The 57,671-nt window shown below is 44.7% G+C and carries 51 protein-coding genes and 1 other RNA gene (1 of these 52 running past the window's edge); 28 read left to right on the top strand and 24 right to left on the bottom strand.

Annotation, left to right across the window (positions count from 1 at the left end):
- The 7 genes from OA79_RS10495 to OA79_RS10465 form a co-directional block, all read right to left on the bottom strand.
- Positions 1-2,397, bottom strand: the 5' portion of a protein-coding gene (locus OA79_RS10495) for an MHYT domain-containing protein (RefSeq protein WP_231908853.1). The gene continues 1,059 nt to the left of window position 1, outside the view; only the first 2,397 of its 3,456 coding nucleotides appear in the window; its start codon is at positions 2,395-2,397; its stop codon lies off the left edge, out of view.
- An 89-nt stretch (positions 2,398-2,486) separates the two neighbouring features.
- Entirely contained in the window at positions 2,487-3,404 is a 918-nt protein-coding gene (locus tag OA79_RS10490) for a helix-turn-helix domain-containing protein (RefSeq protein ID WP_063333195.1), read from the bottom strand.
- Positions 3,405-3,497: 93 nt separating this feature from the next.
- The gene (locus OA79_RS10485) at positions 3,498-4,928 is read right to left on the bottom strand and encodes a mannitol dehydrogenase family protein (RefSeq protein WP_082825450.1); all 1,431 of its coding nucleotides are present in this window, start codon (positions 4,926-4,928) and stop codon (positions 3,498-3,500) included.
- A 1-nt stretch (position 4,929) separates the two neighbouring features.
- A complete protein-coding gene (locus OA79_RS10480) occupies positions 4,930-6,024 on the bottom strand; it encodes an ABC transporter ATP-binding protein (protein ID WP_063333194.1) in 1,095 nt (364 codons plus the stop codon).
- 18 nt (positions 6,025-6,042) lie between these two features.
- Positions 6,043-6,873 (bottom strand): carbohydrate ABC transporter permease, encoded by an 831-nt coding sequence (locus OA79_RS10475; RefSeq protein ID WP_063333193.1) that lies wholly within the window; start codon positions 6,871-6,873, stop codon positions 6,043-6,045.
- Positions 6,874-6,883: 10 nt separating this feature from the next.
- Positions 6,884-7,744 (bottom strand): carbohydrate ABC transporter permease, encoded by an 861-nt coding sequence (locus OA79_RS10470; RefSeq protein ID WP_063333192.1) that lies wholly within the window; start codon positions 7,742-7,744, stop codon positions 6,884-6,886.
- 96 nt (positions 7,745-7,840) lie between these two features.
- Positions 7,841-9,160, bottom strand: a complete 1,320-nt coding sequence (locus OA79_RS10465) for an ABC transporter substrate-binding protein (protein ID WP_063333191.1) — start codon at positions 9,158-9,160, stop codon at positions 7,841-7,843.
- A 366-nt stretch (positions 9,161-9,526) separates the two neighbouring features.
- Between OA79_RS10465 and OA79_RS10460 the strand changes: the two genes are divergently transcribed.
- Entirely contained in the window at positions 9,527-9,796 is a 270-nt protein-coding gene (locus tag OA79_RS10460) for an FAD assembly factor SdhE (RefSeq protein ID WP_063333190.1), read from the top strand.
- A 145-nt stretch (positions 9,797-9,941) separates the two neighbouring features.
- The gene (locus OA79_RS10455; protein ID WP_156486253.1) at positions 9,942-10,205 is read left to right on the top strand and encodes a hypothetical protein; all 264 of its coding nucleotides are present in this window, start codon (positions 9,942-9,944) and stop codon (positions 10,203-10,205) included.
- A gap of 1 nt (position 10,206) precedes the next feature.
- Here OA79_RS10455 and nadB read toward each other — a convergent pair whose 3' ends face one another.
- Positions 10,207-11,802, bottom strand: a complete 1,596-nt coding sequence (nadB, locus tag OA79_RS10450) for an L-aspartate oxidase (protein WP_063333188.1) — start codon at positions 11,800-11,802, stop codon at positions 10,207-10,209.
- Between the two features lie 31 nt (positions 11,803-11,833).
- Here nadB and OA79_RS18360 point away from each other — a divergent pair, with 31 nt between their 5' ends.
- The 6 genes from OA79_RS18360 to OA79_RS10425 are packed head-to-tail and all read left to right on the top strand — an operon-like array spanning position 11,834 to position 16,079.
- Entirely contained in the window at positions 11,834-11,977 is a 144-nt protein-coding gene (locus OA79_RS18360; protein ID WP_197465387.1) for a hypothetical protein, read from the top strand.
- The gene (gene rpoE, locus OA79_RS10445; RefSeq protein ID WP_063333187.1) at positions 11,961-12,578 is read left to right on the top strand and encodes an RNA polymerase sigma factor RpoE; all 618 of its coding nucleotides are present in this window, start codon (positions 11,961-11,963) and stop codon (positions 12,576-12,578) included. Before OA79_RS18360 ends, rpoE begins: the two co-directional genes overlap by 17 nt.
- The gene (locus OA79_RS10440) at positions 12,575-13,174 is read left to right on the top strand and encodes a sigma-E factor negative regulatory protein (protein ID WP_063333186.1); all 600 of its coding nucleotides are present in this window, start codon (positions 12,575-12,577) and stop codon (positions 13,172-13,174) included. Before rpoE ends, OA79_RS10440 begins: the two co-directional genes overlap by 4 nt.
- A gap of 3 nt (positions 13,175-13,177) precedes the next feature.
- The gene (locus OA79_RS10435; RefSeq protein ID WP_063333185.1) at positions 13,178-14,149 is read left to right on the top strand and encodes a MucB/RseB C-terminal domain-containing protein; all 972 of its coding nucleotides are present in this window, start codon (positions 13,178-13,180) and stop codon (positions 14,147-14,149) included.
- A complete protein-coding gene (locus OA79_RS10430) occupies positions 14,142-14,609 on the top strand; it encodes a SoxR reducing system RseC family protein (protein ID WP_063333184.1) in 468 nt (155 codons plus the stop codon). The genes OA79_RS10435 and OA79_RS10430 overlap by 8 nt, the downstream gene beginning before the upstream one ends.
- A gap of 60 nt (positions 14,610-14,669) precedes the next feature.
- Positions 14,670-16,079 carry a DegQ family serine endoprotease gene (locus tag OA79_RS10425; RefSeq protein ID WP_063333183.1) on the top strand — a complete coding sequence of 470 codons (1,410 nt, stop codon included), beginning with the start codon at positions 14,670-14,672 and terminating at the stop codon, positions 16,077-16,079.
- Between the two features lie 86 nt (positions 16,080-16,165).
- On the opposite strand, the gene argA is transcribed toward OA79_RS10425, so the two are convergent.
- Complete coding sequence (gene argA, locus OA79_RS10420) at positions 16,166-17,488, bottom strand: amino-acid N-acetyltransferase (protein ID WP_063333182.1); 1,323 nt, start codon at positions 17,486-17,488, stop codon at positions 16,166-16,168.
- Positions 17,489-18,655: an acetylornithine deacetylase gene (gene argE, locus OA79_RS10415; RefSeq protein WP_063333181.1), complete on the bottom strand. Its 1,167-nt coding sequence runs from the start codon at positions 18,653-18,655 to the stop codon at positions 17,489-17,491.
- Between the two features lie 118 nt (positions 18,656-18,773).
- On the opposite strand from argE, the gene OA79_RS10410 reads away from it, so the two are divergent.
- From OA79_RS10410 to OA79_RS10400, 3 genes are all read left to right on the top strand, one after another.
- Entirely contained in the window at positions 18,774-19,721 is a 948-nt protein-coding gene (locus tag OA79_RS10410) for a CYTH domain-containing protein (RefSeq protein WP_063333180.1), read from the top strand.
- 40 nt (positions 19,722-19,761) lie between these two features.
- Positions 19,762-22,692 (top strand): bifunctional [glutamate--ammonia ligase]-adenylyl-L-tyrosine phosphorylase/[glutamate--ammonia-ligase] adenylyltransferase, encoded by a 2,931-nt coding sequence (gene glnE / locus OA79_RS10405; protein WP_063333306.1) that lies wholly within the window; start codon positions 19,762-19,764, stop codon positions 22,690-22,692.
- Between the two features lie 148 nt (positions 22,693-22,840).
- Positions 22,841-23,053 carry a hypothetical protein gene (locus OA79_RS10400; protein WP_063333179.1) on the top strand — a complete coding sequence of 71 codons (213 nt, stop codon included), beginning with the start codon at positions 22,841-22,843 and terminating at the stop codon, positions 23,051-23,053.
- 86 nt (positions 23,054-23,139) lie between these two features.
- On the opposite strand, the gene sbmA is transcribed toward OA79_RS10400, so the two are convergent.
- The 3 genes from sbmA to OA79_RS10385 form a co-directional block, all read right to left on the bottom strand.
- Complete coding sequence (gene sbmA / locus OA79_RS10395; RefSeq protein WP_063333178.1) at positions 23,140-24,426, bottom strand: peptide antibiotic transporter SbmA; 1,287 nt, start codon at positions 24,424-24,426, stop codon at positions 23,140-23,142.
- 268 nt (positions 24,427-24,694) lie between these two features.
- Positions 24,695-25,918 carry an aspartate aminotransferase family protein gene (locus tag OA79_RS10390; protein WP_082825449.1) on the bottom strand — a complete coding sequence of 408 codons (1,224 nt, stop codon included), beginning with the start codon at positions 25,916-25,918 and terminating at the stop codon, positions 24,695-24,697.
- A gap of 52 nt (positions 25,919-25,970) precedes the next feature.
- Positions 25,971-30,788: an NAD-glutamate dehydrogenase gene (locus OA79_RS10385; RefSeq protein WP_063333177.1), complete on the bottom strand. Its 4,818-nt coding sequence runs from the start codon at positions 30,786-30,788 to the stop codon at positions 25,971-25,973.
- Between the two features lie 297 nt (positions 30,789-31,085).
- Between OA79_RS10385 and OA79_RS10380 the strand changes: the two genes are divergently transcribed.
- On the top strand, positions 31,086-32,105 hold the full coding sequence (locus tag OA79_RS10380) for a GlxA family transcriptional regulator (protein WP_063333176.1): 1,020 nt from the start codon (positions 31,086-31,088) through the stop codon (positions 32,103-32,105).
- A gap of 72 nt (positions 32,106-32,177) precedes the next feature.
- Here the strand turns inward: OA79_RS10380 and OA79_RS10375 are convergent, their stop codons facing one another.
- The 4 genes from OA79_RS10375 to OA79_RS10360 all read right to left on the bottom strand — a co-directional run bounded on the left by OA79_RS10375 (position 32,178) and on the right by OA79_RS10360 (position 35,198).
- Positions 32,178-32,516, bottom strand: a complete 339-nt coding sequence (locus tag OA79_RS10375) for a P-II family nitrogen regulator (RefSeq protein WP_063333175.1) — start codon at positions 32,514-32,516, stop codon at positions 32,178-32,180.
- A gap of 102 nt (positions 32,517-32,618) precedes the next feature.
- A complete protein-coding gene (gene hemE, locus OA79_RS10370; protein ID WP_063333174.1) occupies positions 32,619-33,719 on the bottom strand; it encodes a uroporphyrinogen decarboxylase in 1,101 nt (366 codons plus the stop codon).
- Positions 33,720-33,874: 155 nt separating this feature from the next.
- On the bottom strand, positions 33,875-34,720 hold the full coding sequence (locus OA79_RS10365; protein ID WP_231908852.1) for a DUF2927 domain-containing protein: 846 nt from the start codon (positions 34,718-34,720) through the stop codon (positions 33,875-33,877).
- Positions 34,662-35,198 carry an NUDIX hydrolase gene (locus OA79_RS10360; protein WP_063333172.1) on the bottom strand — a complete coding sequence of 179 codons (537 nt, stop codon included), beginning with the start codon at positions 35,196-35,198 and terminating at the stop codon, positions 34,662-34,664. Before OA79_RS10360 ends, OA79_RS10365 begins: the two co-directional genes overlap by 59 nt.
- 317 nt (positions 35,199-35,515) lie before the next feature.
- Between OA79_RS10360 and astE the strand changes: the two genes are divergently transcribed.
- From astE to traF (OA79_RS10320), 8 genes are all read left to right on the top strand, one after another.
- Positions 35,516-36,529, top strand: coding sequence for a succinylglutamate desuccinylase (gene astE, locus OA79_RS10355; protein ID WP_063333171.1), 1,014 nt, complete (start codon positions 35,516-35,518; stop codon positions 36,527-36,529).
- Between the two features lie 75 nt (positions 36,530-36,604).
- Positions 36,605-37,687 (top strand): zinc ABC transporter substrate-binding protein ZnuA, encoded by a 1,083-nt coding sequence (znuA, locus tag OA79_RS10350; RefSeq protein WP_063333170.1) that lies wholly within the window; start codon positions 36,605-36,607, stop codon positions 37,685-37,687.
- 137 nt (positions 37,688-37,824) lie between these two features.
- The gene (locus tag OA79_RS10345; RefSeq protein ID WP_063333169.1) at positions 37,825-38,799 is read left to right on the top strand and encodes a KpsF/GutQ family sugar-phosphate isomerase; all 975 of its coding nucleotides are present in this window, start codon (positions 37,825-37,827) and stop codon (positions 38,797-38,799) included.
- A gap of 36 nt (positions 38,800-38,835) precedes the next feature.
- Entirely contained in the window at positions 38,836-39,693 is an 858-nt protein-coding gene (kdsA, locus tag OA79_RS10340; RefSeq protein WP_063333168.1) for a 3-deoxy-8-phosphooctulonate synthase, read from the top strand.
- Between the two features lie 3 nt (positions 39,694-39,696).
- Positions 39,697-40,284 (top strand): KdsC family phosphatase, encoded by a 588-nt coding sequence (locus tag OA79_RS10335; RefSeq protein WP_063333167.1) that lies wholly within the window; start codon positions 39,697-39,699, stop codon positions 40,282-40,284.
- Complete coding sequence (kdsB, locus tag OA79_RS10330) at positions 40,277-41,083, top strand: 3-deoxy-manno-octulosonate cytidylyltransferase (protein WP_063333166.1); 807 nt, start codon at positions 40,277-40,279, stop codon at positions 41,081-41,083. The genes OA79_RS10335 and kdsB overlap by 8 nt, the downstream gene beginning before the upstream one ends.
- 353 nt (positions 41,084-41,436) lie before the next feature.
- Complete coding sequence (traF, locus tag OA79_RS10325; RefSeq protein ID WP_063333165.1) at positions 41,437-42,717, top strand: conjugal transfer protein TraF; 1,281 nt, start codon at positions 41,437-41,439, stop codon at positions 42,715-42,717.
- A gap of 108 nt (positions 42,718-42,825) precedes the next feature.
- Positions 42,826-44,271: a conjugal transfer protein TraF gene (gene traF / locus OA79_RS10320; RefSeq protein WP_063333164.1), complete on the top strand. Its 1,446-nt coding sequence runs from the start codon at positions 42,826-42,828 to the stop codon at positions 44,269-44,271.
- On the opposite strand, the gene OA79_RS10315 is transcribed toward traF (OA79_RS10320), so the two are convergent.
- The 3 genes from OA79_RS10315 to OA79_RS10305 all read right to left on the bottom strand — a co-directional run bounded on the left by OA79_RS10315 (position 44,268) and on the right by OA79_RS10305 (position 45,473).
- Positions 44,268-44,861 (bottom strand): 5-formyltetrahydrofolate cyclo-ligase, encoded by a 594-nt coding sequence (locus tag OA79_RS10315; protein ID WP_063333163.1) that lies wholly within the window; start codon positions 44,859-44,861, stop codon positions 44,268-44,270. The two genes, traF (OA79_RS10320) and OA79_RS10315, sit on opposite strands and share 4 nt — an antisense overlap.
- Before the next feature lie 5 nt (positions 44,862-44,866).
- Positions 44,867-45,044, bottom strand: a non-coding RNA gene (gene ssrS / locus OA79_RS10310) — 6S RNA.
- A 129-nt stretch (positions 45,045-45,173) separates the two neighbouring features.
- On the bottom strand, positions 45,174-45,473 hold the full coding sequence (locus tag OA79_RS10305; protein ID WP_063333162.1) for a cell division protein ZapA: 300 nt from the start codon (positions 45,471-45,473) through the stop codon (positions 45,174-45,176).
- Between the two features lie 144 nt (positions 45,474-45,617).
- On the opposite strand from OA79_RS10305, the gene prfB reads away from it, so the two are divergent.
- The 4 genes from prfB to OA79_RS10285 all read left to right on the top strand — a co-directional run bounded on the left by prfB (position 45,618) and on the right by OA79_RS10285 (position 50,094).
- A protein-coding gene (gene prfB / locus OA79_RS10300) for a peptide chain release factor 2 (protein ID WP_156486252.1) occupies positions 45,618-46,713 on the top strand; the annotation gives its coding sequence in 2 pieces (ribosomal slippage) (positions 45,618-45,689 and positions 45,691-46,713; 1,095 coding nt in all).
- 48 nt (positions 46,714-46,761) lie between these two features.
- The gene (gene lysS, locus OA79_RS10295) at positions 46,762-48,261 is read left to right on the top strand and encodes a lysine--tRNA ligase (protein WP_063333160.1); all 1,500 of its coding nucleotides are present in this window, start codon (positions 46,762-46,764) and stop codon (positions 48,259-48,261) included.
- A 110-nt stretch (positions 48,262-48,371) separates the two neighbouring features.
- Positions 48,372-49,430 carry a histidinol-phosphate transaminase gene (hisC, locus tag OA79_RS10290; protein ID WP_063333159.1) on the top strand — a complete coding sequence of 353 codons (1,059 nt, stop codon included), beginning with the start codon at positions 48,372-48,374 and terminating at the stop codon, positions 49,428-49,430.
- A 346-nt stretch (positions 49,431-49,776) separates the two neighbouring features.
- Positions 49,777-50,094: a hypothetical protein gene (locus tag OA79_RS10285; protein ID WP_063333158.1), complete on the top strand. Its 318-nt coding sequence runs from the start codon at positions 49,777-49,779 to the stop codon at positions 50,092-50,094.
- Between the two features lie 177 nt (positions 50,095-50,271).
- Here the strand turns inward: OA79_RS10285 and OA79_RS10280 are convergent, their stop codons facing one another.
- The 3 genes from OA79_RS10280 to OA79_RS10270 form a co-directional block, all read right to left on the bottom strand.
- Positions 50,272-51,459: a quaternary amine ABC transporter ATP-binding protein gene (locus OA79_RS10280; protein WP_063333157.1), complete on the bottom strand. Its 1,188-nt coding sequence runs from the start codon at positions 51,457-51,459 to the stop codon at positions 50,272-50,274.
- Positions 51,449-52,351 carry an ABC transporter permease gene (locus OA79_RS10275; RefSeq protein ID WP_063333156.1) on the bottom strand — a complete coding sequence of 301 codons (903 nt, stop codon included), beginning with the start codon at positions 52,349-52,351 and terminating at the stop codon, positions 51,449-51,451. Before OA79_RS10275 ends, OA79_RS10280 begins: the two co-directional genes overlap by 11 nt.
- An 85-nt stretch (positions 52,352-52,436) precedes the next feature.
- Positions 52,437-53,441 carry an ABC transporter substrate-binding protein gene (locus OA79_RS10270; protein WP_063333155.1) on the bottom strand — a complete coding sequence of 335 codons (1,005 nt, stop codon included), beginning with the start codon at positions 53,439-53,441 and terminating at the stop codon, positions 52,437-52,439.
- Between the two features lie 393 nt (positions 53,442-53,834).
- On the opposite strand from OA79_RS10270, the gene OA79_RS10265 reads away from it, so the two are divergent.
- From OA79_RS10265 to OA79_RS10250, 4 genes are all read left to right on the top strand, one after another.
- On the top strand, positions 53,835-54,389 hold the full coding sequence (locus tag OA79_RS10265; RefSeq protein WP_082825448.1) for a sigma-70 family RNA polymerase sigma factor: 555 nt from the start codon (positions 53,835-53,837) through the stop codon (positions 54,387-54,389).
- Positions 54,386-55,117: an anti-sigma factor gene (locus OA79_RS10260; protein ID WP_063333154.1), complete on the top strand. Its 732-nt coding sequence runs from the start codon at positions 54,386-54,388 to the stop codon at positions 55,115-55,117. Before OA79_RS10265 ends, OA79_RS10260 begins: the two co-directional genes overlap by 4 nt.
- A gap of 144 nt (positions 55,118-55,261) precedes the next feature.
- Positions 55,262-55,693, top strand: a complete 432-nt coding sequence (locus tag OA79_RS10255) for a DUF7282 domain-containing protein (protein ID WP_063333153.1) — start codon at positions 55,262-55,264, stop codon at positions 55,691-55,693.
- A gap of 168 nt (positions 55,694-55,861) precedes the next feature.
- Positions 55,862-56,113, top strand: coding sequence for a TIGR03643 family protein (locus OA79_RS10250; protein WP_063333152.1), 252 nt, complete (start codon positions 55,862-55,864; stop codon positions 56,111-56,113).
- A gap of 7 nt (positions 56,114-56,120) precedes the next feature.
- Here the strand turns inward: OA79_RS10250 and OA79_RS10245 are convergent, their stop codons facing one another.
- On the bottom strand, positions 56,121-57,302 hold the full coding sequence (locus OA79_RS10245) for a putative manganese transporter (protein WP_231908851.1): 1,182 nt from the start codon (positions 57,300-57,302) through the stop codon (positions 56,121-56,123).
- Positions 57,303-57,671: the final 369 nt, after the last annotated feature.

The raw sequence follows: 57,671 nt of genomic DNA, 5'->3' as shown, positions 1-57,671 counted from the left end.
TGCGGTTGACGCTTCGAGTGGCAGGTCAAAGTAGAAGCAACTCCCCACCCCCGCTTCACTATTGACATGAATGTCACCTCCCATTAATTGCACTAATTGTTTGGATATGCTCGTTCCTAGCCCTGTACCACCAAAGCGTCGGCTCATTGAAGCGTCGGCTTGGGTGAAGGGGTCAAAAATGTGTTCTAAGCGAGAAGGTTCAATACCAATTCCGGTATCTTCAATTTGGAAACGAATTTGGTTATTTTTTTGTTTAGTAACCGTTAACGTGACAGAGCCTTGCTCCGTGAATTTAATGGCATTGCCGAGAATATTCATCAGTACTTGACGAATTCTATCTTCTGCCCCGCGATATGCTTTAGCCAGATTGGGGGCAATTTGGAAGTTGAGGTCTAAGCCCTTACTTTTGGCTTGTAGCCAAAGGGTAGAAATAACGGTGTCGACCATGGCAGATAATTCAAACACTTGAATGTCGAGATCCAGCTTGTTTTTTTCGAGCTTCGCGCTGTCGAGAATGTCATTAAGCAAGTGCAGTAAAGAGCGAGCGGATTTGCTGATAGTGGCAAGGTGCTTTTTATTGTCTGGCGTGACATCAGACTCTAACAGTATGTCTGAGAAGCCAATGATGGCATTCATTGGTGTGCGAATTTCGTGACTCATATTGGCAAGAAATAGGGCCTTAGTCTCAGCAGAAGCTTCGGCTTTTTCTTTCGCAAGACGCAAATCGTCTTCCATATGAATACGATCAGAAATATCCAATAACACACCATCAATCCATTCAGGTTTATCGTCATCGCTGAAAATAATGGTGCCGTTCTCCATGACCCAAATGTAATGCCCTTTTTTATGACGTAGGCGATATTCGATGTTGTAGCTTTTGTGGTGTTCAATGGCATTCTGAAGATTTTGATCAATCATGTTTGTGTCTTCAGGGTGCAAAAGCGCGGCAAAGGTTACTTTTTTATCGTAAAAGTCCTGAGCATTCCAACCGGTTAGTTCGACAATGGCTTCACTGACAAAAATGACGCTCCAGTGATCATCAAACAAGCACCGAAAGGTCGCGCCTGGAATGTTTTTGATTAACGAACTGTATTGCTTTTCGCTCTTTTTAACCGCTTCTTCCATCTGCTTACGTGCCGAAATATCACTGATAAAGCCGACAAATAAGGTTTCCTGTCCGGGTATTTCGACCCGTCCAATCGCTAGACGAACAGGGAAGGTTTTACCGTTTTTATGGATGGCGGTAATTTCACGGTCCGTGCCGGTGAGTGACGTCGTACCATCTTTTCTGAAGCTATTTAAAGCCGCTTCGGCCTCTTCTACAAATGTGTTTGTATAAAGTAAGGAAAAGGGGCGATTAATAATGTCATCTTCTTGCCAGCCAAAGATGGTGGTTGCCGCTTTGTTAAATTCTCGAATGATGCCTTGGGTATCTATGGTGATAATGCCATCAACAGCAGTATCTAGAGTGGTTTTCAGTCTGACTTCGCTGGCGGTTTTTTCCATCAATAGCTGACGGTAACGCAATTGGGAGGCAATGTTCGCGGCTAGAATGGACAGCAATAAGGTAATGATGGCAACAACAAGCGACAAATAGCTGTTGGCATTATCAGACATGGCCGACATACTTATATCGCCATGGGGGATAAATTTAGCGCCTGCCATCCCTGTATAATGCATCCCTGAAATGGCCATTCCCATGATGAGAGCACTGAAAAAACTGACTTGCTTTTCAGACAGATTAGGGAAGAGTTTGCCTATTTTATAGTGAGTTGAAAGGGCAATAAAAGCCAATACAACAGCAACCACAATGGAGGTGGTAAACAGCCAAGGATCGTATTTCAAGTCGACGTGCATTTCCATGGCTTCCATTCCAATGTAATGCATAGTGCCAATGCCACCACCGACAATCACGCCACTTTGTAGAAGTTGCCACAGGGTGAGATCCGGCTCAATGAGTTTATTTAGCGTGACGTAGGCAGCGAAGATACAGGGAACAACAGACAGTAAGGTCAGCATAGGGTCATAGCTAATTGAATGCCCCATATCGAATGCCAGCATGCCGACAAAATGCATACTCCAGATGCCACCCGCCATAATAAAGGCGCCAGATATTAGGGCAATTTTGCGATATTTTTCAATGACAATGTATTTGGCAATGGAAGCAAAGTGTAGTGCAAAGAAAGAGGCCATACTGGCAAGTGCTAATGAAAGCAACACGAGTAAGTAATTATATTGACCAATAGCAAAAGAGCCCGTCTCTTGCTGCAAAATGAAAAAATGATTTAACCACTCAGACAAAGTAAAACCCACCGCGACCATAGGATATAAATTTAATTTATATAGGATGCCATAAACAGTGTTAATGCCAATGGCAAATTGACGAAAAATGCGCAAATAAATGTATTTACGTTTACTTTCATTCCAATATAAACAAATTTAGCCGCTAATGCAGTCACCAGTGTTAGCCGTCGAGTTCTATAACATTACCTGTTTGATTGGTCTGTAAAGATGGGCAATATATTGGTTTTCGTGTTTAAGCTGCTTTGACTACGGAAGTCTCTTGGGGTGACGCCTTTTAATTCGTGAAAACGTCGGTTGAAATTGGCCACATTGTTAAAGCCTACCTGGAAGCAAATGTTGGCGATTTGCTCATCGGTTTCTGTCAGTAAATTGCAGGCTCGACTAATACGAACACGATTAACGAATTCGATAAATCGGTTGCCCGTTGCCTTTTTAAAGAAACGCGAAAAGTGGCTGTCAGACATGCCGATTAGGCTTGAAACGTCGGCTAAGGAAATGTCTTGATCGTAGTTCTGGGTTACATAGTCGACCACAGTATTGATTTTTCGTTGCAGGGTTTCATTGGATTTCAAATCAATTTGAACCGTAGACAACAGGCGATAATCTGCACTTTGAGCAAGATGCTGAAGCAGTGGCAATGCGAGAGTGAGACGAGTTAAGCCACTTGATTCACGAACCGCTTCAAACGCGTTGCGAATGTACTGATGATCAATGTTTAAAAACTCTATGCCAGATTTTGCTTTGGCGAGTAAAGGCAATATTTCAGCTAATTCAGGGATGGTTTCCATACCAAGGGAAAAAGATTCGTGGTCAAAACGTATGATCATGTCGCGCAATTCAACGACGCTTTGATCGTTTTGGCATATCCAGTTGTGCGGTAATCTAGGCCCCGTTAAGATCAGTTGGCCAGCCGAATAATTACCAATGTAATCACCAATAAATACTTTACCCGACGTCGCCACAATATAATGTAATTCATAATCATCATGGGCATGCCAACGAATTAAATCACTTGGGTAACCATGCTCTTGGTAGCGTATGGTGCCGTGATCTTCGACAATTTCATATTCTGGGGTTAGACGCTTGGCAGTATTTGGCATGTTATTATCCTGCAGTATGTATTTTCGCCACGTTTTATTATAGCGACCGTCTGATCTTATGTACAAACAAGGAGAGCAGACGGCGGCCATTTATCAGGCGAGAGATGTATTAAAGTCCATAATGGCTTTTGTTAAATCCTCTTTAAACTGTGGGTGTTTCTCAATGATTTCTCCCCATAAAAATGGGTGGTTAACAAAGGCTTCTATACCTTGTTGATCATCACTAAAGCGATCCAGTTCAGCGATGCTTGGATCATGGTACTGGAAGGCAATTTGCTCTTTCTTCATAGCCTGTAAGAAGCAATACCAACTGGCGATGCCTTTTAGTGTTTGATTTGGCGTGTGACCATTTTGATAGCTTGCGAGCACGGTTGGGAACACGAACACAGGAAACTTGGCATAGCCGTCACTGCAAATTCTTTCGATGGTGTCGCCAATGTTGTCATTGCTAAAGCGCTCGGCAATGGTCTTTGCATAGGAGGGTAAATCCACCACAGACTCACCAATGGCAGGAATGACATCCTGTTCAATAAAGTCATTAAAATATTGACTGAGTTGGGCATCTTTCATCGCTTGATCAAAGTATGTGAGGCCTTTTAGGGCTGCTTGATAAGTGATGCAAGTATGACCCGCATTGAGGATTCTAATTTTAGCTTCTTCAAAGGGTTCAACGTTTTCCACCAATTGCACTCCCACCGTTTCTAGTGGTGGTTTTTGACCAGCAAAGTTGTCTTCTACAACCCATTGGATAAAATCTTCCCCCATTACTGTCATCGCATCGTTTAAGCCAAACCGTGTATTAACATCGTCCATGTGGAGCGAGCTGGGTTTAGGGGTAATGCGATCAACCATTGAGCATGGGAAAGAGACATTCTGTTCCAGCCAAGCAGCCAGTTGAGTATCCTGCATGGCTTGTACAAACTGCATAAGACCTGTTTTAAGCAGCAGACCATTATGTCGTAAGTTATCACAGCATAATAAGGTGATTTTACCTGCAGACGTTTGACTGCGGCGTTTTAATCCCGCGTATAAAAAGGCATACAGTGTGTGTCTTTCACCCGCTAGATCGGCTTTTATGGCTGGATGATCTAGCATCAATTGATGATTTTCATCCAAGTAGTAACCTCCTTCAGTTACCGTACTTGTCACCAACTGGATGCTAGGATCCATCATGGCTTCATCGACCTGATCTGGTGTTTTTGATCCGTCAATTTGACGTACCAGTGAGCGAATGTGGTCATATTCAGTGGCACCAGCAGCACTGACCGTTTTCAGAATGTACTCACCGTCTTGCGCCATCAATTGTTCAAACAGCTGACTGTCTTGTGGCCGAATGTTAACGCCAATAATGCCCCAATGAGCCTGAGACGCTTGTCCCAGTAAGCGATCAAAAAAGACCGCTTGGTGTGCTCGGTGAAAGGCCCCAACGCCAAGATGAATCACGCCAGCTTTGATGTCAGTTTTTTGGTAGGTCTGACAGTTCAGCTGCGCTTGGTTTTGGCTGGCTTGAAGAAAATTCGTCATATCATTCACCTTCGGTACTGGCAGAAATCACTCGGTCCTGATCGTTCAACAGAATCATTTCATCGACTTCGAGTTGGATATGAACTTGCTGTCCATCGGCTAAATCGATGCGAGCAGAAGCTTTCACTATGATAGTTTGACCAGAAGACAGCAGAATATGAGCATAAGCTTCAGAACCAAGGTGCTCGACTAATTCGACTTTCCCTGTTAGATCCGCCGCTTGGTCGACCAAATGCATGTGCTCTGGGCGAATGCCCATAATGGTATGATTAGACAGTTCCCCAGTTAAGCGACTTGTCGGAAACGAAATCGATTTACCCAATAGGGTTAGTTCGACTTCAGAATCTTGTTTGACGGCTTGATCAAGAGGAATGAGGTTCATTTTAGGAGTGCCAATGAACTCTGCCACAAAGCGACTATTTGGCTGGCGATATAACTCAAGAGGCGTGCCTACTTGTTCAATTTGACCCGCATTCAAAATCACCACACGGTCCGCCAGTGTCATGGCTTCGACTTGGTCGTGAGTAACGTAGATCATGGTGGTGCCCAGCTTCTTGTGAAGACGCGCTAATTCAAGGCGCATCTGTACTCGCAAAGCCGCGTCTAAGTTAGATAATGGCTCATCAAACAGGAAGACCTTTGGTTGGCGAACAATCGCACGACCAATCGCGACGCGTTGACGTTGACCACCCGATAACTCTTTTGGTTTACGTTCTAGTAAGGCGTCTAACTGAAGGGATTTAGACACGGATTGCACTTTTTCTTTAATTTCAGCATCTGGTGCTTTCGCAAGACGCAGGGCAAAGGATAAGTTATCCGCCACCGTCATATGTGGATAAAGCGCGTAAGATTGAAACACCATCGCAAGGTCACGTTTTGATGACGCTAACTCTGTAATGTCTTTTCCATCTAGATCAATTGAACCGCTCGAGCTGGTTTCAAGCCCAGCAATAGTTCTTAAAAGAGTGGATTTACCACAGCCTGATGGTCCAACGAAGACAATGAATTCACCTTCTTCAATGGTCAGGTTAATACCGCGAAGAGCGTGGTAATCGTCGTAATGTTTTTGTAGATCTGTAATCGCTAAGTAACTCATAAGAAATCTTCCTAATTATTATTTTACGGCGCCGAATGTAAGGCCTTGAACGAGTTGTTTTTGACAGAACCAACCGAAGATAACGATCGGAGCGCAAGCTAATGTCGATGCCGCGGACAATTTCGCCCAGAAAAGACCTTCAGGGCTGGAGTAAGAGGCAATCATGGCGGTCAATGGCGCGGCTTCAGAAGCCGTTAGGTTTAAAGACCAAAAGGCTTCGTTCCAACACAGAACGATGGAGAGCAAACCGGTCGATGAAATAGCGCCGATCGACAAAGGCATCACCACTTTGACCATCTCATCCCATGGTGTTGCACCATCCATACGAGCTGCTTCAAGGATTTCTTTCGGTAAATCTTTAAAGTAGGAGAACAGCATCCAAACAACGATAGGCAAATTCATCAAGGTAAAGATGATGATCAAACCTGTACGAGAATCGAGTAATCCATAATCACGGCTTAAGATGTAGATAGGAACTAATACACCCACCGCTGGCAGCATTTTAGTGGAGAGCATCCACAATAAGATGTCTTTGGTTTTTTTGGTTGGGAAAAAAGCCATTGAATATGCAGCAGGTATCGCAATAGCAAGGGCGATTAGAGTCGAACCGAAAGACGTGATCACCGAGTTCATTGCATGATGCAAATAGTTACTTCTTTCTTGAACAATCTCAAAGTTCTCGAGTGTTGGCTCAAAGAACAAAGACGGCGGCACTGAAATGGCTTGTAGTTCTGTTTTGAAGGACGTGATAAACATCCAAAAAATAGGAAAGAACAAAGCCAAAGCAATCGTCCAAGCGAACAAGCCTGTTAGGACGGTACGTAATTTACGTTGTTGAGTCAGTTTCATGATTATTCCCTCACACCGTTAAGTTTTTGCCAACGGCACGAATTAAGAAGAAGGCAACAATGTTTGCTAGTAACACCGCAAATAAACCACCGGCAGAGGCAACGCCTACGTCATATTGAAGTAGAGCTTGGTTGTAAATGAGGTAAGCCAAGTTGGTACTGTCGTAACCTGGACCACCGCCAGTTGAGACGAAGATTTCGGCAAAAATGGCCAACAAGAAAATCGTTTCGATCATGACCACGACCGTGATAGGTCGCGCCAAGTGAGGCAGAGTTAAGTAACGGAAAATATGCCATCCCGTTGCTCCGTCCATCTGAGCGGCTTCTTTTTGTTCTGTGTCTTGAGATTGTAATGCTGTGACAAATACCAAAATGGCGAAGGGTAGCCACTGCCAACTGACCATGATGATAATGGAAGCGAGTGGGAATGATGACAGCCAGTCTATTGGCTCAAAGCCTAAACTTTCTGAAATCCATGCGAAGATCCCGTATACCGGATTCATCATCATGTTTTTCCAAATCAAGGCATTCACCGTCGGCATGATGAAGAAGGGTGAAATAAGCAGCACCCGGACAATACCTTGTCCCCAAAATGGACGATCAATTAAAGCGGATAACAACACGCCTAAAACCACGGTAATGATTAATACCGAAGCCAATAGAATCAGAGTATTAGCAACCGCTGGAAAGAAACCAGGATCGGTTAAGAAAAATTCAAAGTTCATCCAGCCGACAAAATTATTCTGACCTGGATACAACAAGTTGTATCGAATGGTTGAGAAATAAATCGTCATAGACAATGGAACGATCATCCAGATCAATAGCAGGATGACAGAAGGCGCCATTAATAAGCGAGTGATTGAGCGCTTCATATTATGATCTCTTATTATAAGCGTTAAATAATGCCTTTAGTTGGCAAAACGAAAAGAAAAGATAGGGCGTCATGCCCTATCTTTTTGCCTTGAAGGCTAGTAGTAACCAGCTTGACGCATTTGGCGATCCGCCGAACGGTTAGCAGATTCCAATGCTTTCTCAACAGACATTGTGCCGGACAATGCACCTGACACCATTTGTCCTGCTGTTGTGCCAATTGCTTGGAACTCTGGGATAGCAGCGAACTGTACACCCACATAAGGAGATGGTTTCATCGTGCTGTCATTTGGATTAGCAGAGTTGATGGCTTTTAACTCAGCATCCGCAAACACAGCGGCTTGTTGGAACTTAGGATTTGCATAAGTGCTTGCGCGAGTACCTGTTGGAACCGCTGCCCAGCCGTTAGTTTGACCCACTAGATCAATGTACTGTTTAGAGGTTGCCCAGCGTACAAACGTTTGTGCGGCTTCGGCATTCTTAGTGGCAGCAGGAATACCAAGTGCCCATGCCCATAGCCAGTTAGCACCTTTTTCGGTTACCGCGTAAGGGGATTGTGCGAAGCCAACTTTGTCATGCACTTTACTTTGTTTTGGATCCGTTACGAAAGATGCCGCAATCGTGGCGTCAATCCACATGCCGCATTTACCTTCGTTAAACAAGGCTAGGTTTTCGTTAAAGCTGTTGCTGCTGGAACCTGGAGGGCCATATTTGCTCAATGTATCGACATAGAAGCTGACCGCATTTTTCCATTCCGCGCTTTCAAGTTGAGGCTTCCAGTTCTCATCAAACCAGCGAGCGCCAAAAGAGTTGGCAATGGTTGTCATGAGGGCCATGTTGTCACCCCAACCTGCTTTACCACGTAAACAAATGCCGTAAACACCATTGTCTGGATCATGAACCGCAGCGGCAACATCTCGGATGTGTGTCCAGCTGTCTCGGTCATTAATTTCCATACCGGCGGCTTTCACTAGGTCTTTACGGTACATCACCATGGAGCTTTCACCGTAGAAAGGCGCAGCGTACATAGTGTTATCGTAGGATAAACCACCGCGAATGGAGGGTAGAATGTCATTTGCATCATAATCGCCACTGGTATCAATTTCTCTTAACCAGCCACGCTCACCCCAGATTGGTGCTTCATACATACCGATGGTCATGACATCGTATAAACCACTTTTATTGGCAATATCTTGAGTGACGTTTTGGCGAAGGACACCTTCTTCCAAAGTAACCCATTTGACTTTGATGCCAGGGTTTGCTTTTTCGAATTCAGGGGTCAATTTTTGCATTTCAATCATGTGGCCATTGTTTACGGTGGCCACCGTGATTTGGGTTTCTGCGAAAGCACTGGCTGCGGTTAGGCAGGTGGCGACAGATACCGCACAAGAAAGGGTCGTTTTCGTAAGGCGTTGCATATAGGTTTCTCCCGTTGGAGTGACTTTTGTTTTTATATTCTTACCTAGTTACTTGTTTATTGATCAATGACTGATCAGCAAGTAGATAAAATATAGTTCAATTTATAATTGACCTGTTAATACATAAAAACCCAATTATTGTACTATTTTGTTTAGTTAAGTGGATTTGGTTAAAAAAACAGTCAATATAATACCGTTTGTTAACTCGTGTAACTCAAGCGTTTATCTAGGTAAGTTTTTTCGCGGAAATATTTCCCTGATTGAAGTCAGGAAGGGGGCGGGTCGGCTTTCTTTTTTGAGGGCAGTAATGGTAATTCGAGGGGGGCAATGGCTATAATGACGACATTGTTAATAAGGGGTTATTTGATGACTGAAACCGCAGATTCGTTAAGTTTTAAAAAGCTAAAATGGCACTGTCGTCGTGGCATGTTGGAATTGGATGTTTTATTGGAGCCATTTTTAGATGAAATTTATTTAACGCTGGATGACCAAGATAAGCAGCGCTTTCAAAAGTTGATTGAGTGTGAAGACCAAGAAATTTTCCCTTGGTTTATGCAAAAAGAAGTACCAGAAGATCCCGATTTGGCTCGAATCGTCGAGATCATTGTTACCCGTGTTCAGCCTGACCGTCACTAAATTAAATTTCTCTTGGCTTAGCGTTAGTTTGTGGACTAGCGCTAGCGCATCCTGTTTTATACTACTACCTTTCTATTGGTGGCCAGACGTCTGGCAAGTCACTTTTTTTATCCTATACAGTTTGGCTGTTGTCGCCTGGCTTGGGGTGGCTTGGTGTCAACCGAGAAGCCAAATCGGCATTGATGCTGATGGGGCGTATTTATGTCGGCGTGAAGAGCAAATCCGACTTCATTTTGTTCGGGTCAACGCGGTTCAATTAATTGCAAAGAGAGTGTCTGAGGAGACGATTTGGCATCGAATATGGCCGCAATTTTACCTAATATACCGTGACCAATTAAAGGGTGAAGAGTACGCATTACTACGGTCTTTTGCCGCGCAAGATAGGTTGTTGCGCGGCCGTAAAGCTTAAATTAGTCGGGTTGTTTTGGTGTTAAAATAGTGGGTTCGCTTGGCGACAATTTGGCAGGGTAATCCAACGTAAAGTGTAGGCCACGGCTTTCTTTTCGAGACATGGCGGATTGGATGATAAGGTCGGCGACAACCGCAAGGTTGCGTAGCTCTAATAGATCATTTGAGACCTTGTAGTTGGCATAGAATTCCTGAATTTCCGATCTTAATAAGTCCACTCTGTGCTTGGCTCTAAGCAAACGTTTATTGGTGCGAACAATGCCAACGTAATCCCACATGAAGCGTCGCAGTTCCTGCCAGTTGTGAGTAATGACGACATCTTCATCTGAATTAGTGACCTGGCTTTCATCCCAATCCGGAATATCCACGGCAGTTAACGGAGTGGTGTGGGCTGCAATATGACTGGCGGCTGAACGAGCAAAAACGATGCACTCCAGCAGTGAATTGCTGGCCAATCGATTCGCGCCGTGCAAACCTGTATAAGCGGTTTCGCCAATAGCATATAGATTGTCTATATCGGTCGCACTGTTTCGATCCACTACGACACCGCCACAGGTATAATGTGCAGCGGGTACCACAGGGATTGGCCCTTTGGTCATATCGTGACCGTACTCTAAGCAGCGTTTGTAAATGGTGGGGAAGTGTTCCTTGATAAAGTCTTGGTCTTTGTGGGAAATGTCTAGTAGCACATGAGGAATACCAAGGCGTTTCATTTCATGGTCAATAGCGCGAGCCACAATGTCACGAGGAGCCAGTTCCGCTCTTGGGTCAAATTTAGACATGAAACGTGTGCCATCCGGTAAAAGTAGCTTACCCCCTTCACCGCGCACCGCTTCCGAAATCAAGAAGGTTTTGGCTTTGGCGTCATACAGGCAAGTGGGATGAAATTGGTTGAATTCCATATTCGCTACTCGACAACCCGCTCGCCATGCCATTGCGATGCCATCACCTGAAGCCGTATCTGGGTTGCTGGTGTACAAATACACTTTACTGCTGCCGCCACAGGCTAAGGAAATAAACTGTCCTTGGAAGACCTCAATAGTGTCGTTATCTTGGTTTAAGGCATACACACCAACCGCTCGGTTTTGACCTGGTAGGTCAAGTTTTTGCGTCGTGATGATGTCAACCGCTACCCGATCTGGGAAAAAATCAATGTTTGGATGGTTGCTGGCATTCTTGATCAAGGTTTTTGAGATCGCCAGACCGGTTGCATCGGCGCTGTGAATGATGCGCCTATGGCTGTGTCCACCTTCTTTGGTTAGATGATATTCATCACTTTCTCCATAGCGGGTGAAGGGGACGCCTTGATCGATGAGCCAGTCAATGCTGGCTTTTGAGTGTTCAACGGTAAAACGAATGGCCGCTGGGTCGCCCAGCTCTACGCCAGCATCAATGGTGTCATTTATATGAGAATCTATGGTGTCTTTTTCTGACAATACCGCAGCAACGCCGCCCTGAGCATAAAGCGTAGAGCCTTCACGTATGTCGGATTTGGTTAAAATGGCCACGCGATATTGATCCGCCAGCTCTAGGGCCAGAGTTAAACCGGCAGCGCCAGCGCCAATGATGACGATGTCATGTTGGTATTGTCGACTCATAATGTAATTCTGATTATTGACGAAAAAATTAATGTTACTATTCTTGCTATTAAATGAATACTTCCGAGTCATGCAAATTCATGATTCTTTGTTGTTTTTATGGGAACTTGCGATGCTGTTTGTTGTCTCTAATCTATACCGGGCAAAGGCACAAGGTAATGACGTTGAAACATGAGGTGCCTATGCAGCACGAAACGTCTTCTGATCAGACGTTAGTTGAAAAAGTACAACAGGGTGACAAGCGGGCATTTGATGTCTTGGTGATGAAATACCAATACAAGGTAGTGGGTTTGATTGGACGCTATATTCAAGATCGGAGTGAAGTCTTAGATGTGGCTCAGGAAAGCTTTATTAAAGCGTATCGATCGATCAACAGTTTTCGTGGCGAGAGCGCATTTTATACTTGGCTATACCGAATTGCCGTGAACACGGCGAAGAATCATTTGGTAAGCCGTTCGCGTCGACCGCCTGAATCGGATGTTGAGTTGGATAACGAAGAGGTGTTTAACACCTATGAATCTTTGTCAGACATTGCCTCACCAGAAGCCAAGTTGAACAGTAATCGACTAGAGAAAGCCATTTATCATGCTATTGAAATGCTTCCTGAAGAGTTGCGCAGCGCATTAACCCTGAGGGAGTTTGATGGTCTGAGTTACGAAGACATTTCACTGATTATGGAGTGCCCTGTTGGAACGGTACGGTCTCGTATCTTTCGAGCACGAGAAGCCGTTGAAAAACACATACGTCCTTTTTTGGACGCAGGAGAGTCGTCATGACATCACAAAACACACATACACCGGAAGCAATGGCCAGTTTGTCTGCCATGTTTGATGGGGAAGCCACCGAGCAAGATATTGCCGCGCTGTTGGCTCAAGATTCAGGTGTGTTGGCTCGGCAATTGGAAGGATTTCATGCGATCCAACAATGCCTTCATAAAGATGAACAACTCGCTGTTGGGTTACAAGATAACTTATTGATGCGCATACATGACACCCTAGATACTGAAGGTGAAATCGAACCGTCCCCCAAGTTGACTACTCAGGTAGCGGTATTGCCTCAGTCTAATGTCAGTTGGAAAATGATGTTTTCTGGTGTCGCGATGGCGGCGAGTGTTGCCTTTATGGTGGTATTTGGTGGTAATTTTCTGCTTAATTCTGAGGTCTCGCACACACCAATAACCGCTGACGTGTCGCCAGTTAAAGCCACTCTACCTGTGGCGACGCCTTTAGCGGAATTGAATCAGCAAGCGCTACCGTTAGACAATATGAAGTTGCAACAGTACCTTCGTCAGCACGCGGAGCAAGCGACCATGACCGTAGGTCAGGGCATGATACCAATGGCGCGCGTGGTTAATTATCCAGTACAAGAGTAACTTATGAGACGCTTTTCGGTTGTGATTAGATGCTTAAGTGTGGGCTTACTTTGTTTTGCTCAATGGAGTCTTGCTGCCACAGCAACGCCTCATGCGGTTGAGTTGTTACGTCAGATGACCCAGGCTTTTCACCAGCTCAATTATGATGGTGTGTTTGTGCATTCTGAGGCATCCAATATGAATGGCATGCGCATACGCCATATTGTCACGGAAGGTATGGAATATGAAAGTTTAGTGGATTTAGACGGGGATAAGGTTGAAGTTGTTCGGATTGATGACAGAATCATTTGTGTCTATTCCGATGACTTGATGACCAATCGTCATTCACCTTTTAAAGCGCCCTTTAAAAGCTTGAAAAAAGTTGCTGAAGAGCGATTGTCACAAGGCTATCAATTGACGGTGAATCAAGAGCCACATCGTATTGCTGGTCGACAAGCCATTATTGTTAGTCTGTTGCCAAAAGATGAATATCGTTATGGACATGAGTTTTGGTTAGACAAAAAAAACCATTTTTTGTTAAAGCATGATGTGTTTAAAGCAAATGGTGAGTTGTTAGAGCGTGTTCAGTTTACCTCTGTTAACTTCAAACCGGACTTGAAACAGGAAGACTTTGTCCCCAACAAGGGGAAGCACACCAAAAAACAAACGCAAGTCCTACCGCAGCGGGTTAAGAATCTATGGCGGTTCGAATGGTTGCCTGAAGGGTTTCATTTGGTTTGGCCTGAAGCAAGAGCGCTAAACCATGGTACCAGTATGTTGTTGCTATCGGATGGTGTGGCGACAGTATCGGTATTTGTGGAACCCAGTATGTCTGCTAAGCCCATTTCCATTGTCGGTATGGGGGCAACCATGGCCGGTGTAAGCAGTTTTAAAGTGAAGGATCAGTTGTATTTATTGACCATGGTTGGCGAAGTCCCAGGCGCAACGATCGAAAAACTGATGACGGTATTTATGCCAAGGCTAGAAAATGATTGAAGAAACAGGAACCGTGATGTCAGTTGAAACTGGCTTTGCGGAAGTAGAAACCATTCGTACCAGTAGTTGTACTAGCTGTCGCGCTCGTCATGGGTGCGGCCATCATGCGATTGCACAAGTTTCCCCAGCCAATCGTATGCGCATGAAAGCCGTTGACCCGTTATCTGTAGAGGTCGGTCAGCGTGTGGTCATTGGGATCCCTGAAGACACTCTGTTGCAAGCCTCTGTTTGGATGTATTTGATTCCGTTGCTTGGTATGGTGTTTGGTGCCATATTGCCTTCTTTTTGGGCGGACTCAAACGAGATGTCTGTGTTACTCAGTTTATTAGGTTTTGTTGGTGGATTGTGGTTTGCTCGACACAAAGCGAATCGTTCTGCTCATAATGAAGATTTTTACCCAAAAGTTTTAAGAATTGAATCGGTTCAGGATGAAGTCAGCCCATTGCTGTTTTCGTCTTAACTGATGTCCTTCTTCACCTGGCACTGTAATGAATTTGGTACGTTTTAAGGAGACCAATTAATGAACAGATTGCTTAAACACGTTAGTGTGTTAGTTGTTAGCACGGTTATGATGACTTCCATGCTAACTCACGCGGCGTCATTGCCTGACTTTACCGAGTTAGTGGATGATGCTTCCCCCGCAGTCGTGAACATCAGTACGGAACAAACGGTGACCACGAAAACGGCCAACGAAGGTGGCCGTCAATATAGTCCAAACAATGAAGAGTTGAATGAATTCTTCAAGCACTTCTTTGGACAGCAACCATTTGGTCAACAAAGTCCGCCAAAGCAAGGGCAACGAAGTTCTCTTGGTTCCGGCTTCATTATTTCTCATGATGGTTATGTATTAACCAATAATCATGTCATTGATGGGGCGGATGTGATTCACGTTCGTTTAAGTGACCGCCGAGAATATCAAGCGACCTTAGTGGGAACGGATCCAAGAACGGATTTGGCCTTGCTGAAAATTGAAGCGGAGGATTTGCCGATCGTTAAAATGGCTGACTCAGATAAGCTAAAGCCGGGTCAATGGGTGTTAGCAATCGGTTCGCCATTTGGGTTTGATTACACGGTAACCGCTGGGATTGTCAGTGCCACGGGGCGTAATTTACCGTCCGATAGTTATGTTCCTTTCATTCAAACGGATGTTGCGATTAATCCTGGGAACTCAGGTGGCCCTTTGTTTAACTTGGATGGTGAGGTAGTGGGTATTAACTCACAAATATACACGCGTTCCGGTGGTTTCATGGGCGTGTCGTTTGCTATCCCGTCAAACGTTGCGATGTCCGTGGTTGATCAACTGAAAACAGACGGCAAAGTGTCTCGTGCTTGGTTAGGTGTGTTGATTCAAGATGTGAGCAATGACCTGGCGGAGTCTTTTGGTCTTGATCGTCCAAATGGTGCCTTAATTAGTCGCGTGTTACCGGATTCACCTGCTGAGAAAGCAGGCTTGCAATCGGGTGATATCATCATGCGTTTTAATGGCGAAGAGATTGAGCATTCTGGCGAGTTACCTTATGTTGTTGGCCGCATGAAAGCGGGTAAAAAGGTGTCGGCGCTAGTGTATCGAGATGGTAAAGAGCAAACCATTGAGATCACGTTAGAAGGTCGACCTGCGGATCCAAAAATGATTGCCCAATCACAACAAGATCAGAACCGTTTAGGGATGATCGTCGGTGAAGTGCCTGCTGAAATGGCGAAAAACTACAGTATCGATCATGGTGTGGTGATTGAGCAAGTACTGGGTGGTACGGCTGCACGTAATGGTCTGCAACAGGGGGATGTGATCACCATGTTGAATGGTCAACGTATTGAGGGTGTGACGGACTTTATTCAAATCGCCAAAGACATACCCACTGGGCGTTCGGTGCCTATGCGAGTTATTCGTCAGGGGTATCCGATGTTTATTCCGTTCAAAATCGTTGAATAACAGATTAGGTTAAGATACGGAAAAGGCGACCAAATGGTCGCCTTTTTTATTTGAACCCGTCTTGAAAAGGTTTAAAACATCGCGTTTTATAATTTTTTTGAGAAGATTTTTGAGTTTCTCTGATAGTTATAAAGTGTCTGTTTTTGCATCGGCAAGCTGGCCAATGTAGTTTCACTAAAACCGCGCTCAATAAACCAGTGAGCGGTGCGGGTCGTGAGCAAAAACAATGTGCTTAAACGTTGCTTTTTGGCGACTTGTTCAATACCTTTTAGTAAGCGTTCACCTCGGTTGGAGCCACGGTAATTTGGTGAAACTGCTAAACAAGCGAGCTCTCCAGCTTGCTCTTGTTCAAAGGGATATAAGGCAGCACAAGCGACAATGGCACCATCTCGTTCAATGACAATGAAACGATCGATTTCGTTTTCCAGCAGCTCCCGAGAGCGTCTCACTAAAGCGCCTTTTTCTTCTAGCGGAGCCAATAGAGCCATCATACCGCCAACGTCATCAATGTGAGCAGGGCGTAATTGCTCGTAGCTGTCTTCGTCTATCATGGTGCCGGCGCCTTCCCGAGTGAAGAGCTCTCTGAGTAGTCCGCCGTTTTCATGATAGGAAATGAGGTGAGCACGAGGAACGCCGTGACGAACGGATTGTACACAGGCTGCTAAGGCGTTTTGTGTTAGCTGTTGTAACGAGTGATCTTTTAAGATAGCTTCGGCGTCTTTCGCCAACAGTTCTGAGTAAAGCTCTCCCGTTTGATTGAAGACACCTTCTTCGTCCGTATAAATAATCAATTTATCGGCTTTTAGTTGGATAGCGGCTTGTGTTGCTACGTCTTCGCTTTTGAGGTTGAACACTTCACCTGTAGGTGAAAAGCCTAAATGGGGCAAGAGCACCATGTTGTCATCTTCCAATAAACGGAAAATTGCGTCGGAATCAATACGGCGAACTTCACCTGTGTGGCCATAATCCACGCCATCGACGACACCCAGTGGGCGTCCGATGACGTAATTACCGCTACAAACTTTGAGACGAGCGCCATCCATGGGGGTATTTGAAAGTCCCATGGAGAGCTGTGCTTCCAGTTGGACTCGAACCGCAGAGGAAGCTTGGATGACATCCAGAAGCTGGCTTTGAGGCGTCACTCGGTAATCGCTGTCCAACGGGGTTGAAGTTTGATGATTTGATAACACGCGGTTGATTTGTGGGCGTGCACCCTGCACGAGTACTAAGCGAATACCCAGTGAATCAAGCAGCGCTAAGTCATGGATAATGCTTGAAAAGTGCGTGCATTCTACCGCTTCCCCTGGAATGAGGATGACAAAGGTTTTGCCACGGTGGGCATTAATATAAGGAGAGGAGTGGCGAAACCAGTCCACGTAATTGAGTTCTTCAGGCGCGCTGCTTCTCATTTAATTCGACTCATTGGATTGAAGGCAAAAGCGTTCTATTAAACCACGTATGACCTTTTGCATTGGTTGTATTTGATCCAGCGCCATAAATTCATTGGGCTGGTGTGCTTGATCGATGGAACCTGGGCCAAGCACGAGAGTTTCCATGCCCATCTTATTTAGGAAGGGACCTTCGGTGGCAAAGGCGACCGTTTCGGCTGGTCGCTCAGTGAGTGACTCACAAGCCTTAATGATAGCGGATTCAACGGGGGTATAAAAAGAGGGTACGTCTGGAAACAAACTGTTTAGTTGAATTTGAGTGCCTGTTTTTTCTTCTATGCGTGGTAGGCGTTGGGCAATTTCTGCCATCAAGGACTGGTTGCTCATACCTGGTAATGCTCTAAGGTCGAATTCCAATTCACACCGTCCACAAATACGGTTTGGGTTGTCTCCTCCATGAATACAGCCAAAATTCATGGTTGGGTAATCGATGATGAAGTTCGCATCTTGGTAATCACGTTTTAATTCTTGGCGAAAAGTCATAAGTTCAGACATCACATCATGCATGGCATCGAGCGCATTGTTGCCAAGGGCTGGATTGGAAGAGTGTCCTGCTTGCCCGGTGACTTGAATGCGTTCCATCATGATGCCTTTATGGGCATAAATCGGCGTTAATGAGGTGGGTTCGCCAATTAAAGCGTAGCGGGCATTGAGCTTATTTTGTTGGACTAAGGCTCGTGCTCCAGACATCGAACTTTCTTCGTCGGCCGTGGCGAGTATGATCAGAGGTTCATTCAATTCATCAAGAGGCATGTCTCGAATGGTGTCTAATACAATGGCAAAGAACCCTTTCATGTCGCAGGAGCCTAGGCCATAAAGCTTTTGATTGCGCTCTTGTAACGTAAAAGGGTCGGACTGCCAGCGACCTTCATCATAGGGTACTGTGTCAGTGTGTCCTGAGAGGACTAAACCACCGCTGCCTTGCCCTTTCGTGGCAATCAAGTTGAACTTGTTTGGTTGGTCGGGTAAGGGCATGACTTCACACTGAAAACCTTGTGAACTCAGCCAAGATTCCAGTAGCTCAATAACGCCTTTATTGGATTGATCCCAATGAGCTTGACTGCAACTGATGGAAGGAGATGCGATCAGTTGAGTCATCATATCAATCAGTGACGGTAGAGCGGTCATAGGCCTTCCTTAAATCCGAATAATTAGCCAATATTACTACGCTGGGGCTTCTGTTACACTTGCTTGGTTATGTTTTTCTTTGCTGCTGTCTGGCAAAGGCACTAGAGGTTTGTAAATTATGGCTACCGAGCTAGAACTTAAGTTAATGCTTCAGTCTGAGTATCTCACGTCTGCGAGCGATTTTCTTGATGAAATATGTGCTCAGTCTGACGATGATACTGTATCCCGCCAGCCCACTCTTAACTTAATGAATGCCTACTATGATACCGAAGATGGTCAATTGATGTCGGGGGGCATGGCGCTGCGCATTCGTGCCGTCAACGATCAATTTATCCAAACGGTAAAAACACGAGGCACCAGTCGAGTTGGTATGCATGCCAGAGGCGAGTGGGAATGGCAACTGGAAAACGACTGTCTGGATTTATCTTTGTTAAAAGCGGTGCCACTTCCAGACGCTTTGGCCGCCATGACGTGGAGCTGTCATTTACAACAAGCCTATCGCACTGACTTCGAACGCCAAGTTTGGCTTATCCAACAAGGTGACACCATGATGGAAGTGGTCTGTGATCAAGGCAAAGTGACGTCACCCTATGGGGAAGACAGCATTTGCGAATTAGAACTTGAGTTGAAAAGTGGCCCTGAAGCGGCCTTGTACGAATTTGCTTTACGCATTGCCGAGTGTGTTCCCGTTCAAGTCAGTGTGGTGTCCAAAGCCCAGAAAGGCGTTCGATTGAAACAGGGACAGATTGAATTTCCTCAGAAACCGATTGGCTCGGTTAGCCGTTTGGCGTTAGCGGCTTACTGGTATGAAGTGTGGCTGATCTATTGGGAAGCCATGTTTTTTATGCAGGACGAGGTGTTGCTGCAACCTTTCAGACACACAATAAGTCAATTGCGGCCTTGTTTACCTGCGCATTTAGACCATGCTTTAGTGGATTTGGACAATGCGTTAGGGGAATTGTATAAAGCGGATGAAGACAAGGTGCTTGAGTTATTGGGTGGGCTGAAATCCGTCGGTTCACTAATGCTGAAAATTGGCCAGTGGCTTAATCAACAAAGCCACTAATACAGATGATTTAAGTGATGGCAACAGTAAGGACAGTGTCTTGTTTATACCTTCTGAAAACCCCAGTTATGACGTTTATTGTGAGTCCATAGAAAACCGTGCTTTGCTGTTAGAGCAACTGCAAGAAGCGCGAGCAAGATGTGGCTTAGATGCTTTGGATCAAACTCAGGTTGCTAGGCTTGAGCCGCTTTGGTTATTGAGTGACTATTTACACACTGTGTTTATGCGTTATCCTGCTTGGTTGGATGATGTCCTGTCCCTATCAAGCCTATCTATCTCTCCGACCATTGATGCTCTGATGGCTGGGGAAGCTTTTTTTCTGAAAGAGAATCCAGTTGAAGAAACCGGCCCGCTGTCAGATTTGGATGAGTCCCAGTTTTTGCAACGCTTGCGTCTTTATCGTCAATGGTGGATGGCACGTTTAATTGCGCTGGATTTACAGCAAAAAATCGACTTACCAATTCTGACCGCCCATTTAAGCAAATTAGCGGATGTGTGTGTGAATGCCAGCCTACTTTGGAGCCAACAGAAATACGCATCCTTATATGGTCAGGCATTAGATAGTGCTGGTGACGTTCAATCTATGATTGTGATTGGCATGGGTAAGCTGGGCGGTAATGAGCTTAATCTCTCTTCTGATATTGATCTGATTTTCGCCTTCCGTGAACATGGTGATACTCAGGGCGGTAAAAAAAGCCTTTCTCATCAAGAATATTTCACTAAATTGGGTCAAAAACTCATTCAGCATCTTGATCAAGTGACCGCCGATGGTTTTGTGTTTCGTGTCGACATGCGGTTGCGACCATTTGGCCAGTCTGGCGCCTTAGTGTTGAATTTGGACTCACTGGAAAACTATTACCAAGACCAAGGTCGTGATTGGGAGCGGTATGCCATGATCAAAGCCCGTGTTATGGCGGGCAGTGAACAGGATGTGATGGCGTTTGAAGCGCTAAGAAAGCCGTTTGTCTATCGTAAGTATTTAGATTTTGGGGCCATTGGTGCATTGCGTGACCTAAAACGCATGATTGCGAAAGAAGTTCGCCGCAAGGGCATTGAACACAACATTAAACTGGGTCAGGGCGGCATCCGAGAGGTTGAGTTTATCGCGCAAGCGTTACAGATTCTTCATGGTGGACGCGATCAGGGACTACAAATACCAGCCTTATTAGACGTTTTGCCTTATTTGGCGCAACAAGAATATCTAAGTCAGCAAGAAACCGCGCAGTTACAGCAAGCGTATTTGCTATTAAGGCGAACCGAGCATGCATTACAGGCGATCAAAGACGAGCAAACGCAACTTTTGCCCGAGGAGGATTTAGCGCGTTTGCGGTTGGCTATTATGGTTGGTTTTCAGAGTTGGCAGGACCTAAACGATGCTTTGTGGTCTGCTCGACACCAAGTTCACGGCTACTTTGTTGATTTGATCGAGGATGACGAAGAAACGGATCAAGGCAAAGAGCAGCAAGAAACGTGGCGAATTTTATTAAAAGTGCCAGGAGATGAGGACGCGATTCGAGATGCCATTGCCGATATTGCATGGCAACAAGAGGATCGTGTGGTGCAGCGCATTTCTCAGCTGTTGAGTTCACGTACTTTGGTGTTTATGCAGCCGATAGGGCAAGAACGTTTGGCGCTCTTTTTAGCGGCATTTATGAGTCAGTTAGCAGAGGAAGCTAACCCAGACTTGGTGTTAGAAAGGGTATTCCCTATCCTTGAAGCCGTGCTTCGTAGAACGGCGTATTTGGTGTTGTTGTGTGAAAATCAAACCGCATTAACGCATTTGATTCGTTTGTGTCGGGAAAGTGCTTGGTTTACTGAGGCCATTTCCACAACGCCAGCGTTATTAGATGAATTGCTGGATGCCAATACGTTATTTTCACCGCCTGATAAGGCCATGTTGGAAGATGAGTTAAAGCAAATTTTATTGCGCTTGCCCGAAGAGGACGAAGAAGCCCAGATGGATGCTATGCGTCGATTTAGACGCTCTATTATTTTGCGCATAGCCGCTTGTGATATCACTGGTATTTTGCCTGTCATGAAAGTGAGTGATCACTTAACTTGGCTGGCGGAAGTGTTGTTAGAGCAAGTGTTAAAACAGTCTTGGTTTTATTTAACCAAAAAACACGGCTATCCGGTGAGCTATGGCGAGGCATTCCATGAACCTCAATTGGCCATCATAGGTTACGGTAAATCCGGTGGTTGGGAGTTAGGTTACGATTCGGATTTGGACTTGGTGTTTATACATGATGCGCAGAGCAATGGCAGCACCGACGGCAAACGTAGTATTGATAACCTAACTTTTTATACGCGCCTAGGCCAAAGACTGATCCACATGATCACCAGTTTTACCGCCGCAGGTCGTTTGTATGAAGTGGACATGAGATTACGTCCATCTGGTAATTCTGGTTTATTGGTTTCGAGCTTGGAAGCCTTTAAGGATTATCAACAAAAAGAAGCTTGGGTATGGGAACATCAAGCGTTAACTCGAGCACGCGGTTTGGCTGGTGATCCCGCGTTATTGAATCGATTTGAAGAGTGTCGTAAAGGCATCATCGCGACGGTTCGTGATCGATCTGTGTTGCGAGCTGACGTTATTAAGATGCGCGAGAAAATGCGCTCACATCTCGATACGGGTAGTAAAGAAAAAGGCTTTGATTTAAAGCAGGGCGCTGGTGGCATCATAGACATTGAGTTTATGGTGCAATACTTTGTCCTAGCTTGGTCTTGCCAACACCCAGAACTGATGACTTATTCAGATAATGTTCGACAGTTGCAGGCGTTGTCAGAGCTTGGTTTGCTACCAGCGGAGAAAGTAGCGGGTATGATTGAAACATACACCTTGTTTCGAGCTCGTACCCACCGCCAAGCATTACAGAAGCAAGGTCGTGTTGTGCAGGCAGAGGATTTACAGAAAAACCAAATCTTAATCAATGAATTGTGGGAAAGCTTTGTGCGTAATGAGCTACTTTAGCGGTTCTCGTAAACGGATTGAGGAAAAACGATTCGTAAATTCATTATGAATCCACTATACTTTTGTCATTGACTGTTTTTTGAACAGAATGTGATTGGCGATGTTTTAAACATCGATCTCCAACGCGATGAGCGAGAGAGGAGGATATATGGCAGAAGTGAATGGTGTTAGTGGTGGGCCGGCGATGGACTTCGCGAGTGAAGTGTACCAAGCCAATTTGGCAAAAGCCGCTCAACAGCAAGAAGCTCAGCAAAATCTGCGATTGTTAGAGCGTGCCACAGAGCCAACGACGCCAGCGGCAAGCAGTGGTTCGCATACGACAACGGATAATCTAGGACAAAACATCAACATAAATGTGTGATGGTGAATAACTCAACCTTGAGTCGATCATTTAAAAAGCCCCACGAGTCACACTTGATGGGGCTTTTTTGTCACTGATGAATTGTCTTACATGAGTGTTGAGTCGCCTGAAATGTGGCCATCTTCACTAGGCAGTGACGTATCATCTATCATGGCTTCAAAGAACTTTAAACGCTTGTAGATAGATAGAAGCTCCACAATCGTGGTCCAAGAATTGACTAAAAACTGGAAGGAGTTTTCCACCTGACTAAAGGCATTACTAATTTGTTGGAAAATACCAAAGGTGATGGCACCGGCCACAATGGAAGGGCCCAAGGCAATGAGTGGCACCAGTACGCCAGCTTGTAAATAGCCATAGCGGACAACATTAAAATACAAATAATGAAAATATAGGGTGAAATAGTTTTTACGCACATTGCTGAACAGTTCGGCCAGGGTCATTGGTTCCGCTCTGTTTTCATTGTCCTCACCATAGACCAATTCTTTTCGATATGCGGCTTCCACTTTTTGGTTGTTGAACTCTAACCCAGGCAATTTAATCCCAGCGAGAGCGAGCAAGACGGTGCCGATAATGGACCAAAATAGGGCGATGAAGACAAGGGATTGAGAAACTTCGCCAAGAATAGGCAGCGCTTTTACATGACCAGACAAAGCCCATAAAACAGGCAGGAAAGCCAACAGCGTCATAACCGAACCAATCAGCCTGACCCCTAACCCTTCCATGATACTCGCAAAGCGCATAGTGTCTTCTTGAATACGTTGTGATGCCCCTTCAATATGACGAACTTGCTGCCATTTTGATGAATAGTATTCGGTCATCGAGGTACGCCAGCGGAAAACATAATGGCTAACGAAAAAATGCTTTAAAACCACAATGGTGATGTAGACGGCAGCCAACCCTAGAAAAGTGCTGAGTTGGGAGTAATAGTCATTTAATGTGATGGAGTTTGGGGCAGATAGGGCTTTCTGAATAAGGTCGTAAAAACTACCATACCATTCGTTAAACATGACATTGAGCTGAACGCTAAACCATGTCACAAAAATGATAATGCCTGAGCCGAGAACAGACCATTTTGCCCACTTATGGCCGCCAAATATCATCCAAGCGGCGATAAAAACACCATAGCAAGTCAGTATGTACTGGTAGAGCCAAAAGGTTTCGGCCATTTTGGCGGTTTCTTGGAAAGCGGCTTGAGCCGCCGGATCAGCGCCTGCCGCTAGGGTTTCTGGAAAGGTTAGGCCGATTAAATTACCTAAGCTTAAATAGCTTCCTAAGTCTTGCATGACCAAATACCAGCCAAGGACACCGACCAGTGCCCACACAAGAAAACTTAAAAAAAACAGCTTAGGGTTAGGGAAAAAAGAATGGAACACGTATTAGTTTCTCTATATCTGTGGTGAGTGTTGAAGCCATCCTAGCCCAAGTAGTCCTAACGTATGAAAATGAGCTTAAACTAGTCCGCTGAGAAGCACAATTCATCTTGAACTAAGGAATCTGCAAAAAAGACGATAATCATACTCATTGATTTAATTAGTATTATGACTGATGAGCGGTCAAAAAGTTTCGTACAGATAGGTGTGAACATAAAAAAAATCGGGCATAAGGCCCGATTTTAGATTGTATTTTATGTGTGCTATTGGGTTACGCCGCTTGAGTTTGTGCAATCACCGTTGCGATGGCTTTCTCTAGACGTGCTAAACCTTCCGCGATGTCTTGTTCCGGAATGATCAGTGAGGGGGCAAATCGTAATACGTCAGGACCCGCAACCAACATGAACAAACCTGCCTCAGCGGCGGCGGTCACAAATTTACCGGCCTGGCCAGCGTATTCATCCACAACTTCAGCGCCAATTAATAGACCCATACCACGAATTTCTTTAAACAGGTGGTATTTTTGGTCAATGGCGTTCAAGCCTGTTACGAATAACTCATGACGCTTTTTCACACCTTCAAGTACTTCGGGCGTGTCGATAATGTCGACAACCGCTTCTGCAATGGCACAGGCCATTGGGTTGCCACCATAAGTGCTGCCATGAGTACCAAATGCAAAGCTTTTTGCAACGTTCTCAGTCGCTAACATGGCGCCAACAGGAAAGCCGTTACCTAACGACTTTGCTGATGTCATGATGTCTGGCGTTACACCTGTCTGTTCGTAGGCGAACAGAGTACCCGTTCGGCCAACACCAGATTGCACTTCGTCAAAAACTAATAAGGCGTTGTTCTGATCGCAAAGTTCACGCACTTGCTTGGCAAACTCAAGATCGGCTGGAATGATGCCGCCTTCCCCTTGAATGGGTTCCATTACCACAGCACAGGTCTTGTCACTGATGATGGCTTTAAGCTGTTCAATGTCATTGTAATCACAATGTTTGATGCCCGCTGGCGTTGGTTCGAACCCTTCTTTGTATTTGGCTTGTCCACCTACTGACACGGTAAACAAAGTACGGCCGTGGAAGGATTTGTAAAACGCGATGATCTCGTGCTTTTCTGGACCAAAGTGGTCATACGCATAGCGGCGTGCCAATTTAAACGCGGCTTCGTTGGCTTCTGCGCCACTGTTGGCGAAGAACACGCGATCGGCAAACGTTTTGTCGGTCAATTTTTTAGCTAGTCGCAACGCAGGTTCATTTGTCATGACATTGGAAAGGTGCCAGATTTTCCCAGCTTGCTCACGCATGACGTCGACTAGAGTTGGATTGGAATGACCCAATGCCGTGACGGCAATGCCGCCAGCAAAATCAATGTATTCTTTGTCTTCTGTGTCCCATACGCGAGAGCCTTCACCACGCACTGGAATGATTGCCGAAGGTGCGTAATTAGGAACCATGACTTCATCAAAGGTTGCTCTCGTTATTTCTTGTGTCACGTTTATATCCTCATGAAAAAATAGGTGGCCGCATTGGCGACCACCTATTGGTTTATATCAGATTTCTTAACTCACGAATAGCAACGGTGACCATTGCAATGGTTAATTCGCTTTCGACTTTGATTTCGCTGAAGGTCGTACGATAGTGTTTAATGCTATCGTGATTAGACTCTTGCCAGCTGGTCAGTCTTTGGTCGAGCGCTTTTATCTCAGGGTTAGACTGAATAACCTCTTGGGTAAGCGTTCGCAAGCTATTATCCACTTCATCACCTAGTCCCGCTTTCGCGCGACGTTGCCACATATCCTCAGCTGGCAATTGCGCAGCACGTTGGCGTAACCAGTGCAGCTCTAAGTCCATTTCAAGGGCAAAGTAAGTTTGCGCCACATCCAGAACTTCGCTTTCGGTGTTGCTGGCAACACGTATGATATCAAAGCCGTAGAAGAGGTAATTCAATGAAGATAAGGTTTCCGCCATGTCTTCTGGAATGCCTTTGTCCGTTAATTCTGCCTTGATGTCCGCCAAGTGGGCTTGGCTAGGCTCAGTCAGAATGGCTTGGATGTTGGCACTGATGACATCGACACCGGGTTTGTAAGTATCAATTAAGCGCTGAATCGATAGGCTTTCACGTGTGTTGCGCAGTAGCCATAAAGTAGCGCGTTCTAACAAGCCCTGAATGCGGATCAGCAGATCATTTAGAACCTCATTGGGCACGGCAAAATCTAGGCTGTTAATGGCGTCCCAAAGTGCAGGGATGCCAAAAATGTTTTCTGCCGCCAAGTAAGCACGCACGACATTCAGAGCAGACGCACTGGTTTCTTCTTGCATGTAAGTGGTGAAAGAAGCGCCCATGCGGTTACCAAGGTTATTAGTAACATGGCCCGCAATGATTTCTTGGGCTAATGGGTGTGAAGCCATCTGATCGCCAAAGCGTTTGGTCAGTTCGGTTGGGAAATACTGGTTGATTTGAGTCATCAGATCCGCGTCTTCACCAATGCCGTCTTCGACTAATTGCTCAGACAGTTTGATCTTAGAGTAAGCCAACAAGACCGAAATTTCTGGACGCGTCAAACCTTGGCCTTTGTTAAGGCGCTTACGAATTTGCCCATCGGTGGGTAGGAATTCAATTTCACGGTTTAAGCGACCTTCACGTACCAAGGATTGAATCAAACGCCAATGGTCTGCCAGTTTCTCCGGGGCTCGTGAGTTAATCAAAGACAATACATGGCTTTGGCCGCGATTATGGCGTAATACTAAATCACCCACTTCATCGGTCATTTTTGCAAGCAGAGTATTACGCTGCTTCTCTGTCATGTCGCCATTTTCAACCACTCGATTGAGTAGAATTTTAATGTTTACTTCATGGTCTGAGCTGTCTACACCCGCTGAGTTGTCAATGGCGTCAGTACTGATTAAACCGCCATTTTGAGCGAATTCAATACGACCCAATTGAGTCAAACCTAAGTTACCGCCTTCACCAACAATCTTGCAGCGCAACTCTTTACCATTAACACGTAAGCCATTGTTAGCGCTGTCACCGGCATCTGCATGAGACTCAGATTCGGCTTTGACATAGGTGCCGATTCCGCCGTTCCACAACAAATCGACAGGGGCTTTCAAGATAGCATTAATCAGATCCGTAGGTGCCATGGACTTGACGTTGCCTTCAATGCCAAGGGCTTTACGAATATCGGCGTTGATTGGCACCGATTTAGCGGTTCGACTAAAGATACCACCACCTTTAGAGATGAGTTCTTTATTGTAATCTTCCCATGAGGAGCGTGGTAGCTTGAACAAGCGATCTCGTTCCGCAAACGAGCTGGCCGCATCGGGCGTTGGGTCAATAAAGATGTGCAGATGGTTAAATGCCGCGACTAAGCAAGTGTGCTCAGATAACAGCATACCATTACCAAACACGTCACCGGCCATGTCGCCTACGCCGACAGCGGTGAAGTTGGTCGTCTGACAATCGATACCGATTTCTTTGAATTGACGTTTAACCGATTCCCAAGCGCCACGAGCCGTGATGCCCATTTTTTTATGGTCATAACCGTTTGATCCGCCGGATGCAAAGGCATCGCCTAACCAGAATCCGTATTTCTCTGAGATGCTGTTGGCTAGGTCGGAGAAAGTCGCCGTGCCTTTGTCAGCCGCCACCACTAGGTAAGGGTCGTCCTCGTCGTAACGTTGTACCGACGTTGGCGGAACGACTTGGTTCTGTACCAAGTTATCCGTGATGTCGAGCAAACCACTGATGAAGGTTGTGTAACAATGAATGACTTCGGCTTGAACGTCTTCTCGTGACGCGTTTTTCTTTAGTTGCTTAGCGACAAAGCCACCTTTCGCACCCGCAGGAACGATGACGGCGTTTTTCACCATTTGTGCTTTTACCAAGCCTAAGACTTCGGTACGGAAATCTTCCATGCGATCAGACCAACGTAAACCACCACGAGCGACTTTACCGCCACGCATGTGAACCCCTTCCACCCAAGGTGCGTAGACAAAGATCTCGAACTTGGGTCGTGGTAGTGGTACCGCAGGAATTTTCGATGGGTCTAATTTGAACGACACATAATCTTTGATCTGGCCTTGTTCATCATGCTGGTAGAAGTTGGTTCTGAGCATGGCTTGAATGACCGACAAGTAGTGTTTCAAGATGCGGTCTTCATCTAGATTGGCCACTTGATCCAACTCTAGATCGATTTTCTCTAAGAGTTTTTGCACCTTGTCATCACGTTTCGCCGTTTGTGCAGGGTCAAAGCGTTGTTCGAACAATTGTACCAACAGGCGAGCAATGCCAGCGTTTTTCTCTAAGGTTTGTTGCATGTATTGCACAGAGAAAGGCAATTGTAATTGCATCAAGTACTTAGTTAGCGCACGTAACATGGTGACCTGACGCCAAGTAAGAGACGCATTTAACACCAAGGCATTGAAACGATCATTCTCTACTCGACGAACAAATATCTGGTTGAAGGCATCTTGGAATGCTTCGCGTTGAGTGTTTTTCTCTAGGTTAACGTCAGCGTCAACGCTAATCGCAAATTCGACCACCCAAGTATTGGCGGTGCCGTCACCGTTCTGATCCAGCTCGTATGGACGTGCTTCTAGAACGCGTAAGCCCATGCATTCTAGGATAGGCAATACATCCGAGAGAATAAGGGTGGTGCCAGTACCATAAACTTTGAAAAAGTAGTTGTTTTTCGCTTGGCCAACTTGACGATAAATGTGAGTGGAGATATCACCTTCGTCTGCTAATTGTGATAGACGTTCGATGTCTAGCACGGCCGCATTTGGTGAGAAATCCTCACGGTAGGCGGCTGGTAAATACGGCACGTATTCATTGAAAAGCTGATTGCCGCTTTCTTCACCATTGCTTTTGTGTAAAGCAGACAAAAGCTTGTCTTCCCATAAACTCATGGCATCCTGCATTTTGCGCTGGATGTCTTCTGCATCTATGGTTGGGCTTTGTTTTGGATCGGCAATCTGAATGGTGAAGTTTACTCGAGCTAATACGAGCTGAGAGAACTGCACATTAAATTCGGAACTGGTGCCATTACAAGCCGACATCAAAATGTCTTGCATCTTCATGCGCAGCTCTGTGTTGTAGCGATCTCTCGGTACATATACAAGAGCGTTGAGGAAGCGGCCATAAATGTCTTTGCGTAGGAAAACACGTAATTGGCGACGCTCTTGAATGGCGAGAATGCTTTCAATGGTACCGAACAGTTCCTCGACTGGCGCCTGAAGCATTTCGTCACGAGGGTAGCTGTTTAGAATGTGTTTTAGGTTTTTGCCCTTGTGGCTGTTTGGGTCCACATTGGCTTTCTCCACAATCACATCCAGTTTTTTGCGCAACAGTGGAATGTCTTGTAGTCGAGCAATGTAAGCGGCAGACGAATACAAACCAAAGAAGCGCCATTCGCCAATGACTTTACCATTTTTATCAAAGCGCTTAATGCCAAGGTAGTCTAAGTGAACAGGGCGATGTACCGTTGAAATGGCGGTCGATTTCGTCAAGATTAAAATATTGCTGCTGTCGACGGCCAGGCTGGCTAGATTGTCTTGTAGAACAATGTCACGTTTAACTTTTTTGTCATTGATGTCACGGAAGGTGCCTAAGCCTGAACCTTCTACAAGTTTCAGGTGAGTTTCATTGCCTTCTTGGGTCAGGTCATAGGCACGGAAGCCGATAAAGGTGAAGTGATCGTTTTCTACCCAACGTAGGAAGTCGAGGATTTCCTGATGCTCTTCATTGCCTTTTAAGTGAGAAAGTTGCTCCGATTCACGGATAACCTCACTCATGTTTGCCTTCATTTGAGGCCAATCTGCCACGGTTTTGCTTACGTCAGCTAGACTCTTAAGAATTTCATCTTTAATTTGGTCTAATAAGTTGGTGTCGGACAGACGGTCGATTTCAAAGCGAATTAAGGCTTCAACGTTTTTCGATTCAGGCTTTATGCTTTGTAATTCACCTTTCTTAGTGCGTTCAACAGGAATGGCTGGGTGGGCGGTAAGGTGAATTGTGTGGCCAAGACGAACCAGCGCCATATTGAAAGAGGAGACAAGGAAAGGCATGTCTTCCGTTAACACTTCGATCACAGTGTGTGTGGATTGCCAGCTGTGCTCTTCGTAGTTTGGGTTATAAACACGTACTTTTGGCTTTTGCGGTGTTTTTTGTTTTAGAAAATCCCACAAACACACAATGGTGCCATAGAGGTTTTCAATGCTTTCGTTTGCCAAATCTTCCGTTAGAGAGTCCTGGAAGTATAGGCGGGCTAATTGAATCAAATCATTCGCATCAGCACGACCAAAATGGTCGTTAATTTCTAACTCAACGCGTTCAATTAATTCGTTTTTTTTATGGTCAGTCATGTGAACTCAATCCCTCATGAGTGTTGGGTCTTTTTAAAACTAGTTGTAAATGTGACTTATTGAAAGTTTTGATTTTGGACTCTATTGAAGATTATTGTGAAAATTTCACCTCTTTAATAGTTGTCTAGTTTTCTAATTACGACACTCTTTTTCCATAATCGGTTTTCTCGTCCGTAAAACTCCGTCATAATATGAAAAAAGCCTCTAATATCCATTTTAAACGAAATAAACCCCTTTTTAGTCCCTAGTTCGCAGGATAATATTTTGTACAAGAGTGAATTCGCATCAAGAGAAATCATGCAAGCGAGTAAAAAGCCGCAAAAATACGGTTTTTTGCTTCTGCCTAACTATTCTATGTTGGGTTTTTCGTCCGCCATTGAAACTTTGCACATGGCGAACTGGGTGACCGGAAAAGAGCTATATTCGTTTTGTACAATCAGTCATGAAAGTCGCGAAGTTCCTTCTAATACAGGGGTTATAAGCTTGGCGGACTATCTAACAAGTGAGGCTCCGAGTGGTTTGGACGCGATTTTTGTCTGTGGGGCATCGCCAGTGACAAAAAACGAAAATAAAACTTTAGAAAATTGGATCAAGAAACAAGCCGGCAAAGGGATTTCTTTGGGAGGAATTTGCACTGGAAGCTATCTTTTAGCGAAAACAGGCCTGCTGGACGGATACCGAGCGACCATTCATTGGTGGAGTATTGCTAATTTACGGGATGAGTTTCCTCAAACCATCGTGTCGGATCACCTGTTTGAAGTGGATCGAGATCGATATACTTGCAGTGGTGGTACAGCGGCTATGGACATGATGTTGTTTTTAATTGGTAAGCAACATGGCATGTTGTTGGCGAGCAATATTTCTGAGCAATTTGTTTGTGAGCGTATTCGAGCACATGACGATCCACAACGTATTCCATTGCAGGCGCGCATTGGTAGTGGTCAACCTAAGTTGGTGGAAGCGGTGCAGCTAATGGAGGCAAATATTGAGGAGCCCTTGTCTTCTGAAGACATTGCTTATCACTTAGGCATATCGCGCCGCCACCTAGAGCGACTTTTTAAAACTCACCTAGAAGTGGTGCCATCGCGTTATTATTTGGAATTAAGGCTTCAGCAAGCAAAACAGCGTTTGCTTAACACCGACAAATCGATCACAGAAATAGGACAAGATTGTGGCTTTGGGTCAGCGCCGCATTTTAGTACCACCTACAAAAGCTTTTTTGGTATGACGCCAAGAGATGAGCGTAACAAACAAGGTAATGTCGTAACAGAAGTGACGCCGAATAATAGGAAGAAGCGACAGCTCTGGAAGCGTTGAAGAAAATGAAGATCAAAAAAAGCCCGTTTTAATACTAAAACGGGCGATTTGGTAGACGGATGTGAAGTGGCCTTAGATGGCTTCCGCGCCAGTCTCACCTGTACGAATACGGATGATTTGCTCTAATGCTGTGACGAAGATTTTACCGTCGCCAATTTTACCTGTGTTAGCACTGCTTTGGATGGCTTCGATTGCGCGCTCAACTTGATCGGTTTCTACAGCCAGTTCTAATTTTACTTTAGGTAGAAAGTCCACCACATATTCGGCACCGCGATACAGCTCAGTATGACCACGTTGGCGACCAAACCCTTTTACTTCAGTCACTGTGATACCGTTAATGCCAATTTCAGAAAGCGCCTCGCGAACTTCGTCTAGTTTAAAGGGCTTAACAATGGCTGTGATTAATTTCATTATTTTCTCTCCATTCTGATAAAGCGTTCATTAGCATAAAAATAACACTCTCTTGCCAAAGTCGCCACAATCTCAGTGGATATGGCCTATATTTCCAGCAGATTACAATCCGTTCATCGCATCCAAATCATCGTATTTGGTCTCATGGTATTGGCGACCGAGTTTATGTACCGCATCGATCAGATACTTGGGATGATCTGGATTCACGAATTGATGAATGCCATGACCTAGATTAAAGACATGGCCACTGCCATGCCCAAAGCCTGACAATACGGCTTCTACTTCGCGTTCAATAACATCCTGACCGGCATACAATACACATGGGTCAATGTTACCTTGCAGAGCGACCTGGTTGCCGACACGAGCTCTGGCCTCACCAATGTCAGTTGTCCAATCTAGCCCTAAGGCATCCGGACCTGTGGCGGCGATATTTTCCAGCCACTGCCCGCCATTTTTAGTAAATAAAATAACGGGTATTTTCTGACCATTGTGATCACGGATGAGTCCGTCCATGATTTGTTTCATGTACAGCAAGGAGAATTGCTGATACATAGGGCCGCTAAGAACGCCACCCCAAGTATCAAAAATTTGCACTGCTTGAGCACCGGCTTTGATCTGACCATTGAGATAGTGAGTGACGGATTGGGCCAGCTTATCTAATAAAGTATGCAGTGTCTTTGGGGATTGATACATCATCGCTTTGATATGACGGAAGTCTTTGCTAGAGCCGCCTTCCACCATATAAGTTGCTAATGTCCAAGGGCTACCTGAAAAGCCAATCAGTGGCACTTGTCCATTTAAGGCGTGGCGAATGGTCGTCACGGCTTTCATGACGTAATCTAAATCCCCTTCCGTCGTCACTGGCAAGGCGTCAATGTCGGCCTGGGTGCGCATAACGTGTTTGAATTTTGGCCCTTCACCGGTTTCAAAGTAAAGGCCCAGACCCATAGCATCAGGAATGGTTAAGATGTCTGAAAACAGAATGGCAGCATCTAAGTCGTAGCGCTTTAGAGGTTGTAAGGTGACTTCACAAGCAAAGGCATCATTTTTACATAGACTCAAAAAGTCTCCTGCGGTGGCTCGGCTTGCTCGATATTCTGGCAAGTAGCGTCCAGCTTGTCTCATCATCCACACAGGCGTGGTATCCACTGGCTGTTTGAGTAGGGCGCGCAAGAAGCGGTCATTTTTGAGTTCAGGAAACATTAAGCTCTCCAGTGTGAATATTGAATGGGCGCATTTTACCTAAATTGATCAGGAATGCAGAGTGAATAAGTAGAATTTATAAAGGCTTTTGTAAAAAAGGCCAATAATATTGATTTATGGCAGGGTTTAATGATGGCTACTGTCTGCGCAATGGCTTAGTCACCAAGGTAGCGTTTTAAACTGTATTGCTGAACACGTTGGGCTGCATGCTCTATGTCGCCATTTGCGTGTAATGCTTTCAATACATCGGGGAAGAGAGCTCGAGTTTGTGTGACACTCATGCCGGGTTTAAGGTGTTGAGAGTACAGGGCTTTCAATAAAATATAGTCGAGAGGGCTCAAATAGGTATCCACACTGACATCATTAAATACGGAAGGAAACACCTCATTTGAGTCGTTAGGTAGGCCTAGCAGTTGCGTGATTTCTTCGACAATGCAATCTAAAAAGCGCGCTTTACGACGAGCATAATCAACCGGAATTATAATCGCGCCACGGGTTATTTCATAACGACCATTACGGCGAAAATTGCCAAGACAGATGGCTTCATCCAGTGCCGCACGAATGTTCTCAGGGTCACCAATGTATTGTCTTACTTTATTTTCAAGTTGGGCATAGTTGGTAAAAATGACAAAAATATTAGCGTCTGATGCTTGTTGGGTGAAATCGATGGATAGGCCTGTAATACGAGCTAGATGTTGAGCGTGTACGCTTAACAATTCTTTTTGTAAATGAGCGTCCCCCGCATCACTTTCAAAATACAGGCGGATTGGTTTTTTCCAACGAATAATCTTAGGGTAGTTGGTTTCTTTGTATTCTCTTTGTAGGGCAATTTTAATGAAGCTTTCTTCAATGTAATAATCGTCTTGCCAGCGTTCCTTGGTAAAACTGAGGGTACTGCAGAACATGGCAAGAAGAATGACCAAGAAGCGAATGAGGTTGAGGTTAAATTGGGTCATCCGGTTGGGCGCTGGTAAGTTTGTTGGCGTAATGTCGTAATGCATCGAAAGAATCCGGTGTAAAATCCAAATGATTAGGGTTGTCTAAGATGGTCTGAATGCTCATTTCATGAACCGAAGCGACTTCTTTTGGTTGTAATGTTAACGGGCCATGTGTTTCGGGTTGATAGTGACAAGTATAGATCTTCCCCCAGATTTTGAAGCCTTTTCCTTGAGTGAAAAAAACACCATGGCTTTGCAATGGTGCATCAAAGCCTAATTCTTCTTCTAATTCACGGTGTGCAGATTCAATGTAGGATTCACCCTTGGCAACCACGCCGCCAGTTGTTACACCATAAAAACTGGGGCAAAAGGCTTTGTCATCAGTACGCTTTTGCACGAGTAGGTTGCCACTTTCAGTAAACACTAAAATGTAAGTGACTCGATGGTGATCTTCGCCAAAGTTCATGAGTCGGCGAGGCACGTCGCCAATGATTTGATTGTGTTGGTCGACTAAAATAATGACTTCGTCATTCTCTGACATAAAATACTCATTGATTGGCGGAACGAATAGAAAGCGAAAGGGTATCGGCATTTGTCTGGAAAGAAAAGCCTTAGCCTTGGTTCAGCGGTGTTGAAATGGACTTTATGGCCGTCATGTTTAATAAATGCGACTTAATCTTGTGTATTTTCGGCTTAAACTGGTGTGCAGTGCTCGTCTTTCCTATTTAGCCGTATCATGTTCTTAGGCATGGGAGAGCGAAAAACACCTGATTCAAAAAAACGCTTTGGCAGAAGAGTGTTGAGCGAATGACTCATGTCGGAGAGCAGAGACTGAGAAGACGAAAAAATGGAACTAGTATGATAGTGAACGACGATTTTCTGGCTTATACCTTAAGACATCCAGAGCAAAATGATGGGCTGAATTTTACCTTTCCTTCTGGTCGTGCTCGTGTAGAAGGGGCTGGTATTTTATGCTTGGAGCCTGAAGTACAGCAAAGCAACCTCAGTTTAGTCTTATCCGTTGGGATTCATGGCAATGAAACGGGGCCGATTGAATTAGCAAATGGTTTGGTTAAATCCATTTTGGCGGGGGATTTGGTCTTAGGCGTACGTTTGTTGTTCATTATTGGTAACCCTCGAGCGGTCATACAGGCTCAGCGTTTCTGCGATGTAAATCTAAATCGTTTGTTCTGTGGTTCATGGCAATCGCAACAAGGTTACGAAGCTCAGCGGGCGCAGCAATTAGAACGATCTGTTAAGACTTTTTTTGAGGCCTCTGATCCCGTTGGTGCGCAAAAATTGCATTATGACCTGCACACTGCCATACGAGGTTCGGTTCATGAAAAATTTGCAGTACATCCCTATGCGCCAAAGGCAATATATCAGCAACGCCAGTTGGCTTTTTTGGCGGCTTGCGGTGTTGAGGCTGTCTTGTTTTCGCATCAGCCAACAAGTACTTTTTCCTACCACAGTTTTGCGCAACATGATGCTCAGGCTTCCACTATTGAATTGGGGAAGGTCAGAGCATTCGGTGAAAATGATTTGTCGTCCTTTTTGCAAATGAAGCGAGCCTTGACTGAGTTGTTGGTTACAGGCGAGCTGGTTCAAGACCGAGTTTCAGACTTGAGTTTATATGAAGTGGTCGACAGCCTAACCAAAGATGATCAAAGCTATCGGTTGAACATCGCGGACGATTTAGAAAATTTTACTCCGTTTGAGCAAGACTTTTGCTTAGCTGAATCTCTTGAACAACGCTATATCGTTAAACAAGCGGGGGATGCCATTGTGTTTCCAAATACCAAATTGCCTGTTGGGCAGCGTGCTGGCTTAGTGGTGCGTTCAAAGCCCATGTCGAGGTTTAATTTTCAATAAGCTGAGAATGCATCTTGAATACAGGTATCGAATATCGTATTGTTACGTTATAACGTTATTTGAGGTGTTTAACGAATGAATAAGCTTTTATTGACTTTGGGTGTGACGGCTCTATCGCCGTTGGCATTGGCAAAACCGGTTATTGTCACCAGTATTAAACCTGTTTCTATGGTGGTAGCAGCCATTACTGGCGACCGAGCCGACATCGAACAAATTGTGTCCAATTCGGCATCACCCCATGATTTTGCTTTGCGTCCTTCAGATTTAAGAAAAATTGCCAACGCTGATACGGTTGTTTGGGTGGGGGAGTCATTAGAACGTTTCTTAGAGAAACCACTAGAAAATGCGGGTAAAGAAGATTCCTCTATTGAGTGGTTAGCGTTAAACGGTATGAATCTGCATAACTTCGCAGAGGGTCATGAAGACCACGAAGATCATGATGAGCATGAAGATCATGAAGGCCACGATCATGATAAGCATCACGATGATCATGACGAGCATGAAGGCCATGATCATGACAAGCATCACGACGATCATGATGAACACGAAGGCCACGATCATGATAAGCATCACGACGATCATGATGAACACGAAGGCCATGATCATGACGAACATCATGAAGGCCATGAGGGGCATGACCACAGTGGTGTTGATCCGCATGTTTGGTTGTCACCAGAGAATGCCAAAGTATTGGCACAAGCGGTGACTAAGCGTTTATCCGAAATTGATGCTAAAAATGCAGCATATTATCAAACTAATTTGGCAAATTTCGAGCAGGGCTTGACCGCAAAAGATGCGCAAATTCGTGCCGCGCTGAATAAAGTTAACACGGTTCCATACATTGTTTTTCATGATGGCTACAGCTACTTTGAAAGACATTATGGTTTGCAACATGCTGGGGAAATTACAGTCAGTCCTGAACGTAAGCCTGGGGCGAAAAAAGTGGCCGAACTGCGCCATGAAATTGAAGAAAATCATGTCCAGTGTGTGTTCAGTGAGCCTCAATTTAGCCCTGCGATCGTTAAAGCTTTGCTAGACGGATCAAGTGTTAATACCGCGCCACTAGACCCGCTTGGTGGCGACATCAAACTAGATTCGAATGCTTACTACCGTTTCCTAGACTCTCTAAGCGGTCAATTCCTAAGTTGCTTAGGTTAAAACTATTTTTGCAGATCTTGCAGAATAATGTGAAATAGAAAGAGTGCTCAAGTCGAGCACTCTTTTTGTATGCGTCCTTCCTTCTGCTCTGTATAATGAGACCACTTTTTAGCCGTCTGATTTAGCAGAGAGAAAATATGAGTGCCCCAACGTCTTCGAATACGGATACGGATGCATTGATCGCCAGTGCTCAGCGAACCCTTTCAACGCAAGCGCAAGCCCTTGCCAATCTTGCCAGTCAAGTAACGGATGAATTTGCCAAAGCCGTGCGAATGATATTAGACAGCAAAGGTCGAACCATTATTTGTGGTATGGGGAAATCAGGACTGATTGGTAAAAAAATCGCAGCTACCCTCGCGTCAACAGGCACTCCCAGTTTCTTTTTGCACCCAGGCGAAGCCTTTCACGGTGATTTAGGGATGATTCAAGCGGAAGATACGCTGATATTGATCAGTTATTCCGGTGAAACCGAAGAGCTTATGCGCTTACTTCCTTCTTTACAGAGCTTTGGAAATCCAAGTATCGCTTTGGTGGGCAACATGGATTCCACCTTGGCCAAGCATTGTGATTGTGTTTTAGACATTTCGGTTGACCGTGAAACCTGCCCGAATAATTTAGCGCCAACCACTTCTACGACCATGACGACCGCGATGGGCGATGCGTTGGCCGTAGCCTTGATGGAGTGTCGCGCTTTTCAGCCGCAAGATTTTGCCCGTTTTCATCCCGGTGGCAGTCTAGGTCGTAAATTGCTGACCAGAGTAAAAGACATCATGCACAAACAAGACTTGCCCGTTTGCTCTTCGAATAGCAATTTGAAAGACGCCATCACGGTCATGACCCAAGGTCGTAAAGGGGTGGTGTTGGTACAGGAACAAGATACGTTACTGGGCATTTTTACCGACGGTGATTTACGTCGTGCTATGTTAAAAGACAGTGACGGCATGATGAATAAAAGCATTGCCGATCTTATGACCGTAAACCCTAAGACCATCAATGAAAATGTCATGATCGTCGAAGCGGAAGAGCAAATGCTAAGAGATAAAATCACCCTTTTGGTGGTGCTGAATGATGACCGAAAGGTATCCGGTATTTTAGAAATTTACGATCGCTGATAGCGAGTGACGAAGCAGAATTTAACAGGAGTTAGTATGTCTCAAGAATCAAAAATCATCAAAATTGGTCAACAGGTTGAAGTTGCGAATCACTTACCATTTGTGCTGTTCAGTGGTGTCAATGTTCTGGAGTCTCGTGATTTGGCGATGCAAGTTGCTGAGGAGCATGTCAAAGTAACTGAAGCCCTGGGTATTCCTTATGTGTTTAAAGGGTCGTTTGACAAAGCAAACCGTTCTTCTATTAACTCTTTTCGTGGTCCAGGCATGGAAGAAGGTCTGAAGATTTTACAAGAAATCAAAGAGACCTTTAATGTGCCAGTGATCACAGATGTACATGAAGCGTATCAGTGTGCGCCTGTGGCCGAAGTAGCGGATGTGATTCAATTACCTGCCTTTCTTTCTCGTCAAACAGACTTAGTTGTCGCCATGGCGAAAACGGGGGTAGTGATTAACATTAAGAAGGCGCAGTTCTTAGCACCTCATGAAATGAAACACATTCTGAAAAAGTGTGAAGAAGCTGGTAATGATCAACTTATGTTGTGTGAGCGTGGCACTATGATGGGTTACAACAACCTTGTTGTAGATATGTTGGGTTTTGGTGAAATGAAGAAATTCACTTACCCAGTGATGTTTGATGTCACTCATTCTCTACAGCGTCCTGGTGGTCGTGAGGATTCAGCGGATGGTCGTCGTGCACAGGTAACAGAATTGGCGCGTGCTGGTATGTCACTTGGGTTATCAAGTTTATTCTTAGAAACTCACCCGACACCGGATTCGGCTAAATGTGATGGTCCTTGTGCGTTACCGCTAGGCAAATTAGCGCCTTTCTTAAAGCAGATGAAACAGCTTGATGAGTTGGTCAAAACGTTTGATGAACTGGACACGAGAGCTTAAGCCATGGATGCTGCGTTTCTTGCTTCTTATTCCGTGATATCTGAACAACCAGCGTTATTGCAGCGCTTGCAGAATTTAAAGCTGGTGGTATTTGACGTGGATGGTGTCTTGACCGACGGTGGCTTGCTCTACACAGAGCAAGGCGAGACGATTAAGCGTTTTAACGTCAAAGACGGCGTTGCGATGAAACTCCTGCCTAAGTGGGGCGTGACCGTGGCGGTGATCACGGCCAAAGACTCTCCAGCCTTGCGTCAACGCATGACAGACCTGAATGTTGAGCATTTCTATCCAGGTTGTCATAACAAGGCAGAGGCTTTTGCTGAGTTAACCGCAAGGTTACAAGTGTCAGCATCTCAAGTGGCTTATGTAGGAGACGATGTGATTGATTTACAGGTGATGCCGAGTGTTGGTCTGGCCATGTGTCCTGCTGATGCACATACTCTGTTATTACGTCATTGTCCGTTGATATTATCCAAGTCGGCTGGACAAGGCGTAGCAAGGGAAGTGGCGGATTTGATTCTAGCGTCCCGTATGCCACTAGAAGAAGCTTACGAATTAGCAAAGCAACCGGAGTTTGAACGTCATGTCTGATTCTACGTTACACACACAGCTACCTGCTTTTCACATTGTGATTCCGGCTCGCTATGCCTCTCAGCGTTTTCCGCAAAAGCTGATGGCAGATCTTGGTGGCAAACCTGTGTTGCAATGGGTGCATGAATTGTCACTGCAAGCGGGCGCTCAGTCTGTGACGGTAGCAACCGATCATAACGAAATTTATCGAGCCGCAGAGCGGTTCGGGGCAAACGTCGTAATGACTCGTGATGATCATGAGAATGGTACGGAGCGTTTGGCAGAAGTGGCTGAAAAAATGGCTTGGTCTGGTGAGGAAATCATTGTCAATGTACAGGGAGATGAGCCTTTCCTACCCGTCGCTTTGATTCATGCTACGGTAAAAGCCTTGTACCAAGACGCTGAAGCTGAAATGGCAACTGTAGCGTGCGCCATTGATGATAAGCAGGATTATCTTAATCCAAACGTGGTGAAAGTGGTGTGTGATGAACGGCAGCGAGCCTTGTATTTCAGTCGCGCGCCGATTCCTTGGGATCGAGATGGTTTGGCTAACGGGCAAGAGCCAAGTGGCTATTTACCCATCGATTTGCCGGTTTTACGTCATATTGGTTTATATGTCTATCGGGCGAGCTTATTGAATAAATACGCTGAATTGCCCATGTCACCACTTGAACGTTGGGAAAAATTGGAACAGCTACGTTTCTTACATCAGGGGATTAAGGTGCAAGTTGCTGTGGCGGACAGTTTGCCCTCTCATGGTGTGGATACGCCCGAAGATTTGGAAAAATTGCGTCATCAATTAACCTTAGATCACCTCTAAATTCCCTTTTTAAACCTTAACGTTTGGTCGAAGGACTCGACGTTAAGGGTTTTCTCTGTTCATTTTTTCACACTACTGTGCCGTTTCAATTCGATAGATTTTTCGATGGATGCTTGTTCTTTGAACAAGGCGAATCTTTTTTAGGATTACGCTCGACTTTGATTGCTCTCGATTTTGAAGTGATGGATCTCAAATTGTATAACTTATATGCATTTCTTGGTGGATTTGCTTGAAATATGCTTTTTTTGTATAGAATGTGTAATCTATGGGTTTACATTTCCTCCAAATGTAATATTTTCTTACTAATGTGTATCTAGTTTGTATCACTTGTTTGATTTTTGAAGGATTCGATTATGAAAAAGCTGCTTGTTCTTTCCACGAGCTTACTAAGCACTGCCGCTATGGCAGCCATGCCAGTTAACCAACCCATTGGTTCCAGTTTTACCCTAAGTAGCTCTCCGAATAAGCGAGCACTTGCTACTGCGCTAGGCAACCCAGCGGCACCATTTTTGATGGTGAATGAACAAGATGATGACAATTTTCGTTTTGGTATCCTAGGCCCATTGAGTGTTGGCATTGAAATGGGTGACGTCAGCGATCTGGGTGATCGAATGGAAGAGGTCGAAGATATTATTGATAATTCAACTGCGGGGACAGCTGCAGGAGATGTAACAAGAGTTGAAAATATCTTAAATGAAGTAGGTGATACTGCTTATGTTAAGACATCTGTAGGTTTGCAAGTGCCTTTAATGCCGGTTATTTATAAAACAGACAACAATGGCGCCTTCATGTTGGATGCTAGTATCTCTACTGTTGCAAAAGCAAATGTATTATCTAGTAATGTGTCTGTGGATGGTGGTACTGGTGAATTAACGACTGATGCATCATTCCAGGCTCAAACTGCTGTGGATCTTGCTCTTGGATTGGGCTATAGCCAATCTATGTGGGAAAACTCTCACGGCATGTTAGTCGGTGGTTTGAAAGCGACTATGCATAATATTTCTATGGGGCGTGCACTTGTTTCATTGGAAGATGACTCAACTGATGCTGATGATGCTATTTCAGATGCAATAGATGAGGATGCCATTGACTCTACTGGTGTTGGCATTGATTTAGGCATGGTTTGGGTGTCGAATAATTATCAAGTTGGTGTGACTTTTGCGAACATCAATGAGCCAGAGTTTGATGGTGTCGCAATTGATACTGCTTGTGGATCAGAAAGTTGTGATGCAGCCCAAAGTTTGCAGAATGCAGGCAAGCTTGATACCACTGGTAGTAAATATGTAATGGAAATGCAAACCACAGTCGATCTTGCTGTATCAACGGCTGGTAAGCAACTTACTTTAGGGATGTCTTACGACACCAACCCTGTTGAAGATGCGGTGGGTGACGAATACCAGTGGGCAGCGGCTTCTATCTCTTACTACGGCGATTCTCACTTCTTGCCAGGTCTGCGAGTAGGTTACCGTCAGAACATGGCGGGTACGGAGCTAAGTTATGGTAGTTTCGGTTTAACTATCTTAAAACGTCTAAATTTAGACGTTGCTGTGGCATTAGACACAGTAGAAGACGAAGATGGTGATGAAATGCCTCGCAGTGTGTATTTTTCTTTAGGTTATGATACTGCCTTCTAAACAGTAAAGATTTTGCAAATAAAGCCGATGACATAACTGTCCTCGGCTTTTTTGTTGGTCATTGTTTGCTGAGTTATTTACTGGGTTGTTTAGGGATTTTGCTCCGTCATGAAAAAGTATTTTGCCATTGCTTGTTTGTACCTTGTTAGTTCATCGGTGATGGCAGCCATGTATACCTATCAGCCAATCGGTTCCAGTACCGTGCTGGGCAGCTACGGAAACCGTCATGCCTTGTCGACCGCCATGGGAAATCCGGCGGCGCCTTATTTAATGGCGAATTTACAAGGCTTTCGTATTGGCTTTGTGGGGCCGATAGGCATCGGTGTTGAGGGTGGCGGTGTAGGTACCATCAATGATAAGGTCGATTCGCTGGAAGCCAGTGTCGACACAGATTACCTATCCTCTTTGGATTTGCAAGCCATCGAGAATGGCGCGACAACTGTTTATAACAATACAGCTGGCAGTAATGCCGATAAAGAAGCGGCAGCGAACGCGTATATCGTTCAAGAAATCAATGCGGCTGTGGATACCATTGAAGACAGTTTGTCAGACGTGAGTGACGATGTGGCCGCGATTGCGGACACAACCTACCTTAAATTCGCGACGACCGTGCAAGGGCCGTTTCTTCCCATCATATACAAAACCCGTCGACGTGGTGTCTTTATGATCGACGCCAGTGCTTCCTTAGTGGGTAGGGCACAAATATTATCGGACAGTTTTTCGCTAAACGGTTTGGATGATCTGCGTAATATTTCTGATGAGAACGATTTGCAAAATGTTGATTTGGCGGCCATCGAGCTTGAAACGGATACCTCACTTTATCTGAAAAGAGTCTCTAATTATAAATTCAGTATTGGCTACAGCGAAATGTATTCACGTACAACCGGCAGTGCTTTGTTATTAGGTGGACGATTAAATTTTCATAAATTAGCCATGGATCAAAAATTAACGGTGTTGAATGAAGATGGTGATTCTGATGTCTCTTATGGGGATTTCTTTATTAGCCGAGAAGATCGCTCAGATGGTATCTCACTTGATTTAGGGGCCATCATTGCAGCGCGTTACTTGCAGTTGGGGGCCACCTTGTCCAATGTGAATGAACCTGAATTTGATTATAAGGTGATTGGGCGCTGTACAGGTTTGTCTGGTGCTGATTTATCAGCCTGTAATGCGGCCATTGGTTTTGCGGATTCAGGTAAAATTTCTCTTAAAGAAAAATATAAGATGAAAGCCCAGCTTAATCTAAGTATGGCGTTGAAGAGTAAAGATCAAAATTTTTCCATTGCTGGCTCTTTTGATGCCAATTCGATTAAAGATCCGTTAGGCGATCAATACCAATGGGCTGCGGTTTCCATCTCTCATTACAGTGATGACTTTTTCTCCATCGGGATGAGAGCGGGTGTTCGTAAGAACATGGCGGGTAATGAGATGAGTTACTATACAGCCGGTTTGACCTTGTCCCGTCGGTTGGACATTGATGTGGCCTATTCACCAGAGAACGATGACGGCGATACTGGCTTTTATTTCTCTATCGGTTACAGCTTTATGTACTAATCTTTTGTCGTCAGATTGATGTCGATACACTGCTGTGGACTGAGTATGGCTTGCAATGGAACGTCCCAAGGTTCGATGGGAAGCTGCTCAACTTGCTGACAGTCATGGGCCAAACCAATTAATAATGGTTTCTGCTCAATGCTCTTGCGAGCAAAACTCTTGTCATAGAAGCCACCTCCCATTCCTAATCGCCCGCCATATTGATCAAAACCAACCAGAGGCATAAAGACAATGTCTATAGTGTCTTGCGCTTGGTATGTTTCAGTCACAGGTTCGGCAATGCCAAATCGATTATTATGCCATTGTGTTGTTTGGTCGTAATGCGCAAAGCGTAAGGTTTCGCCTTTCACAACGGGTAAGTAGGTTTTGATGTTGCGTTGCCAGCAATATTCGCTGATGAGGTGTGGGGATATTTCACCGTCGTTCGCCAGATACAGGGCAAGGTGTTCTACATTATTTAACCATTCAGAGTGAAGTGTTTGTTTCAGAAGCTGACTGGCAGCTTGTTGCTGTTCTTGTTCTGTTAGTTGACGTCTGGCGTGACGTAAGGTTTTGCGTAGACTATGACGATCGAGAGGAGGTTGGATCATGAAAAGGGTTTCCCAAGTTGCCGTTTCGACTATTGGCCTTGAACCCAGTGGTTCAAGGTGGAAAAAGCTGTGACTCTTTAGGCTTTCCGACGCACGGACATGCACACCAAATCAGCAGGCCTTTTCCGGGGTATTACTCATAGGCTCAAGGGCGTTAAGCCGCTACGTACAACCCAGGAAACGAGTGAAGTATAGAGTAACTGCGGCTAAAAATCACGGATGAAACTTGCTCATTTTCTTCCCTGTATGAAGAAAATTCGTTTTGATCCCTTGTGCCTTATTGAATCGTGTATAGATTGAACAGGTCTGTGTTTATTCGTTAACCAATTTTGTCTCGTGAGTCAGGGCGGCATCTAGCTGTGAGGTCAACTCTCGCAGTTGTTGCTCATTGGAGCGAGCAAATTTTCGCCCAGATAGCATATCGTGAGTAATATTCAATGCCGCGAGCACAGCAATTTTCTCAAGTCCGACGATTTTTCCGCTGGCTTTGATCTCACGCATTTGAGTATCCAAATATTCCGCGGATTCTTTCAATTCCGCTTCGTGCCCTTTCGGACAATGTATGTTGTAAGTTTGTCCCAGTATGGCGACTGAAACCGTTGGCTTATCCATATAGACTCCATTTGATAGCAAGGCCCACAAAAAATGGTCAGTTTTTCCATCATTGAGTAGCGAATGGCATTTTATGCTGCGAGTAAATTCGTTACAATTCCGAATTAATTTTATCCACACTGTTTATAGCAAATTGACGCCAATATGGAAATAAACCCGATACTTTCGCAAATAAAAGATCTATCCGAACGTGCTCTTACCCTTCGGGGGTATCTTTGACTACGATGCAAAGAAAGAACGCTTAGAAGAAGTAAACCGAGAATTAGAAGATTCTAATGTCTGGAACGATCCAGATTATGCTCAAAAGTTAGGTAAAGAGCGTTCCGCGCTCGAAGCGGTTGTCGATACCTTAGATGGTATGGACAACGGTCTTGCTGATGCCAAAGAGTTGCTTGATATCGCCGTTGAAGAAAACGATGAAGACTCAGTCGAAGCGGTTCAGTTGGAACTTGATGAGTTGGAAGCCTTGCTGGCTAAACTGGAATTCCGTCGCATGTTCTCGAAAGAGATGGACGAAAACAGTGCCTTCTTAGACATTCAGTCAGGCTCTGGTGGTACTGAGGCGCAAGACTGGGCCAATATTCTGTTGCGCATGTATTTGCGTTGGGGTGAGGATAAGGGCTTTAAAGTCGATTTGGTGGAAGTGTCTGCGGGTGAAGTGGCCGGTATTAAATCGGCGACCATTCGTTTTGAAGGCGAGTATGCGTTTGGCTGGTTGAGAACGGAAACGGGTGTACACCGTTTAGTGCGTAAATCGCCATTTGACTCAGGCAATCGTCGTCATACCTCGTTTGCCTCTGTGTTTGTGTCCCCTGAAATTGATGACAACGTTGAAATTGATATTAATCCTGCGGACTTGCGTACTGATACGTATCGTTCTTCGGGAGCGGGTGGACAGCACGTTAATACGACAGACTCTGCGGTGCGTATTACGCACATACCGAGTGGTATCGTAGTGCAATGTCAGAACCAACGTTCACAGCACGCTAACCGTGATTTTGCGATGAAACAGCTGCGTGCCAAGTTGTATGAATTAGAAATGATGAAGCGAACAGAAGCGGCACAAGCCGTGGAAGACAGCAAGTCGGACATTGGTTGGGGGAGTCAGATTCGTTCTTACGTATTGGACTCTTCTCGTATCAAAGATTTGCGGACTGGCGTAGAAAGCTCCAATACAGGAGCGGTGTTGGATGGTAATTTAGATCAATTTATCGTCGCAAGTTTAAAACAAGGCCTGTAAAGCGCCATTCCTTATTTTAGAAAAGATTAAAGAGTAGATACCAATATCATGGCAAACGACAACACAGAAACAAATTTACAATCCGAAGATAACCGTCTTGTGGCGGAACGTCGTGGTAAATTAGCGGCGATTCGTGAGCAACGTAATGCTTTTCCAAATCAATTCCGTCGTGATGCGTATGCCGCGGATTTACAAGCCGAATTTGGTGAGTTAGAAAAAGCGGAACTGGAAGAGAAAGATCACAAAGTCAGTATTGCGGGACGTATCGTACGTAACCGTGGTGCCTTCATGTTGCTACAAGACATGTCAGGCCAGATTCAAGCTTACATTAATCGTAAAGCTTTGAGCCCTGAGTTATTGGCTGAGCAAAAAACATGGGATCTGGGTGACATCATTGGTGTGACAGGGCCGGTGCATAAGTCTGGTAAAGGTGACTTGTACATTGATATGCAAGAAGCGCAATTATTGACTAAATCCTTGCGTCCTCTTCCTGATAAGCATCATGGTTTGTCAGACATGGAAATGCGTTACCGTCAGCGTTACGTGGACTTGATTGTCAATGAAGAGTCTCGTGATACTTTCCAAATTCGCTCTAAAATCATTTCTACGATTCGTCGCTTCCTAGAAGATCGTCGTTTCATGGAAGTTGAAACACCTATGCTGCAGACCATTCCAGGTGGCGCTACAGCACGTCCTTTTGTGACACATCACAATGCCATGGACATGAGCATGTATTTGCGTATCGCGCCAGAGCTTTACTTGAAGCGCTTGGTTGTGGGTGGTTTTGAACGTGTTTTCGAGATCAATCGTAACTTCCGTAATGAAGGGACATCGACTCGACACAACCCAGAATTCACCATGATCGAATTCTACCAAGCTTACGCAGATTACAAAGATTTGATGGATCTAACTGAAGCCATGTTGCGTGATGTGGCTGAGAAGGTATTGAACACCACAACGGTCACTTACCAAGGTTCTGAATATGACTTTGGTGCGCCGTTTGTTCGCATGACGATGTTAGAATCTATCCTGCATTACAATCCGGACTTGACGGAAGATGACCTGAGCACTTTAGAAAAAGCCACAGAAGTAGCGAAAAAACTGAAAATCGATGTGAAGCCGATTTGGGGCTTGGGCAAGCTTTGGACTGAAATCTTCGAAGAGACGGCGGAGCACAAGTTGGATCAACCGACTTTTATCACTGAGTACCCTGCTGAAGTATCACCTTTGGCACGTCGTAATGACGATAATGATTTCATCACCGATCGCTTTGAGTTCTTTGTTGGTGGTCGTGAAATTGCTAACGGTTTCTCGGAGTTAAATGATCCAGAAGACCAAGCGGAACGTTTTAAACGTCAAGTGGCGGAAAAAGATGCCGGTGACGACGAAGCCATGCATTATGATGCTGATTACATTAATGCCTTGGAATACGGCTTGCCGCCAACCGCGGGTGAAGGGATTGGTATTGACCGTTTGGTGATGCTGTTCACTGATGCACCTTCGATTCGCGATGTGCTTTTGTTCCCTCATATGAAGCCTCAGGACTGATCCTAGGCCGGATATAGTCACTGACAAATCGTTTTGTATGTATAAGGCCTCAATTGAGGCCTTATTTTGTTTTTACACTCTATTTTTGATGAAGTACCACGGAGCATTCCATGAGTCGTTTTTGGACCGATAAAATCGCATCGCTTGATCCTTATGTGCCAGGTGAGCAACCTCAAGACAAACAATACATTAAGCTCAATACCAATGAGAGTCCTTATTCACCTTCTCCAAAGGCATTACAAGCGATGGCGGCAGAGGTCTCGGAAAGTCTGCGTTTGTATCCTGACCCCAATGCTATGGTGCTAAAAACGGCTTTGGCGAATCAATATCAATTGAATACCAATCAGGTGTTTGTCGGCAATGGCTCTGATGAAGTGCTGGCGTTGGCTTTTATGGGCTATTTTACGAATGGTAAAGCTTTGGCTTTTGCGGACATTACGTATAGTTTTTATAAGGTGTACGCTGGCCTTTATGGCATTACGCCCAAGCTGATTCCTTTGACCGATGAATTTGATATTGCTGCTGAGGACTATCAGCATTTAGATGTATCAGGTGTGGTTGTGACCAACCCTAATGCGCCAACTGGAAAAGCGTTGCCGCTGACCGACATCGAAACCATTTTGCAATCTAACCCAGATGTAGTGGTGCTGGTGGACGAAGCGTATGTGGACTTTGGTGCGCAGAGTGCGGTGGCCTTGGTCAATCAATATCCGAACTTATTAGTGGTGCAAACCTTGTCCAAGTCACGGGCTTTGGCTGGCATTCGCGTTGGCTATGCTTTTGGTCACCCAGATTTGATCGAAGGGTTGGAGCGTTTGAAGAATTCCTTTAACTCCTACCCAATTGATCGCATTGCGCTAGCTGGAGCGACGGCCGCGGTAGAAGACGAAACCTACCTACAGAATATTTGTGATAAAACCATAGCGACCCGTGAAACCACGGTTAAAGCCCTTACTCAGTTGGGGTATGAATTATTGCCTTCAGCAACCAACTTTGTTTTTGCGACGCACCCAGAAAAGTCGGCAGAAGAGGTGTATTTGAAATTGAAAGAGCAAGGCATATTGGTGCGCTATTTTGGTAATAAACCTCGTATTGGAAATTATTTGCGTATTACGATTGGTACCGATGATGAAATGCAAGCATTGGTTACGGCGTTAAGCGCGTTATAAATTCATCCGAGTTTGCTGGGAGGAGGATATGGATGCCACCTCTCGATAATAACGATATCAAACGCGTGTGTTCGCCGATTTAATAGAGGAAGTGAGGTAAGGTTAAAAATATCGTAATGAAATGTATCTAAATATTGCTTTAGAAAACTAAATGTGAATTAAAGTTGCAAATGTGAATTCGTCGCAGTAGTATAAATTGTATTAATTTTGAACAGTTTTTAATTAAGCGGTTTTTAAGTGTCTGAGAATCAAGTATTACAGACAAATTAAATGACCTAGATTAAGAATTTTAAGTACAAATATTAATATAATGAGAAGTAGAAGTAAGATATAGGGACGGATCACTATGAGTACTTTATCTATTTTGGCACTGGTTTCTGGGACACTTTCCATTTTTTTACCAATGGGTGGCATCTTCATCGCAATATTAAGTAGCCTAATGGCGATGATGGCATTTCGCTCTCACCTCACCATATCCGCCATTACCTTTGGCATTAATATTATCAACGCTTCCTTTTTAACCTCGAGTTTGGCCGCCACGGATACACAGTTTGGTGGTGCCTATTTATTGTTAGTCGGGTTTCATGCTGTATTGTTATTGGTGGGCATTGTTTGGCGATTATCTAGACAAGGCTATCAAAAGAGTGCGCAGCGCATATTGTAAGTCTGTATTTGGGGAAATATTAATGGGTCGTATGATGGATATTCATCCATGATAGACGTTATGCCTGCTAGTAAACGCTTTACATGAATATCTTTCAGCTTTTGTGGTTTCTTTTCATTGCTTGCTAATCATTAAAAAGGCGGTAATTTGCACCGCCTTTTTAATGCCAGTTTGTCGTTACGCCGCATCAAAGCTTGGATTTAATACCTCTGCGAGCGCATCATTTGACAGGCTACCAATGACTTGATTATCACTGTCGAGTACTGGTAAGAGGTGATGGTCTGTTAACAGGGCGAGTGGTAACACACTTTGTAAGTAGTCTTTCTTTTTGACACTGGTTTGATGCAAGAGTGGTGAGTCGATTTGACCAGCCTGATAAGCCGCTAAACGATTTTTACTGACCACGCCTTGGAGTTGATGGTTTTTGGTCCAGATTAAGGTGTCATGCTTATTGAAAGCATCGTTTAATCCATCCTCTGAATCACAGTCGACTACTCTGTCTTTGCTCCGATCCATAATGTGTTTCACTTTTAACGCTTTGGCACGATTTACGTCTTTGGCAAAGTCTCTCACATACTCATCGACTGGACTTAGAATGATGTCTTCCGGTGTACCAACTTGAACCATTTCACCATCTTTTAATACGGCAATTCGATCCCCTAAGCGTAATGCTTCATCTAGGTCATGGGTAATGAAAATAATGGTTTTATGCAGCTTACCTTGTAACTCGATCAGTTGAGTTTGCATTTCATAGCGGATTAATGGGTCAAGAGCGGAGAAGGCTTCATCCATTAAAAGTATTTCCGCGTCTGTACACAGAGCCCGTGCTAACCCGACTCGTTGTTGCTGACCGCCAGAAAGTTGAGAAGGGTATTGGTCTTCATAGCCTTCTAAACCGACCACTTCGAGCCACTCTTTCGCCTTAGTTTTCCAAACGTCGGGTTTCTCGCCTTGTATTGATAATCCATAACCCACATTGTCGAGAACGCAATGGTGAGGCATCAAACCAAAATGTTGGAACACCATGGACATCTTATGACGACGAAACTCAATTAATTCTTTCGGACTTAGGGTAAGAATATCGTCACCTTCCACTTTGATCTTGCCCGCTGTAGGGTCGATCAAGCGATTAAAATGACGAATCAAAGTGGATTTACCTGATCCTGACAGCCCCATGATGACAAAAATTTCACCGCGATTAACGGATAGATTAATGTCACGTAAACCAACGGTGTGACCTGTTTCAGCGAGCACATCGCTTTTGCTCATACCTTGGTCAACTTTTGCTAATACCTTTTCGGGGGTGTTACCAAATATTTGAGTAAGGGATTCAATTTCAATCAGTGGCGCTGAATTATTGTCCATTTTGATCGCCTCCTAGGTGTTTCTGTGTACGTTTTGCATAGCTTTGAGAGACGCGGTCAAACATGATGGCAAGGGCCACAATGGCCAATCCATTTAATAAACCTAGGGTAAAGTATTGGTTAGTAATGGATTTTAAAACTGGCTGACCTAGACCTTTTACACCGATCATAGAGGCGATAACCACCATGGCAAGAGCCATCATAATGGTTTGGTTGATGCCAGCCATAATGGTTGGCATGGCAAGCGGTAGCTGGACCCCAAATAAACGCTGTTTTGGTGTGGCACCATAGGCGGTGGCAGCTTCTAACGTTTCGTGCGGTACTAGGCGTATGCCTAAGTTGGTTAAGCGAATAACGGGCGGTATGGCATAAATGACCACGGCGATGACACCAGGAATTTTACCTATACCCAAAAGCATCACGACAGGAATCAAATAAACAAAGGCTGGCATGGTCTGCATGATGTCTAAAAAGGGCGTAATAATGGCTTGTGTCCGGTTTGACCGAGCCATCATAATCCCTACGGGTATGCCTAAAATGATTGCCAAGAAGGTGCACACGGTAATAATACTTAGGGTTCGCATCGTATTATCCCACATACCAAAATAGCCAATGGCTAACAAGGAAAGGGAGACACCAACACAAAGTTTCCAAGAGCGGCTCATGAAGTAGACTAAGCCAGCTAAAACCCCTAGCACTAACCACCAAGGTGTATTCAGCAGTAAGTTTTCAAACCACACTAGGAAACTCAGTAGGGGGTCGAAGAAAGCTTCGATTTGATCACCGTAGGCGCGTGAAAAGTCACGGTAGGCACCATCCAGTGTTTTTCGTATTCCCAGAAGTTCTCTGCGGCTCATATCGGGGAATTCAGTGAGCCAGGATTGATCAGCCATAGTATTTTCTTTCGGTTATATCAGGTAGGAAAAAATCACGAGCAAGGAGTAGGCTCGCTCGTGATGTGGTTGCCATCAGGCAAACTTACAAATTATCGAGAGCTTCCAAGAGTTTGTTTTTAACATCCTTGCTGACCCATTTAGACCAAACGTCCTCATGTTCAAACATAAAGTTCTCTGCGGCATATTGTCCATCCGCTTGGTTTTCTTCGATCCACGCAAGTAGACCATTCATTTGTTCATTGGTGAAAGAGCGTTTACCTAAGTAGGCATAAGCCTCAGGCGATTTTTCCGCAAATTCATCCGTGGTAATGGTATACACAGGTGAAGGTGGATACATAGACACGGTGGGTTCTAAACAGTCAGCTAAGGCAATACAGTTGATGAATTCGTCTTTGTTAACGCCAGAACCAAAGTCGACTTTCACCATCTTGTATTTACCTAATACGGCTGTTGGTGCCCAGTAATAACCAAACCAAGGTGCTTTACGCTCATAAGCTTTGGCGATTGAACCAGCTAAGCCTGCACCAGAACCAGGGTCAATTAATTCAAAACCAGCCTCGTCTAATTTCAAGGCGCGGAATAAGTTTGCACCGGAGATCTGGCAACCCCAGCCAGCGGGACAGCCATAGAAACCAGATACGCTGTCGTCTTCTGGGTGTGGAAATTCTTTTGCGTGCTTGATTACGCCTTCAATGGTCGCCAGCTCAGGGTCTTTTTCGACCATGTAAGCGGGTACCCAAAAACCTTCTTCACCACCGTCAGACAGCGATTTGCCAGCCAGTTTTAAGCGACCTTCATCAACACCTTGATTTAATACGGCATTGAAGGAGTTGGTCCAAAGCTCTGGCGCAATGTCTGGCTGACCTTTTTCGATCATTGAGGTGCCAGTAGGCATGGTATCGCCTGGCACCAATTCAGCGTCACAGTCAAAGCCATTGGTTAGAATGAATTTATCAATATTGGCGATCAGTGATGCAGAGCTCCAGTTCATATCAGCAATGGTGACTTTACCGCATTCATGGTGAGCGGCGAATGCACCTGACGCGCCTAGGGTAAGGGCGACAGAAAGCAGTAATTTACTTTTCATAGTGGTGTCCTTTAGTGATGAGTTCTATCAAATTTGTTGGTTTATTTTTATAGAAAGCTGCCTATTAATTTACATCTCTAATCATTATATATCAAATGTTTAGCCGTTTAAGTTGTGATTAAATGTATCTAAAACCCATAGTTTGGTTACCCTTTAAACGAAAAAAGGGCATGGGTAAAGTGACATTATTATGCTGAGGTTAGAGGTGTAAATTGTTTTTTTATCTGAGTTTGCTGTCGCCTTTTTTTGCTCACCACTGACTGTACTTTTATGTCATCAGTTTGATGAGTTGGCATTCATACAAAAAACGGTAAGATGTGTTCCTTAATAATCATTTAACGGCGATATTTTGGCTGAAAAAAATCAGTCAATTATGTCCATAGAGGCGCTTTTTTGTTAGCGAAAAATCATACGGCCGAGACTTTGGTTGGTTTGCTTGAGCGTGTTGCTCAGAAGGATCAGGCTGCCTTCTCTGAATTGTATCAAGCGACGCATCGGAAACTTTTTGGCATCGTTTTACGTATCTTATGTAAGCAGGCTTTAGCAGAAGAGATTCTACAAGAGGTCTATTTAACTGTTTGGCAAAAAGCCTCCGTTTTTAATTCAGAAGTGGCTTCCCCAGTGACTTGGTTAGCCACTATCGCTCGCAATAGAGCCATTGATGAAATACGTAAAACACAATTGCCTGAACAGGAAAACGATGTGGATTTTGACCTTATTCTGGACGACAAGATGAGACCTGAAGAGGCAACGTCACAACGAAAAGAGCTGCAAAAACTTGAAACTTGCTTGCAAGGGTTAGAGTCTCCAAAAGCGGAGATGATAAAAGCAGCGTATCTAAATGGTGAGTCACGTGAACAGCTATCAAGGCGCTTTAATCAGCCACTTGGAACCATAAAAACTTGGTTACACCGTAGTATTAAGCAGCTACAAGGTTGCATGAAATGAAACAGGATCTAGAAAACGAAAATATCGACATATTAGCGGCGGAATACGTGCTTGGCACTTTGTCTCAAGATGACAGACAGTGGGTGGCCGATCGTGCTCAGCAAGACGATGAATTACAACTGGCTATTGACCGTTGGCAAGCGCATTTTGTCGGATTAAATGAATATGTTACGGACGAGCGCCCTAGAGCCGATTTATTAGCTGACATACTGGCAAAAATCCCCGCTCAACCTGGGTCGGAAGTTCAAGCACATGGGCGAGATGAAGTAAGCCTACTTCGTCAGCAATTGTCTCGTTGGCGACGACTCACCTTCGCCAGTGTTGCGATGGCAGCATGTTTGTTAGTGATGTTGGTGATTAATCCTTTTACCTCTACATCACCTGAGTCGCCTTTTGTTGCTGTTTTTCAGGCTGACGATCAGCAGCCAGCGTTTATTATGTCATTGAATCTGGAGACTCGAGCACTAACAGTGCGTTCAGTAACGGCTAAAAATCCACAAGGAAAGACTTATCAGCTTTGGATTAAGTCGGATGAAATTGGTCCAAACCCTCGCTCACTGGGGGTGTTGGGTTCTGTTTTGGAGCCTGTTCAAAGACAGGTTGATTTTGATGCTAACATCATTCGACATGCCACTTTTGGGATCAGTGTTGAGCCAAAAGGAGGTTCTCCAACTGGCTTGCCAACGGGGCCAGCCATTCATGGTTGGTTGTATCCAACAGAAATTTAAGAGAGTTTTTTTAATTTAAATTTCATTAAAAATCAATGTCTTGAGTTTTTATATCTAAAAAATAGACTCAGCTTGAAACTTTTTTCATCGCCTCTCGTAACTTAATAGGAGCAATTATTTTTTTAATTTTATTAGAGGTTTGTTATGAAAAAATCGATTTCACGTATGACATTGGCATTGGGTGCGTTGGCTATCACTGGGGCTGTTTTTGCTGGTCACCACGCAATGGACGATAAGTTGATGGTGAAGGGGAGTAATCAAGACGTCTCTACTGGTACTGTCACGGCTGATACTATCATGGCGGCAGAAAATGGCTGGTTGGTTGTGCACCGCACGAATAAAAATATGAAGCCAGGTCCTGTTGTTGGTCATGCTCCGTTGAAAAAGGGTGAGAATAGCCAAGTGACAGCAATACTGACAGAGCCTGTCAAACCAGGTCAAATGCTGATGCTGATGTTACATGGTGAAGCGGGTGGTACGAAAACGGGTATTTTTGAGTACACTTTAGGGGCGAAAGAAGACGGCCCAATAAAAGTCGAAGGTAAATTGGTAATGGATGTTATTACCGCCAAATAATCCTCAGGCCATGGGTGCAAGTGACGTGATGTTCATGCTTCGCTCATGGTCAATCTCGATCCAATCGAATAATTAGACGGTGTGTGAGCAAGACTTCTTCTTTGAATTGATCCAAGGTGTTTAGAAATGCGTAAGCTTACCAGTCAGTACAATATTGGATAGCTTAATATGACCTTGTTTGAACATGAGATTTCCCGTGTTATTGAAATGGCTTGGGAAGATAGAACGCCTTTTGAAGCCATAGCCAGAGAGTTTGGCTTGTCTGAGTCCGACGTCATTAAGTTAATGCGCTCCGAGATGAAAGCGTCCAGTTTTAGAATGTGGCGTAAGAGAGTGACTGGTCGCAGGACTAAGCATAATCATCTCCGTTCGCCAGATGTCTTACGAGCTTACAGCCCTGCTCAATACAAGCCTAGATAGGGTTAATTTATGTCTCTACTAACCAATAATAGGCGTAGCCGGTTATTAAGGCTGGTATTGTTGAATACAGAGTGGCTAGCATGGCGGCTTTTGGGGCAAGAGCAATCGCAGGAAAAAGAGCATCCCCATCATTACTGATGGCGTTTGCCAGTTGTGCTGATAAGGGGATTGCCCCTTGTAAGTACAGACCTGTGACCATGATTTGGGGGCCGCAACCAGGCAATAAGCCGATAGCGGCTGCCACGAAAATGCTACTCGCTCCCCATTGCTGTAAAGCGTTTAATAAGCCATCACCAGTTGCATGTAACACCAGTTCAAAGCACAGAAAAGCGACCACGACCCAGCTGGTAACAAACTGAGTATCTTGCGCTACTTTGCGAATCCAGTGCTTGGGTAGGGGGTTGTCATTTTCCTTCGCCAATTCGGAAAAACGGTCACTTTTAGCCGACAGTGCCCACAACAGCAAACAAGCAAACCCCGCAATGGCCCCCAGAGTCTCGATTAATTGATCCGGTAATCCTAATAATTTATTAACATCGTATTGCATGGCCATTAATAAGGCGACAATACTCACTGGTACAATTAATAAGCACCAAAAGGCAATATTGATGCGGCTCACCCAGACATCAAATTTGCTGGGCATCTGGAGCTGTTTGATTGCGTCAGTGGGCGGCTTAGGTGTTTCAAGCTGAGGGCTGGGTAAAAACCAAGAGGTAAATAATCCCGATATAATGCCGACTAAAACACTTATTGGTAAAACAATCATAGCGTCTTCAGGTCGTTGGCTAATTAATAAGAAGGCAGCGTCTCCCATGGTACTGGTCAATACGGCGACAACCGCACCAAAACCAATTTTGCCTTGCGTATACTGAGTGATAATAACAATGGCGCCACCACAGCCGGGTAAGACTCCCATGACACCAGCAAAAACCACTTCTCTATAAGGTTTATGGCTCATCCATTGTTTCAGACCTGAGGTATCTAGGTGATGACTTAGACCGTAATACAGAGCCAGTGTGGCGGCGACAAACGCTGAGACTTGTAAGAAGGCGTCTGATAAGACACTAACCACCATGCTTTGCAGGCTTGGGGTAAGCCAGAGTATTAGGACAGCAACTGGTATGAATCCACGTTTGTTGATGTGTATTGCTTTTGCAGCACGATGGAGGGTCATTTGATTGGAAAGCAAGTTTCTGGCCTATTTGTTTATGCTAATAAAAATAATTATCATTTATATTTGAAAAAATTCAAGTTATTTATTGATGAAGATGTGTAAATCGTTGTGATTGAAGGTAAGTCACACTGTGCGTAAGAGAGTACAGAGACTGGGTTTCGTCATCCCAGTATTTTAAGTGGCTGTAAAGTTGGTTTTAAACTGTGGCGAAATACTGTTATCAGGACGGGACAGCGAAAAAGAAAAAAGGCGATCATTGAACTGACCCCCAATAGTTGGACATTCCAATTACTGGGGGTCTTTTTATGTCCAAATATCACAGAGCATTTAAACTGTCTTTAGCCAAGTTATCTCAACACCAAGGCTCAAGATCCATTGCCCGAA

The organism is Marinomonas sp. TW1, assembly GCF_001625355.1.
Lineage (GTDB): Bacteria > Pseudomonadota > Gammaproteobacteria > Pseudomonadales > Marinomonadaceae > Marinomonas.
Note: the sequence above shows the minus strand (reverse complement) of the source record. Positions and strands in the feature narration are given on the sequence as shown.

What these genes read in the sequence shown, in the direction of transcription:
- OA79_RS10490 (WP_063333195.1), bottom strand. Translation starts at nt 3,404, where the DNA reads ATGCCAAATACTGCCAAGCGTCTAACCCCAGAATATGAAATTGTCGAA.
- OA79_RS10485 (WP_082825450.1), bottom strand. Translation starts at nt 4,928, where the DNA reads ATGACGAATTTTCTTCAAGCCAGCCAAAACCAAGCGCAGCTGAACTGT.
- OA79_RS10480 (WP_063333194.1), bottom strand. Translation starts at nt 6,024, where the DNA reads ATGAGTTACTTAGCGATTACAGATCTACAAAAACATTACGACGATTAC.
- OA79_RS10475 (WP_063333193.1), bottom strand. Translation starts at nt 6,873, where the DNA reads ATGAAACTGACTCAACAACGTAAATTACGTACCGTCCTAACAGGCTTG.
- OA79_RS10470 (WP_063333192.1), bottom strand. Translation starts at nt 7,744, where the DNA reads ATGAAGCGCTCAATCACTCGCTTATTAATGGCGCCTTCTGTCATCCTG.
- OA79_RS10465 (WP_063333191.1), bottom strand. Translation starts at nt 9,160, where the DNA reads ATGCAACGCCTTACGAAAACGACCCTTTCTTGTGCGGTATCTGTCGCC.
- OA79_RS10460 (WP_063333190.1), top strand. Translation starts at nt 9,527, where the DNA reads ATGACTGAAACCGCAGATTCGTTAAGTTTTAAAAAGCTAAAATGGCAC.
- nadB (WP_063333188.1), bottom strand. Translation starts at nt 11,802, where the DNA reads ATGAGTCGACAATACCAACATGACATCGTCATCATTGGCGCTGGCGCT.
- OA79_RS18360 (WP_197465387.1), top strand. Translation starts at nt 11,834, where the DNA reads ATGTTACTATTCTTGCTATTAAATGAATACTTCCGAGTCATGCAAATT.
- rpoE (WP_063333187.1), top strand. Translation starts at nt 11,961, where the DNA reads ATGACGTTGAAACATGAGGTGCCTATGCAGCACGAAACGTCTTCTGAT.
- OA79_RS10440 (WP_063333186.1), top strand. Translation starts at nt 12,575, where the DNA reads ATGACATCACAAAACACACATACACCGGAAGCAATGGCCAGTTTGTCT.
- OA79_RS10435 (WP_063333185.1), top strand. Translation starts at nt 13,178, where the DNA reads ATGAGACGCTTTTCGGTTGTGATTAGATGCTTAAGTGTGGGCTTACTT.
- OA79_RS10430 (WP_063333184.1), top strand. Translation starts at nt 14,142, where the DNA reads ATGATTGAAGAAACAGGAACCGTGATGTCAGTTGAAACTGGCTTTGCG.
- OA79_RS10425 (WP_063333183.1), top strand. Translation starts at nt 14,670, where the DNA reads ATGAACAGATTGCTTAAACACGTTAGTGTGTTAGTTGTTAGCACGGTT.
- argA (WP_063333182.1), bottom strand. Translation starts at nt 17,488, where the DNA reads ATGAGAAGCAGCGCGCCTGAAGAACTCAATTACGTGGACTGGTTTCGC.
- argE (WP_063333181.1), bottom strand. Translation starts at nt 18,655, where the DNA reads ATGACCGCTCTACCGTCACTGATTGATATGATGACTCAACTGATCGCA.
- OA79_RS10410 (WP_063333180.1), top strand. Translation starts at nt 18,774, where the DNA reads ATGGCTACCGAGCTAGAACTTAAGTTAATGCTTCAGTCTGAGTATCTC.
- OA79_RS10400 (WP_063333179.1), top strand. Translation starts at nt 22,841, where the DNA reads ATGGCAGAAGTGAATGGTGTTAGTGGTGGGCCGGCGATGGACTTCGCG.
- OA79_RS10385 (WP_063333177.1), bottom strand. Translation starts at nt 30,788, where the DNA reads ATGACTGACCATAAAAAAAACGAATTAATTGAACGCGTTGAGTTAGAA.
- OA79_RS10380 (WP_063333176.1), top strand. Translation starts at nt 31,086, where the DNA reads ATGCAAGCGAGTAAAAAGCCGCAAAAATACGGTTTTTTGCTTCTGCCT.
- OA79_RS10375 (WP_063333175.1), bottom strand. Translation starts at nt 32,516, where the DNA reads ATGAAATTAATCACAGCCATTGTTAAGCCCTTTAAACTAGACGAAGTT.
- hemE (WP_063333174.1), bottom strand. Translation starts at nt 33,719, where the DNA reads ATGTTTCCTGAACTCAAAAATGACCGCTTCTTGCGCGCCCTACTCAAA.
- OA79_RS10365 (WP_231908852.1), bottom strand. Translation starts at nt 34,720, where the DNA reads ATGCATTACGACATTACGCCAACAAACTTACCAGCGCCCAACCGGATG.
- OA79_RS10360 (WP_063333172.1), bottom strand. Translation starts at nt 35,198, where the DNA reads ATGTCAGAGAATGACGAAGTCATTATTTTAGTCGACCAACACAATCAA.
- astE (WP_063333171.1), top strand. Translation starts at nt 35,516, where the DNA reads ATGATAGTGAACGACGATTTTCTGGCTTATACCTTAAGACATCCAGAG.
- znuA (WP_063333170.1), top strand. Translation starts at nt 36,605, where the DNA reads ATGAATAAGCTTTTATTGACTTTGGGTGTGACGGCTCTATCGCCGTTG.
- OA79_RS10345 (WP_063333169.1), top strand. Translation starts at nt 37,825, where the DNA reads ATGAGTGCCCCAACGTCTTCGAATACGGATACGGATGCATTGATCGCC.
- kdsA (WP_063333168.1), top strand. Translation starts at nt 38,836, where the DNA reads ATGTCTCAAGAATCAAAAATCATCAAAATTGGTCAACAGGTTGAAGTT.
- OA79_RS10335 (WP_063333167.1), top strand. Translation starts at nt 39,697, where the DNA reads ATGGATGCTGCGTTTCTTGCTTCTTATTCCGTGATATCTGAACAACCA.
- kdsB (WP_063333166.1), top strand. Translation starts at nt 40,277, where the DNA reads ATGTCTGATTCTACGTTACACACACAGCTACCTGCTTTTCACATTGTG.
- traF (WP_063333165.1), top strand. Translation starts at nt 41,437, where the DNA reads ATGAAAAAGCTGCTTGTTCTTTCCACGAGCTTACTAAGCACTGCCGCT.
- traF (WP_063333164.1), top strand. Translation starts at nt 42,826, where the DNA reads ATGAAAAAGTATTTTGCCATTGCTTGTTTGTACCTTGTTAGTTCATCG.
- OA79_RS10315 (WP_063333163.1), bottom strand. Translation starts at nt 44,861, where the DNA reads ATGATCCAACCTCCTCTCGATCGTCATAGTCTACGCAAAACCTTACGT.
- OA79_RS10305 (WP_063333162.1), bottom strand. Translation starts at nt 45,473, where the DNA reads ATGGATAAGCCAACGGTTTCAGTCGCCATACTGGGACAAACTTACAAC.
- lysS (WP_063333160.1), top strand. Translation starts at nt 46,762, where the DNA reads ATGGCAAACGACAACACAGAAACAAATTTACAATCCGAAGATAACCGT.
- hisC (WP_063333159.1), top strand. Translation starts at nt 48,372, where the DNA reads ATGAGTCGTTTTTGGACCGATAAAATCGCATCGCTTGATCCTTATGTG.
- OA79_RS10285 (WP_063333158.1), top strand. Translation starts at nt 49,777, where the DNA reads ATGAGTACTTTATCTATTTTGGCACTGGTTTCTGGGACACTTTCCATT.
- OA79_RS10280 (WP_063333157.1), bottom strand. Translation starts at nt 51,459, where the DNA reads ATGGACAATAATTCAGCGCCACTGATTGAAATTGAATCCCTTACTCAA.
- OA79_RS10275 (WP_063333156.1), bottom strand. Translation starts at nt 52,351, where the DNA reads ATGGCTGATCAATCCTGGCTCACTGAATTCCCCGATATGAGCCGCAGA.
- OA79_RS10270 (WP_063333155.1), bottom strand. Translation starts at nt 53,441, where the DNA reads ATGAAAAGTAAATTACTGCTTTCTGTCGCCCTTACCCTAGGCGCGTCA.
- OA79_RS10260 (WP_063333154.1), top strand. Translation starts at nt 54,386, where the DNA reads ATGAAACAGGATCTAGAAAACGAAAATATCGACATATTAGCGGCGGAA.
- OA79_RS10255 (WP_063333153.1), top strand. Translation starts at nt 55,262, where the DNA reads ATGAAAAAATCGATTTCACGTATGACATTGGCATTGGGTGCGTTGGCT.
- OA79_RS10250 (WP_063333152.1), top strand. Translation starts at nt 55,862, where the DNA reads ATGACCTTGTTTGAACATGAGATTTCCCGTGTTATTGAAATGGCTTGG.